The 55,920-nt window shown below is 65.8% G+C and carries 50 protein-coding genes and 1 tRNA gene (1 of these 51 only partly in view); 14 read left to right on the forward strand and 37 right to left on the reverse strand.

The window, feature by feature from the left end; translation table 11 throughout:
* From AC1DFC_RS25385 to AC1DFC_RS25415, 7 genes are all read right to left on the reverse strand, one after another.
* On the reverse strand, window positions 1-692 hold a 692-nt coding region (locus AC1DFC_RS25385), incomplete at its 3' end, for a helix-turn-helix domain-containing protein (protein ID WP_478180223.1).
* The gene (pilW, locus tag AC1DFC_RS25390) at window positions 685-1,539 is read right to left on the reverse strand and encodes a type IV pilus biogenesis/stability protein PilW (protein ID WP_413314691.1); all 855 of its coding nucleotides are present in this window, start codon (window positions 1,537-1,539) and stop codon (window positions 685-687) included. The genes pilW and AC1DFC_RS25385, both read right to left, overlap by 8 nt.
* A gap of 4 nt (window positions 1,540-1,543) precedes the next feature.
* Complete coding sequence (gene rlmN, locus AC1DFC_RS25395; RefSeq protein WP_007828279.1) at window positions 1,544-2,692, reverse strand: dual-specificity RNA methyltransferase RlmN; 1,149 nt, start codon at window positions 2,690-2,692, stop codon at window positions 1,544-1,546.
* Window positions 2,693-2,713: 21 nt separating this feature from the next.
* On the reverse strand, window positions 2,714-3,139 hold the full coding sequence (gene ndk / locus AC1DFC_RS25400; RefSeq protein ID WP_007828277.1) for a nucleoside-diphosphate kinase: 426 nt from the start codon (window positions 3,137-3,139) through the stop codon (window positions 2,714-2,716).
* A gap of 153 nt (window positions 3,140-3,292) precedes the next feature.
* Window positions 3,293-5,101: a pseudouridine synthase gene (locus tag AC1DFC_RS25405; RefSeq protein WP_478180224.1), complete on the reverse strand. Its 1,809-nt coding sequence runs from the start codon at window positions 5,099-5,101 to the stop codon at window positions 3,293-3,295.
* On the reverse strand, window positions 5,098-5,946 hold the full coding sequence (scpB, locus tag AC1DFC_RS25410) for an SMC-Scp complex subunit ScpB (protein ID WP_007828273.1): 849 nt from the start codon (window positions 5,944-5,946) through the stop codon (window positions 5,098-5,100). The genes AC1DFC_RS25405 and scpB overlap by 4 nt, the downstream gene beginning before the upstream one ends.
* A gap of 128 nt (window positions 5,947-6,074) precedes the next feature.
* Window positions 6,075-7,073 (reverse strand): RluA family pseudouridine synthase, encoded by a 999-nt coding sequence (locus AC1DFC_RS25415; protein ID WP_413333864.1) that lies wholly within the window; start codon window positions 7,071-7,073, stop codon window positions 6,075-6,077.
* A 50-nt stretch (window positions 7,074-7,123) separates the two neighbouring features.
* Here AC1DFC_RS25415 and AC1DFC_RS25420 point away from each other — a divergent pair, with 50 nt between their 5' ends.
* Window positions 7,124-7,930, forward strand: a complete 807-nt coding sequence (locus AC1DFC_RS25420) for an outer membrane protein assembly factor BamD (RefSeq protein WP_007828252.1) — start codon at window positions 7,124-7,126, stop codon at window positions 7,928-7,930.
* Window positions 7,931-7,937: 7 nt separating this feature from the next.
* Here the strand turns inward: AC1DFC_RS25420 and AC1DFC_RS25425 are convergent, their stop codons facing one another.
* Entirely contained in the window at window positions 7,938-10,016 is a 2,079-nt protein-coding gene (locus AC1DFC_RS25425) for an ATP-dependent DNA helicase (RefSeq protein ID WP_478180225.1), read from the reverse strand.
* Complete coding sequence (locus AC1DFC_RS25430; protein ID WP_007828249.1) at window positions 10,013-10,216, reverse strand: YdcH family protein; 204 nt, start codon at window positions 10,214-10,216, stop codon at window positions 10,013-10,015. The genes AC1DFC_RS25425 and AC1DFC_RS25430 overlap by 4 nt, the downstream gene beginning before the upstream one ends.
* Window positions 10,217-10,322: 106 nt before the next feature.
* Here AC1DFC_RS25430 and AC1DFC_RS25435 point away from each other — a divergent pair, with 106 nt between their 5' ends.
* A complete protein-coding gene (locus AC1DFC_RS25435; protein ID WP_007828247.1) occupies window positions 10,323-11,096 on the forward strand; it encodes a PP2C family protein-serine/threonine phosphatase in 774 nt (257 codons plus the stop codon).
* A gap of 26 nt (window positions 11,097-11,122) precedes the next feature.
* Here AC1DFC_RS25435 and AC1DFC_RS25440 read toward each other — a convergent pair whose 3' ends face one another.
* The 7 genes from AC1DFC_RS25440 to AC1DFC_RS25470 form a co-directional block, all read right to left on the reverse strand.
* Complete coding sequence (locus tag AC1DFC_RS25440; protein ID WP_413333860.1) at window positions 11,123-11,776, reverse strand: hypothetical protein; 654 nt, start codon at window positions 11,774-11,776, stop codon at window positions 11,123-11,125.
* Window positions 11,773-12,873: a cell division protein ZapE gene (gene zapE, locus AC1DFC_RS25445; RefSeq protein WP_007828243.1), complete on the reverse strand. Its 1,101-nt coding sequence runs from the start codon at window positions 12,871-12,873 to the stop codon at window positions 11,773-11,775. The genes AC1DFC_RS25440 and zapE overlap by 4 nt, the downstream gene beginning before the upstream one ends.
* Window positions 12,874-12,886: 13 nt before the next feature.
* Window positions 12,887-14,317, reverse strand: coding sequence for a dihydrolipoyl dehydrogenase (gene lpdA, locus AC1DFC_RS25450; RefSeq protein ID WP_413314683.1), 1,431 nt, complete (start codon window positions 14,315-14,317; stop codon window positions 12,887-12,889).
* 18 nt (window positions 14,318-14,335) lie between these two features.
* The gene (odhB, locus tag AC1DFC_RS25455; protein WP_413333856.1) at window positions 14,336-15,595 is read right to left on the reverse strand and encodes a 2-oxoglutarate dehydrogenase complex dihydrolipoyllysine-residue succinyltransferase; all 1,260 of its coding nucleotides are present in this window, start codon (window positions 15,593-15,595) and stop codon (window positions 14,336-14,338) included.
* Between the two features lie 55 nt (window positions 15,596-15,650).
* Window positions 15,651-18,527 carry a 2-oxoglutarate dehydrogenase E1 component gene (locus tag AC1DFC_RS25460; protein ID WP_007828239.1) on the reverse strand — a complete coding sequence of 959 codons (2,877 nt, stop codon included), beginning with the start codon at window positions 18,525-18,527 and terminating at the stop codon, window positions 15,651-15,653.
* 178 nt (window positions 18,528-18,705) lie between these two features.
* The gene (locus AC1DFC_RS25465; protein ID WP_478180226.1) at window positions 18,706-20,643 is read right to left on the reverse strand and encodes a propionate--CoA ligase; all 1,938 of its coding nucleotides are present in this window, start codon (window positions 20,641-20,643) and stop codon (window positions 18,706-18,708) included.
* Window positions 20,644-20,754: 111 nt separating this feature from the next.
* On the reverse strand, window positions 20,755-21,357 hold the full coding sequence (locus tag AC1DFC_RS25470) for an isochorismatase family protein (protein ID WP_007828237.1): 603 nt from the start codon (window positions 21,355-21,357) through the stop codon (window positions 20,755-20,757).
* A 132-nt stretch (window positions 21,358-21,489) separates the two neighbouring features.
* Between AC1DFC_RS25470 and AC1DFC_RS25475 the strand changes: the two genes are divergently transcribed.
* Window positions 21,490-22,287 carry an alpha/beta hydrolase gene (locus AC1DFC_RS25475; protein ID WP_478180227.1) on the forward strand — a complete coding sequence of 266 codons (798 nt, stop codon included), beginning with the start codon at window positions 21,490-21,492 and terminating at the stop codon, window positions 22,285-22,287.
* A 15-nt stretch (window positions 22,288-22,302) separates the two neighbouring features.
* Here the strand turns inward: AC1DFC_RS25475 and AC1DFC_RS25480 are convergent, their stop codons facing one another.
* Window positions 22,303-23,433, reverse strand: a complete 1,131-nt coding sequence (locus AC1DFC_RS25480) for a PQQ-dependent sugar dehydrogenase (RefSeq protein ID WP_413333851.1) — start codon at window positions 23,431-23,433, stop codon at window positions 22,303-22,305.
* Between the two features lie 241 nt (window positions 23,434-23,674).
* Between AC1DFC_RS25480 and AC1DFC_RS25485 the strand changes: the two genes are divergently transcribed.
* Window positions 23,675-24,250 (forward strand): C40 family peptidase, encoded by a 576-nt coding sequence (locus AC1DFC_RS25485; RefSeq protein WP_042672602.1) that lies wholly within the window; start codon window positions 23,675-23,677, stop codon window positions 24,248-24,250.
* A gap of 74 nt (window positions 24,251-24,324) precedes the next feature.
* Here AC1DFC_RS25485 and lpdA (AC1DFC_RS25490) read toward each other — a convergent pair whose 3' ends face one another.
* From lpdA (AC1DFC_RS25490) to aceE, 4 genes are all read right to left on the reverse strand, one after another.
* Entirely contained in the window at window positions 24,325-26,151 is a 1,827-nt protein-coding gene (gene lpdA, locus AC1DFC_RS25490; protein ID WP_413314672.1) for a dihydrolipoyl dehydrogenase, read from the reverse strand.
* Window positions 26,148-26,741 carry an Ntn hydrolase family protein gene (locus AC1DFC_RS25495; RefSeq protein WP_007828222.1) on the reverse strand — a complete coding sequence of 198 codons (594 nt, stop codon included), beginning with the start codon at window positions 26,739-26,741 and terminating at the stop codon, window positions 26,148-26,150. The genes lpdA (AC1DFC_RS25490) and AC1DFC_RS25495 overlap by 4 nt, the downstream gene beginning before the upstream one ends.
* A 70-nt stretch (window positions 26,742-26,811) precedes the next feature.
* Window positions 26,812-28,167, reverse strand: coding sequence for a dihydrolipoyllysine-residue acetyltransferase (aceF, locus tag AC1DFC_RS25500; protein WP_478180236.1), 1,356 nt, complete (start codon window positions 28,165-28,167; stop codon window positions 26,812-26,814).
* 9 nt (window positions 28,168-28,176) lie between these two features.
* The gene (aceE, locus tag AC1DFC_RS25505; RefSeq protein ID WP_007828218.1) at window positions 28,177-30,891 is read right to left on the reverse strand and encodes a pyruvate dehydrogenase (acetyl-transferring), homodimeric type; all 2,715 of its coding nucleotides are present in this window, start codon (window positions 30,889-30,891) and stop codon (window positions 28,177-28,179) included.
* Window positions 30,892-31,107: 216 nt separating this feature from the next.
* Here aceE and AC1DFC_RS25510 point away from each other — a divergent pair, with 216 nt between their 5' ends.
* From AC1DFC_RS25510 to AC1DFC_RS25530, 5 genes are all read left to right on the forward strand, one after another.
* The gene (locus tag AC1DFC_RS25510; protein ID WP_413314670.1) at window positions 31,108-33,648 is read left to right on the forward strand and encodes a PAS domain-containing sensor histidine kinase; all 2,541 of its coding nucleotides are present in this window, start codon (window positions 31,108-31,110) and stop codon (window positions 33,646-33,648) included.
* Window positions 33,645-34,280 (forward strand): response regulator transcription factor, encoded by a 636-nt coding sequence (locus AC1DFC_RS25515; RefSeq protein WP_007828214.1) that lies wholly within the window; start codon window positions 33,645-33,647, stop codon window positions 34,278-34,280. Before AC1DFC_RS25510 ends, AC1DFC_RS25515 begins: the two co-directional genes overlap by 4 nt.
* Window positions 34,281-34,360: 80 nt before the next feature.
* A complete protein-coding gene (gene folD, locus AC1DFC_RS25520) occupies window positions 34,361-35,212 on the forward strand; it encodes a bifunctional methylenetetrahydrofolate dehydrogenase/methenyltetrahydrofolate cyclohydrolase FolD (RefSeq protein ID WP_007828211.1) in 852 nt (283 codons plus the stop codon).
* A 5-nt stretch (window positions 35,213-35,217) separates the two neighbouring features.
* A complete protein-coding gene (locus tag AC1DFC_RS25525) occupies window positions 35,218-37,275 on the forward strand; it encodes a M3 family metallopeptidase (RefSeq protein WP_007828209.1) in 2,058 nt (685 codons plus the stop codon).
* A 30-nt stretch (window positions 37,276-37,305) separates the two neighbouring features.
* Window positions 37,306-37,947 carry a glutaredoxin family protein gene (locus tag AC1DFC_RS25530; protein WP_007828208.1) on the forward strand — a complete coding sequence of 214 codons (642 nt, stop codon included), beginning with the start codon at window positions 37,306-37,308 and terminating at the stop codon, window positions 37,945-37,947.
* A gap of 25 nt (window positions 37,948-37,972) precedes the next feature.
* On the opposite strand, the gene rpiA is transcribed toward AC1DFC_RS25530, so the two are convergent.
* Window positions 37,973-38,677: a ribose-5-phosphate isomerase RpiA gene (gene rpiA, locus AC1DFC_RS25535; protein WP_007828206.1), complete on the reverse strand. Its 705-nt coding sequence runs from the start codon at window positions 38,675-38,677 to the stop codon at window positions 37,973-37,975.
* 40 nt (window positions 38,678-38,717) lie between these two features.
* Between rpiA and AC1DFC_RS25540 the strand changes: the two genes are divergently transcribed.
* Window positions 38,718-39,797: a quinone-dependent dihydroorotate dehydrogenase gene (locus AC1DFC_RS25540; RefSeq protein ID WP_478180228.1), complete on the forward strand. Its 1,080-nt coding sequence runs from the start codon at window positions 38,718-38,720 to the stop codon at window positions 39,795-39,797.
* Window positions 39,798-39,816: 19 nt separating this feature from the next.
* Here AC1DFC_RS25540 and AC1DFC_RS25545 read toward each other — a convergent pair whose 3' ends face one another.
* The 14 genes from AC1DFC_RS25545 to uvrB all read right to left on the reverse strand — a co-directional run bounded on the left by AC1DFC_RS25545 (window position 39,817) and on the right by uvrB (window position 51,262).
* Window positions 39,817-40,539 carry a phage holin family protein gene (locus tag AC1DFC_RS25545; RefSeq protein WP_007828202.1) on the reverse strand — a complete coding sequence of 241 codons (723 nt, stop codon included), beginning with the start codon at window positions 40,537-40,539 and terminating at the stop codon, window positions 39,817-39,819.
* A gap of 54 nt (window positions 40,540-40,593) precedes the next feature.
* Window positions 40,594-40,890 (reverse strand): glycine zipper domain-containing protein, encoded by a 297-nt coding sequence (locus AC1DFC_RS25550; RefSeq protein WP_007828200.1) that lies wholly within the window; start codon window positions 40,888-40,890, stop codon window positions 40,594-40,596.
* A 154-nt stretch (window positions 40,891-41,044) separates the two neighbouring features.
* Window positions 41,045-42,148, reverse strand: coding sequence for an NAD(P)/FAD-dependent oxidoreductase (locus tag AC1DFC_RS25555; RefSeq protein ID WP_478180229.1), 1,104 nt, complete (start codon window positions 42,146-42,148; stop codon window positions 41,045-41,047).
* Between the two features lie 31 nt (window positions 42,149-42,179).
* Window positions 42,180-42,302, reverse strand: a complete 123-nt coding sequence (locus AC1DFC_RS25560; RefSeq protein WP_007828195.1) for a hypothetical protein — start codon at window positions 42,300-42,302, stop codon at window positions 42,180-42,182.
* Between the two features lie 204 nt (window positions 42,303-42,506).
* Window positions 42,507-42,581: transfer RNA gene (locus AC1DFC_RS25565), tRNA-Val, on the reverse strand.
* A 75-nt stretch (window positions 42,582-42,656) separates the two neighbouring features.
* Window positions 42,657-43,364, reverse strand: a complete 708-nt coding sequence (gene dnaQ, locus AC1DFC_RS25570; protein WP_007828194.1) for a DNA polymerase III subunit epsilon — start codon at window positions 43,362-43,364, stop codon at window positions 42,657-42,659.
* Window positions 43,365-43,376: 12 nt separating this feature from the next.
* Window positions 43,377-43,715 (reverse strand): ISC system 2Fe-2S type ferredoxin, encoded by a 339-nt coding sequence (gene fdx, locus AC1DFC_RS25575; protein WP_007828193.1) that lies wholly within the window; start codon window positions 43,713-43,715, stop codon window positions 43,377-43,379.
* Window positions 43,716-43,724: 9 nt separating this feature from the next.
* Window positions 43,725-45,587: a Fe-S protein assembly chaperone HscA gene (hscA, locus tag AC1DFC_RS25580; protein ID WP_478180230.1), complete on the reverse strand. Its 1,863-nt coding sequence runs from the start codon at window positions 45,585-45,587 to the stop codon at window positions 43,725-43,727.
* Window positions 45,588-45,591: 4 nt separating this feature from the next.
* A complete protein-coding gene (hscB, locus tag AC1DFC_RS25585) occupies window positions 45,592-46,110 on the reverse strand; it encodes a Fe-S protein assembly co-chaperone HscB (protein ID WP_007828191.1) in 519 nt (172 codons plus the stop codon).
* A 153-nt stretch (window positions 46,111-46,263) separates the two neighbouring features.
* Window positions 46,264-46,587, reverse strand: coding sequence for an iron-sulfur cluster assembly protein IscA (gene iscA / locus AC1DFC_RS25590; protein WP_007828190.1), 324 nt, complete (start codon window positions 46,585-46,587; stop codon window positions 46,264-46,266).
* A gap of 1 nt (window position 46,588) precedes the next feature.
* The gene (gene iscU / locus AC1DFC_RS25595) at window positions 46,589-47,008 is read right to left on the reverse strand and encodes a Fe-S cluster assembly scaffold IscU (RefSeq protein ID WP_007828189.1); all 420 of its coding nucleotides are present in this window, start codon (window positions 47,006-47,008) and stop codon (window positions 46,589-46,591) included.
* Between the two features lie 50 nt (window positions 47,009-47,058).
* Window positions 47,059-48,279: an IscS subfamily cysteine desulfurase gene (locus AC1DFC_RS25600; RefSeq protein WP_007828187.1), complete on the reverse strand. Its 1,221-nt coding sequence runs from the start codon at window positions 48,277-48,279 to the stop codon at window positions 47,059-47,061.
* 82 nt (window positions 48,280-48,361) lie between these two features.
* Complete coding sequence (gene iscR, locus AC1DFC_RS25605; protein WP_007828186.1) at window positions 48,362-48,898, reverse strand: Fe-S cluster assembly transcriptional regulator IscR; 537 nt, start codon at window positions 48,896-48,898, stop codon at window positions 48,362-48,364.
* 246 nt (window positions 48,899-49,144) lie between these two features.
* Entirely contained in the window at window positions 49,145-51,262 is a 2,118-nt protein-coding gene (uvrB, locus tag AC1DFC_RS25610; protein WP_478180231.1) for an excinuclease ABC subunit UvrB, read from the reverse strand.
* A 105-nt stretch (window positions 51,263-51,367) separates the two neighbouring features.
* Here uvrB and AC1DFC_RS25615 point away from each other — a divergent pair, with 105 nt between their 5' ends.
* From AC1DFC_RS25615 to AC1DFC_RS25630, 4 genes are all read left to right on the forward strand, one after another.
* Window positions 51,368-52,564 (forward strand): amino acid aminotransferase, encoded by a 1,197-nt coding sequence (locus AC1DFC_RS25615; protein WP_413335808.1) that lies wholly within the window; start codon window positions 51,368-51,370, stop codon window positions 52,562-52,564.
* A gap of 154 nt (window positions 52,565-52,718) precedes the next feature.
* Window positions 52,719-54,125: a polyhydroxyalkanoate depolymerase gene (locus AC1DFC_RS25620; protein WP_007828179.1), complete on the forward strand. Its 1,407-nt coding sequence runs from the start codon at window positions 52,719-52,721 to the stop codon at window positions 54,123-54,125.
* Between the two features lie 20 nt (window positions 54,126-54,145).
* Window positions 54,146-54,787, forward strand: a complete 642-nt coding sequence (locus AC1DFC_RS25625) for an RnfABCDGE type electron transport complex subunit B (RefSeq protein ID WP_413335806.1) — start codon at window positions 54,146-54,148, stop codon at window positions 54,785-54,787.
* Window positions 54,784-55,422: a LysE family translocator gene (locus tag AC1DFC_RS25630; RefSeq protein WP_413314657.1), complete on the forward strand. Its 639-nt coding sequence runs from the start codon at window positions 54,784-54,786 to the stop codon at window positions 55,420-55,422. The genes AC1DFC_RS25625 and AC1DFC_RS25630 overlap by 4 nt, the downstream gene beginning before the upstream one ends.
* A 112-nt stretch (window positions 55,423-55,534) precedes the next feature.
* Here AC1DFC_RS25630 and AC1DFC_RS25635 read toward each other — a convergent pair whose 3' ends face one another.
* Window positions 55,535-55,920, reverse strand: partial view of an EamA family transporter gene (locus tag AC1DFC_RS25635; protein WP_413335804.1) — the end only. It continues 529 nt past the right edge of the window; only the last 386 of its 915 coding nucleotides appear in the window; the start codon falls outside the window, past its right edge; it ends in the stop codon at window positions 55,535-55,537.

Raw genomic sequence — 55,920 nt, forward strand, 5'->3', positions numbered from 1 at the left:
GCGCCGCGCGCCGCAGCGGCCGGTGCCGCGGCGGCAGCAGGCGCGCCAGGGTTGGCGCCCGCGGGAGCCTCGCCCACCGGACCGCTCGGCGCCACGGCCTGCACGGGCACGTTTTCCGCGACAGCGCCGGTACCGCTGGACGACACCGGTCCGCCGGCAGGCGCCGAACCCTCACTGGATTCGCCTCGGGCCGTCAGCCGCGACACGGAAGCCCCGATCTGGTCGAACACCGACTGCGGCAACCAGAACAGCGCACCCGCGGCCACCAGCAGGAGCCCCACCGCGATCAGCAGCGCACGCGAAGGCAGCCCACTGGAACGGCCGTTGTTGTTCCAGCGAGGCGTGTTGGAGGCGATGTTCCCTCGCAGCGTGCGATCGGCCTCGGCCAGCGACACCTTTTGCGTGCTGGGCAGCTTCGCGAGCACGGGCGCGGGATCGATGCGCAACGCGCGGCAGACGCTGCTCGCCAGGGCGCGAGCGAAGACCGGATCGGGCAGCGAGGCGATATCGTCCGCTTCAAGCGCCATGAGCTTCTGCGGCGGCACCTTCAGCGCGGCAGCCACCATCTCGATGTGCAGGCCGTGGGCCTCGCGCGCCTCGCGCAGCAGGTCACCGGCTGTCTTGTGCGTGATGTCGCCTTCTTCCAGCGGCTGTGCTGCGAAAGTGCCGAACTCCGAAACCCGATCAGTCATTGAAATTCCCGCGCTCGTACGCTGTTGCCTCCCGCGACTGGGGGAAGCGTCGTTGCAGTTGACCTCCCAACTGCGCGACTGCCTCGCGGTTGTTCAGCTTTCGTTCGACCCTGATGCCGAGCCAGAGCGTCTCGGCGCTGGCCGAGGGGCTGTTATTGACGCGGCGAATGTAGAACTGCGCGCGCGACCATTCTTCGCGCTGCGCCAGCAATGAAGCCAGATTGAAGCCGACCACCGGATTGCCGGCGTCGATCTCGTAGGCCTGCATGAGGCTGCGCTCCGCCTGGACCCGCTGGCCGGCCTTGAGTTCGCACACGCCCTGCGTCATGAGCGTCTTGGCGCGGTCCGCATAGCTCGGCACGGCCAGGGCTTCGGTGAACTGCGCAGCCGCATCGCCGTAGCGGTTCTGCTGGCACAGCAGCCAGCCGTAGTTGTGCCGCGCGTTGGGGTCGCGCGGATTGATGGCGATGGCGCGGCGGAAGCTGTCTTCGGCCAGCGCGGCGTCGTCGAGCCGCATGTAGACCAGGCCGCGCAGGTTGTAGGCGTCGGCATTGTTGGGATCGGCGGCCAGCGCCTGCTTGATCTCGTCGAGCGCGACGGTGGTCTGGCCATGCTCGAAATAGCCGGAGGCCAGTTCCATGCGCAGGCGCGCACGGCGCTGCCGGCTGGTTTCGTCGGACTCGGTGACGATCTCGGCACCCTTGCCCGAACTGGTGTCGGCCAGGCTGGTGGTGGTGGTGCGCGTGTTCACGCAGCCCCCAAGCAGCAACGCCATGGCAACGCCCGCGAAACCCACAGTCAGCATCCGCTGCACGCTCGCGGTCGTCATCGGAATGGCCATGCTCATCGGTTCAGTGCTCCTGGGGGGTGGTCTTGCGGACCGGATGCAAAACAATGGGGCGCTCCGCCGCGCGGCGCTGCGCCATGCGCTCGGCCGCACGGGTGCGGTCCTTGACGTCGCCAGCGAGCTGGCCGCAGGCGGCGTCGATGTCGTCGCCGCGCGTCTTGCGCACGGTGGTCACGAGGCCGGCTTCGCTCAGCGTCCTGGCGAATGCCAGTACGCGTGGCTGCGGTGAGCGCAGCAGGCCCGACGCCGGAAAGGGGTTGAACGGGATCAGGTTGAACTTGCACGAGATGCCGTGCGTACGCACCAGCTCGATGAGCTGCCGCGCATGCTCAGGCTGATCGTTCACTCCGTCGAGCATGCAGTACTCGAAGGTGATGAAGTCGCGCGGTGCATGCGCCAGGTAGCGCTTGCAGGCCTCGATCAGTTCGGCGATCGGGTACTTGCGGTTGAGCGGCACGAGGTCGTCGCGCAACGCATCGTTGGGCGCATGCAGCGAGACGGCCATGGCCACCGGGCAATCGGCGCCGAGGCGGTCGATCATGGGCACCACGCCGGAGGTCGACACCGTCACGCGACGGCGCGACAGCCCGTAGGCGTTGTCGTCGAGCATGGTGCGCAGCGCGGGCACGAGCGCCGAGTAGTTCTGCAGCGGCTCGCCCATGCCCATCATCACCACGTTGGAGATGACGCGTTCGTCGCGCTTCAGGTGCTTGCGCAGGAAGTGTTCGGCAAACCAGAGCTGGGCGACGATTTCGCCCGTGCTCAGGTTGCGGCTGAAGCCCTGATGCCCTGTCGAGCAAAAGCGGCATCCGACCGCACAGCCGGCTTGGGACGACACGCACAGGGTGCCGCGGTCGTCCTCTGGAATGAATACGGCTTCGACGGCATTGCCGTCACCGACGTCGAACAGCCACTTGATCGTGCCGTCCTTGGATTCGTGCTGCGTGATGACCTGCAAGGCCTCCACGCGCGCCGTGGTCGCAAGCTTCTCGCGCAGCGACTTCGCCAGATCGGTCATCTGGGCGAAGTCGCTGGCGCCACGCTGGTGGATCCAGCGGAACAGCTGCGTGGCGCGGAATTTCTTCTCGCCGAGTTTTTCGCAGAACGCAGCCAACCCCTCGAGATCGAATTCGAGCAGATTGGCCGTGGTCATGGAATCGATCGGCAGACAGCTTCAGCGTGCGTAGACGTTGAGGCCGGCGAAGAAGAAAGCGACTTCGTTCGCTGCGGTTTCGGCAGCGTCCGAACCGTGCACGGCGTTGGCATCGATGCTGTCGGCGAAATCGGCGCGGATGGTACCGGCAGCGGCCTTCTTCGGGTCGGTGGCGCCCATCAGGTCGCGGTTCTTGGCGATGGCGTTGTCGCCTTCGAGCACTTGCACGAACACGGGGCCCGAGATCATGAACTCGACCAGGTCCTTGAAGAAGGGACGTTCCTTGTGCACGGCGTAGAACTGTTCGGCTTCGTTGCGCGACAGGTGCACCAGCTTGGCGGCGACGACCTTGAGGCCGGCAGCTTCAAAACGGGAAACGATCTTGCCGATGACGTTCTTGGCAACTGCGTCGGGCTTGATGATGGAAAGGGTACGTTCGATAGCCATTGAAATGCTTCCTGGAGCTTTGATTTTGAAGTGTTTTGTCACAACTGCGACGCGCTTGTTGCATCACATGTCGACAAAGCCTCTGATTTTAACCGGCGCAGCCTTTCGGATTGGTGAAAACCCCGCGAAAGGCCGCGTACCGACGGCTGGCTTTCAGCGCCCGCGGCGGCGGCCGCCACCTTGGCCGCCCTGGCCGCCGAAGCCGCCACCGCCGCCGCCACCACGACGCGGGCCTGCGCGCTGCTCCTTGCGCTGGCGCGAGAAGCTGTCGGCGCCGATGTAGCCCAGCGAGGTCTTCATTGGATCGGGCTGGTTGGCGCCGCTGGGTTGACGGTCGTCGCCCTGCTGGCGATTGCCGCCACCCTGGCGGTTGCCGCTGTTGCCGCGGCGTCCCTGCCCCTGGGGCGGACCGCCGTTGCCACCGCCACGATTGGGACGGCCACCCCGGTCACCGCGCGGCGGACGACCATCGCCCAGCGGATTCGGGATCGGCGCTTCCCGGCTGCCTTCGTCGCGAGCATCGCGCATGTCGCGCGGCTGCTGGCCGCCACCACCATTGCGATTGCCGCGGCGCTTCTTGTTGCGCCCGCTTCGGCCATTGCCGCCACCACCCTCTTGCCCCGGGCCACGCTGCTGCGGGCCGGGCCGGGCAACCGCGCCGCCGGAAGCCTGGAACAGCGCGCGAATATCACGCTCGTCGAGTTCCATCCAGGCGCCGCGCTTCAGGCCGCGCGGCAGCACCATGGCGCCGTAGCGGATGCGAATCAGCCGGCTGACCGCGTGGCCCACCGACTCGAACAGGCGGCGCACCTCGCGATTGCGGCCTTCGGAAATGGTCACGCGATACCAGCAGTTCGAGCCTTCGCCGCCGCCGTCCTCGATGGTGCCGAATTGCGCCATGCCATCGTCGAGGCGCACCCCGTCGAGCAGCTTCTGCTTTTCTTCGCTGGTGAGCGCGCCCAGCACACGGACCGCGTACTCGCGCTCCAGGCCGAAGCGCGGGTGCATCAATTGATTGGCCAGGTCGCCGGAGCTGCTGAACAGCAGCAGCCCTTCGGTGTTCAGGTCGAGGCGCCCGACCGACTGCCACTTGCCCTGCTGCAGGCGCGGCAGCTTGCGGAACACGGTCGGGCGGTTCTGCGGATCGTCGTGCGTGACCACCTCGCCCACGGGCTTGTGGTACGCGATCACGCGCGGCGGCGGAGGCGCGATGCGGTAGCGGATCGGCTTGCCGTTGATCTTGACCTGATCGCCGTACTGGATGCGCTGGCCGATGTGGGCCGGCTCGTTGTTGACGGAAATGCGGCCCTGGAGAATCAGCTGCTCCATTTCGAGCCGCGAGCCCAGGCCGGCCTGCGCCAACACCTTGTGCAGCTTGGGCGAATCCGCCTCGGGCAGAAGCACGCGCTTGAGCGGCGGGACTTCGGGGCTTTCTTCGTCGGCGTCGAACTGGCCGGAGATGACGTCCGAGAAACGGATCGGCTCGGGCGGCGGCGCGTTGCGCTGTTCGCGCTCTGCGGCGCGGCGGGCGCGGTCGAGGTCGTCTTCTTCTTCGTCGGGCTCTTCTTCGTCTTCGTCCCGCTCTTCTTCGCCGTCATCGCTGCTGTTGCGATCGGCTTCGACCGGTGCGGGATTGCGGGCCTCTTCAGCGGCGACGGCGACAACCGGAGCTTCCTCGGCGGCAACGACCGCCGGCGCGATCGCCTCGGGGGGCTGTGCAACAGGCCAAGCCACCGCTTCATCCGCCATGGACGGCTCGACCGGCTTCTTCTTGCGGGGCGCTCTCGGTTTCTTGGGCGCCTCGGCCTCCACCGGTGCAGCGATTTCCTGCGCAGCTGCCTCCGGCGCTACCGATTCAATAGCATCACCTGCGGCCTTCCTGGACGGGGCCGCCCTTTTCTTCTTTTTGACTTCGGGCTCGGCCGGCAGCATCGCCGCGTCTTCGGTGTCGGTTGTGCTCATGAGGTTTTTCCGGGAGAGGGAGCGTGGGGGTCGACCTCGTCCTGGGACGGGGCATCGGGTTCTGGCGACGGTGCCTGAGCGGACTCGGGCTCGGGTATGGATTCGGGTTCCGGCGCGAGCTCGGGTTCGGGCTCGATGGGAGATTCGGTGCCTGCGGCGTTCTCGGCAAACTGCGCCTCGGCGGCTTCGGCGGCGGAAGACTCCAGCTCTGCCATCCCCGATGCATCCGCATCGCCCTCTGCCAGCGCTTCGATCTCGGGCGCGGCATCGATGGGCAACCCCTGCTGCTCGCCGGACGCCTGCTCGAGGGCATCGACCAGCGCTGCCTGCTGCGCGGGCGTTTCGATCAGTGGCAACTGGTCTAACGAGGCCAGGCCCAGGTCGTCGAGGAACTGGCGCGTGGTTGCATACAGCGCCGGACGGCCGACCGTTTCGCGATGGCCGATGACCTCGACCCAGCCGCGGTCTTCCAGCTGCTTGAGGATCAGCGAGTTGATCGTCACGCCACGAATGTCTTCCATGTCGCCGCGCGTGGCCGGCTGCCGGTAGGCAATGATGGCCAGCGTCTCGAGTGCGGCGCGGGTGTAGCGCGGCGGCTTCTCGGGGTGCAGGCGATCGAGGTGGTCGCGCATCTCGGGCCGGCTCTGGAAACGCCAGCCGCTGCCGACGCTCACCAGCTCCAGGCCGCGCTGCGCCCAGTCTTCCTGCAATTCGAGCAACAGCACCTTGATGGTGTCCGCGCCCAGCTCGTCGTCGAACAGCACGCGCATATCGCGCACCGGCAACGGCTGGCTCGAACAGATCAAGGCGGTTTCGAGAATGCGCTTGGCATCCGCCGTATTCATGGTTCGCGTTATCCGGGAAAAGGCGCCTCGGGGCGCTAGTTCAGAAGGATGAAAGGAGTAGGCGCTGCAGGCACGCGGCAAATGCAACGCAAGGCCGGCCTCGGGTGACCGGCGCGGCTCTCGGGCCGTCAGGCGCGATTGTAATCCAGCCCCCAGGCCCGCAAAGCCAGGACGAGGTCGGCGGGCGGCGGCGAGCGGAACTCCAGCGCCGCTTGTGTGACGGGATGCACGAAGGCCAGCCTGAATGCATGCAGCGCCTGCCGCGACAGCCCGGCAGCCGGCGCCCCGCCATAGAGCGCATCGCCCACCAGCGGATGGCCGATCGACGCCATGTGCACGCGGATCTGGTGAGTGCGCCCGGTTTCGAGGGTGCAGCGCACGGCGCAGCCTTCGGCGTTGCTGTCGAGCCGCTCGATCAGCGTGCGCGCCGTCTTGCCCGCATGACGCTCGAGATCGACCACAGCCATGCGCAGCCGGTTGCGCGGATCGCGCCCGATGGGGGCGTCGACCTGCCGGCCCGCGGCCCCCTCCCACGGCTTGTGGCCGATGGCCAGGTACTGCCGCTTGACCTCGCGCGCAGCGATCAGCGCCACCATCGCATCCATGGCGGCCCGGGTGCGCGCCACCACCATCAGGCCGCTGGTGTCGCGGTCGAGCCGGTGCACGATGCCGGCGCGCGGCAGCAGCACGGCCCTCGGGTCCAGCGCCAGCAGGCCATTGAGCAGCGTGCCGCTCCAGTGTCCCGGCGCCGGGTGCACGACCAGGCCGGCGGGCTTGTCGACGATGCGCAGGTGTTCGTCCTCGTGCACGGTGACGATGTCCATCGGCTCGGGCCGGAAGGCCTGGCTCTGGGGTGTGGGACGAAGCTCGATGCGGCCGGCCTGTCCCGCCTTGACGGTGGCCGAGACCTTGGTCAGCGTGCGGCCCTGCAGCTCGACAGCGCCAGCCTCGATCAGCTGCTGCAGGTAACTGCGGGAAAACTCGGGCACCAGCGCGGCGAGCGCGCGATCGAGCCGCTGGCCGTGCTGGGCCGGGTCGATGACGAAGGGCCGCTGCTCGCTGGGTTCGATCGGATCGGCCCCCTCCTCGAACTCGGGCACCTCCAGTGCCTCGGGGGTATTGCCCAAAGGGTCGGTCGATATAATTGAGGGCAACTGTTTCACGAAAGCCGTATGTGATGTTTCGCGCCAAATTATCGGTCCCCGCCTGGATCGCGCTCAGCGCCGCGGCTGTGCTGGCTGCTGGCTGCTCGTCGACCTCCGTCGACAAGACCGCCAACTGGAGCCCCAACCGCATCTATTCGGAAGCCAAGGACGAGGCCGGATCGGGCGCCTACGACAAGGCCGTGCCGCTGTACGAGAAGCTCGAAGGCCGCGCCGCCGGCACGCCGCTCGCGCAGCAGGCGCAGCTCGAAAAGGCCTACGCCCAGTACAAGTCGGGCGAAAAGGCGAACGCCATCGCCACCGTCGACCGCTTCATGAAGCTGCATCCGGCGAGCCCCGCCATCGACTATGCGCTCTACCTCAAGGGCGTGATCAACTTCAACGACGACCTTGGCATGTTCGCGTTCATGACGCGCCAGGACCTGTCCGAGCGTGACCAGAAGGCCGCCAAGGAATCTTTCGAGTCGTTCAAGGACCTCGTCACGCGCTTCCCCGAGTCGCGCTACACCCCTGACGCGCGCCAGCGCATGAACTACATCGTGAACTCGCTCGCGCAGTACGAAGTTCACGTGGCGCGCTACTACTATTCGCGCGGTGCCTACCTGGCGGCCATCAACCGCGCCCAAGTCGCGCTGTCCGACTACCGCGAAGTGCCGGCGCTCGAAGAAGCCCTGTACATCATGGTGAAGTCGTACGACGCCCTCGGCATGAAGGACCTGCGCGACGACACCCAACGCGTGCTGACCACCAACTATCCGAAGAGCACCTACCTCGCGAACGGCTTCAAGGGCAAGGACGATCCCTGGTGGAAGCTCTGGTAGCCCCTAACTAAGTCTTGAGTGCGTCCAGCGCGGCCTCGAAATCCGATTCGTTTTCGAGCCGCCGCATCGGTGGCAGCGCCGCCAGCAACCGGCGGCCGTAGCCCATGGCCACCAGGCGCGTATCGCAGATCGCCAGTACGCCGCTGTCGGTTTCGCGCCGAATCAATCGGCCCGCCCCCTGTTTGAGCGCCACGGCCGCCTCGGGCAGCGAATAGTCGGCAAACGAACTGCGCCCCTGCGCTTCAAGGCGCTGTGAGCGCGCCTCGACCAGCGGATCGTTCGGCGGCGGGAACGGCAGCTTGTCGATCACCACCAGTTGCAACACATCGCCCGGTGCGTCGAAGCCTTCCCAGAACGAGGCCGACGCCACCAGCACGCAGCCTGCGCGCCCGGCGCTCGCGCCTTCGCGGAAGCGATCCATCAGCACGCGCTTGGGCAGCTCGCCCTGCACCAGCACTTCGGGGCGCGCTTGCGCGTCGAGCAGTTCGAATTGCTGCCTCATCTCGTCGCCGATGGTGCGCAGTGCGCGAAGCGTGGTCGTCAGCACCAGCGTGCGGCCGCCCAGCTCGGTCGCGCCGCGCGCGGCCAGTTGCGCGACGCGCTGGCTGTGCGACGGATCGTTGGGCTTGGGAAACGCACGCGGCACATAGAGCGCAGCCTGCGAGGCATAGTCGAAGGGGCTTTGCACGCGCAGCACTTCCGCGTCCTGCAGGCCGCAGGGCTCGGTGAACCAGCGCAGCGTGGGCTCGTCGCCCAGCGTTGCGGAGGTGAAGACCCAGGCGCGGCCGCCATCTTGCTGCGCCGCCGTCTCGCGCGCCGGCCGCTCGCCATAGCCGTCGAGATCCTCGTCGTCGCCATCGGCCGCATCGGGGTCTGCCTCGGCGATCTTGAGCACCCGCTTGCGCATGGCGTCGGCGATGTCCAGCGGCGATTCGATGAGCCGCAGCTGCGAGCCCACATCGACCCAGCGCACCGAATCGATCTCGCATGGCAGGGCGAAGCGCGCGATGCGCTTCGCGAGTTGGCGGGCCCGCTCGTGCAGCCGCACGAAGTCGGGCGAGATTTCGCTGACGGTGGCGAGCCCCTCGGCCGACAGCTCGAACGCTTGCAGCAGGTCGTCCAGCGCTTGCTGCCACGCATCGGGATCGACACCCTCGGGCGAGGCACCCAGCCAGCGCAGCTTGGCGCCGGGCCATTGCTTGCCGACCACGAGTCGCAGTTCGCGCGCGGCGCGCTCGACTGCCGCGACCAGTTGCTGCCAGTCGACCAGGCCGCGCGCATGCTGCAGGCCGGCACCCAGCATGTCACGCGCAAAGTCGAGCGCCTGCCCGCTGCCGAGCTGCGCACCGAGAAACTGCACGCCGGTTTCGTTGAGCTGGTGCGCTTCGTCGAACACCACCACGCTCACGGTCGGCAGAAGCTCCGCCATGCCGGTCTCGCGTACCGCGAGGTCGGCAAAGAACAGATGGTGGTTGATGACCACGATGTCGGCCGCCAGCGCCTCGCGCCGTGCCAGGTTGACATGGCAGGGCTTGAACTGCGGGCATTGCGCGCCCAGGCAGTTCTCTCGCGTGGAGGTGATCAGCGGGATCAGCGGCGAGCGCTCGTCCAGCCCCGGCAGCTCGGCCAGGTCGCCGGTGCGCGTGGCCTTCGACCACTGCTCGATCTTGGCAAGCGTGCGCAAGCTGCCGCGTTCAGGCAAGGAGGCATCGTGGCGCGCCAGATCGAGCCGGTGCAGGCAAAGATAGCTGCCGCGCCCCTTGAGCAGCGCGGTGCGCACTGGCAGCCCGAAGGCTTCGACAAGACGCGGCAGGTCGCGGCCGAACAACTGGTCCTGCAGCGTCTTGGTGGCGGTCGAGAGCAGTACGCGTTCGCCGCTCAGCAGGGCCGGCACGAGATACGAAAAAGTCTTGCCCACCCCGGTGCCCGCTTCGACCACCAGCACGCCGCCCTGGTCGATGGTGCGGGCCACGGCTATCGCCATCTCGGTCTGACCCGCGCGCTCGCGGAACTGCTCGGCGGCACGCGACAGCGCGCCGTCCTGCGCGAAGGCGTCGCGCACCTGGTCTTCGAGCGCCCCCGTCACGCCGGCTCTTTCGGGTCGAGGTCGTTTTCGAGGCGCGCGATCTGGTCGCGCAGTGCGAGGCGGCGCTTTTTCAGGCGCCGCAGCAACAGCTCGTCTTGCGGCGAGCCCTCAGCCAGCCGGTCGATGGTGGCGTCGAGATCGGCATGCTCGATGCGCAATTCGATCAGCTGGCGGGAAAGGGAGTGAAGATTGGAGTCCAACGGTGGGGAGCGGCTGCGAGGTTTTCGCGGCGCATGTTCATTCGATAATACGTCCTGACACGAATCTCCGAGAAGACAGAAACACGCGCTTCGGCGCATATGCCTCATGACCCAAGGCTTTCGACTCGCCGCGGCCACCGGACTCCACAAGGGAGACCGCCCGTACCAACAAGACCAGGTGCTGATGATGAGCCATCCACGCGTGCCTGGCTGCGTGCTGGGCATCGTGGCCGACGGCATGGGCGGGCGCAGCGGCGGGCGCAAGGCCTCCGATCAGGTGCTGATGACGGCACGCCAGCTCTTCGCCCGCTACCAGCCCAGCCGCGACGACCCCGAAGCCGTGCTGAAGCAGATCCTCGAAGACTCGCACACGGTCATCAAGCTCACCGCCGTTTCCAGCGAACAGGAGCCGCACAGCACGCTCGCGGCCTTCCTCATGACCCCCAAGGGCGACTGTGCCTGGATCCATGCCGGCGACTCGCGCATCTATCACTTCCATGACGGGCAGCTCGTCAAGCGCACGCGCGACCATTCGTACGTGCAGGTGCTGATCGACCGCGGCCAGATCACCGAGGCCCAGGCCAACGTCCACCCGCAAGGCAACATCCTGCTCGGCTGCCTGGGCATGACGACCACGCCGCCGCCCATCGACCCCTACTACATTCCGAAGATGGAACCGGGCGACCTGCTGATGGCCTGCAGCGACGGGCTGTGGCATTACTTCAGCCCCGAAGAGCTGGCGAGCGTGCTGTACGCGCAGCCGCCGCGCGATGCGGTCGAAATCCTGGTGGGTGAAGCGCGCCGCCGAGCCCGGGGCACGGGCGACAACATCTCGATTGTCGTCCTGAAGTTCGATCCGCTGCCGGCGACAACCGCCTGAGCGGCGCCCCTGCCTTCTTGCCCCGCTCAGGGTGTGGCCGGCGGCGGCGGCAGCGGCGCCGCGCGCGGCTTGCTGCGATTGGCGTTCTGCCGCTCGCGGCTGGCCCTGTGCTCTTCGGCCCGCTTCTGTTTGTCTTCGAAACGCTTGACGGCGGCAGGCGCCTCGGCCTGCCGCTGGGCGGCCTTGGCCTGCTCGTCGGAATGGGCCTGCTGCTTGGACCGAAACTGGCGTTCGCGCTCGGCAGCATCGGCGGCCGTGGCGGCGCGGCTGGCCGCATGGTCGGCCGCGCGCTGCTCGCGGTCCCTCTGGCCCTGGATCGACTCCTCCTGCTTCTCGCGGGTGTCCTGCGGGCGCTGGGTGCCGGCCTTCTGGTCAAGCTTTTGCAGCTCGGCCGCGCCGCTGCGCTGGCGCTGGATGTCGTTGATCGCTGTTTCCTGCCGCTTGATATTGTCGGTTTCCTTGCGACGCCGGCCCCGGCTCTCGCGCAGGCAGTCTTCCACCGCGAACTTCTTGTAGCAGGCGGCCCGCTCTTCGACAAAGCGCTTCTCGATGACCTCGCGCTCGCTGGAGAGCCGGCGCTTCTCGGCCTCGAGGTCGGCACTGCCCGTAGCGGCATTGGACTGTGCCCACAGCGGAAGGCTGGCCAACGTCATCAACAGGGCAAGAGCGATTTTTTTCATGTGAGTCGGGTGTCGACGATGCGGCGTTCGAGGGCGAGAAACTCGCTCGATTGCATTTCGGTGAGCCGGGAGACCGTGCGCGGAAACTCGTGCGACAGCGGCCCTTCCGTGTACAACGCCTCGGGCGGAACCTCAGCCGACATGATGAGCTTGCAGCGCCGGTCGTACAAGACGTCGACCAGCCAGGTGAAACGGCGCGCTTCCGAGGCCATGCGCACCGGCATGTGCGGCACGTCGGACAACAGCACAGTGTGAAACTGGCTGGCGATCTCGAGGTAGTCATTCTGCGAGCGCGGACCGCCGCACAGCGTCTTGAAATCGAACCAGACCACGCCGCCGGCCTTGCGCAGTGCGCGGATCTCGCGCTGCTCGATGTGCAGGATCGGGTTTTCGTCAGCCGTCTCGGCCAGCTTGTCGAAGGCCTTGCGCATCTCCTTCTCGGCGGCACCGTCGTTCGGCGTGAGGTACATGCGCAGCTGTTCGAGCGTGCGGCGCCGGTAGTCGGTGCCGTTGTCGACGCTCAGCACTTCTAGCTTCTCGTTCAGGAGCGCAATGGCCGGCAGGATGCGGTCACGGTGCAAGCCACCGGGATACAGATCGTCGGGCTTGAAGTTCGAGGTGGTGACAAAGCCCACGCCGTTCTCGAACAGCGACACCAGCAGCCGATGAAGAATCATCGCGTCGGTGATGTCCGCCACATGGAACTCGTCGAAGCAGATCAGCTTGTAGCGCTTCGATATGCGCAGCCCCAGCTCGTCGAGCGGGTTCACCGTGCCCTGCAACTCGCGCAGCTCTCGGTGCACTTCCCGCATGAACTCGTGAAAGTGCAGGCGCGTCTTGCGCCGCAGCGGCACCGCATTGAAGAACAGGTCCATCAGGAAGCTCTTGCCCCGACCGACGCCACCGTACATGTAGACGCCGCGCGGGAGCTCCGGCCGGTTGATGAACTTCTTCAGCGCATTCGAGCGCTGGGCCTTGTAGGCGGCCCATTCGTTGGCGCAGCGATCCAGCGCCTCCACGGCGCGCAGCTGCGCGGGATCGCTCCTGAACCCGCGCGTAGCGAGTTCCGCCTCGTAGGCCTGTTTGACGCTGGTCAAAAGATCGGTGAGATCAGAAGTTCAGCGTGCGCTTGTCCACGGCGAGTGCCGCTTCCTTCGTGGCTTCCGACAGCGACGGGTGCGCATGGCAGATACGCGCGATGTCTTCCGCGCTGGCCTTGAACTCCATCGCCACCACGGCTTCGGAGATCAGTTCGCTCGCTTGCGGACCCACGATGTGCACGCCCAGGATCTCGTCGGTCGCTGCGTCGGCCAGGAACTTGACCATGCCGGTCGTGTCGCCCAGCGCGCGTGCGCGGCCGTTCGCGAGGAACGGGAATGTGCCGGCCTTGTATGCACGGCCCGCGGCCTTGAGCTGCTGCTCGGTCTGGCCGACCCATGCGATCTCGGGGCTGGTGTAGATCACCCACGGGACCGTGTTGAAGTTCACGTGGCCATGCTGGCCCGCGATGCGCTCCGCCACGGCAACGCCCTCTTCCTCGGCCTTGTGCGCCAACATCGGGCCGCGCACCACGTCGCCGATGGCCCAGACGTTGGGCAGGTTGGTCTTGCAGTCGTCATCGACGTTGATGGCGCCGCGCTCGTCGAGCTTCAGGCCCACGGCTTCGGCATTCAGGCCGATGGTGTTGGGCACGCGGCCGATCGACACGATCAGCTTGTCGACTTCCAGCGTCTGGGCTTCGCCCTTGGCGTTGGTCCAGGCAACGCTCACGCCCTTCTTCGACGACTTGATCTCGCCGACCTTCACGCCGAGCTCGATCTTGAGCTTCTGCTTGTCGAAGGCCTTCTTGGCTTCCTTGGCGATCTGCTCGTCCACAGCGCCCAGGAACGTCGGCAGTGCTTCGAGCACCGTGACTTCCGCGCCGAGGCGGCGCCACACCGAACCCATCTCGAGGCCGATGACACCCGAACCGATCAGGCCCAGCTTCTTCGGCACAGCGCCGATGCGCAGCGCGCCGTCGTTCGAGAGGATGTTCTCCTCGTCGAACGGCGTGCCCGGCAGCGCGCGGGCATTGGAGCCCGTGGCCACGATGATGTGCTTGCCGCTGATCGACTCTTCGGCGGCGCCCGCCACCTTGATCTCGTAGCCGGCTGCATCGGTCTTCACGAACGAGCCGCGGCCATGGAAGAAGCTGATCTTGTTCTTCTTGAACAGATACAGGATGCCGTCGTTGTTCTGCTTCACGACCTGGTCCTTGCGGGCCAGCATCTTGTCGATGTCGAGGCCCAGGCCTTCGACCTTGATGCCGTGGTCCGCGAAGTGGTGGCCGGCCTGCTCGAAGTGCTCCGACGATTGCAGCAGCGCCTTCGAGGGGATGCAGCCGACGTTGGTGCAGGTGCCGCCCGGTGCGGGGCCACCCTTGCCGTTCTTCCACTCGTCGATGCAGGCCACGTTGAAGCCCAGTTGCGCGGCGCGGATCGCCGCAATGTAGCCGCCGGGGCCGCCGCCGATGACGACGACGTCGAATTGCTTGTTTGCCATCTGGTTCTTTCTCCCGGATCAGATGTCGAACAGCAGGCGCGACGGGTCTTCCAGCGCTTCCTTCATGGCGACCAGGCCCAGCACGGCTTCACGGCCGTCGATGATGCGGTGGTCGTAGCTCATGGCGAGGTAGTTCATCGGGCGAACGACGATCTGGCCGTTCTCGACGACGGCGCGGTCCTTGGTGGCGTGCACGCCGAGGATGGCCGACTGGGGCGGGTTGATGATCGGGGTCGAGAGCATCGAGCCGAAGGTGCCGCCATTCGAAATGGAGAACGTGCCGCCGGTCATGTCTTCGATGCCCAGCTTGCCGTCTTGTGCCTTCTTGCCGAACTCGGCGATCTTCTTCTCGATGTCGGCAAAGCTCATCTGGTCGGCATTGCGCAGGATCGGCACCACCAGGCCGCGCGGCGAACCGACGGCGATACCGATGTCGAAGTAGCCGTGGTACAGGATGTCGTTGCCGTCGACCGAGGCGTTGATCACCGGGTACTTCTTCAGTGCATGCACCGCGGCCTTCACGAAGAAGCTCATGAAGCCGAGCTTCACGCCGTGTTCCTTGGTGAAGCTGTCCTGGAAGCGCTTGCGCAGCTCCATGACGGGCGCCATGTTCACTTCATTGAAGGTCGTCAGGATGGCGTTGGTCGATTGCGACTGCAGCAGGCGCTCGGCGATACGGGCGCGCAGGCGGCTCATCGGCACGCGCTGCTCGGGGCGCTCGCCCAGGTCGGGCGCGCTGGTGGGCGCGGCGACTTGCGGCAGTGCGGGCTTGGCGGCCGGTGCGGGAATGATGGCCGCGGGCTTGGCGCCCGAAGCGACCGCGCCGAGCACGTCGCCCTTGGTGACACGGCCGTCCTTGCCGGTGCCGGCCACGTCGCTGGTCTTCAGGTTGTTGTCGGCCAGCAGCTTGGCGGCGGCGGGCATGGCCACGTCGGCCTTCGAACCGCCGGTGGCGGCGGCAGCAGCTGCCGGTGCAGGCGCGGCGGCAGCCGGAGCTGCGGCAGGCGCAGCCGCCGGTGCGGCGGCCGAAGCCTTGCCATCGGTGTCGATCTTGGCGATCAGCTGATCGGCCACCACGGTGGCGCCATCGGGCTGCACGATTTCGGCCAGCACGCCAGCCGAGGGCGCGGGCACTTCCAGCACGACCTTGTCGGTCTCGATCTCGATCAGGATTTCATCGACGGCGACGGCTTCGCCGGCCTTCTTCTTCCAGGTGAGCATGGTGGCTTCGGCCACGGATTCGGAAAGCTGGGGGACTTTGACTTCTACGATAGACATTTGGAGTGAGCTCCGATTTTTTCTTCAGGGTGTTCGTGTGAAAAAAGGCTTTTGATTACTTGGTCAGCACGAAGCCCTTGAGCTTGCCGAACGCGCCATCGACGAGCGCCTTCTGCTGTTCCTGGTGCAGGTGCGAGTAGCCCACCGCCGGCGATGCCGAGGCAGCACGGCCGGAGTAGCCGAGCTTCTGGCCGTCCTGCATGTTTTCGTGGATGTAGTGCTGCACGAAGAACCAGGCGCCCTGGTTCTGCGGCTCGTCCTGGCACCACACCACGTCGACGAGGTTCGGGTACTTCTTGATCTCGGCAGCGAAAGCCTTGTGCGGGAAGGGGTAGAGCTGCTCGACGCGGATGATCGCCACGTCCTCGGTGCCCTGCTCTTCGCGCTTCTTGGCCAGGTCGTAGTAGACCTTGCCGGAGCAGGCGATCAGGCGCTTGACCTTCTCGGCCTTCAAGCCCTTGCTGTCGGGAATGACGGTCTGGAAGCTGCCCTTGGTGAACTCGGACAGCGGCGAGGTCGCGTCCTTGTTGCGCAGCAGCGACTTGGGCGTCAGGATGATCAGCGGCTTGCGCAGGTTGCGCACCATCTGGCGGCGCAGCACGTGGAAGATCTGGCTGGCCGTGGTCGGCTGCACCACCTGCATGTTGGTGTCGGCGCTCAGCTGCATGAAGCGCTCCAGGCGAGCCGAGCTGTGCTCGGGGCCCTGGCCTTCGTAGCCGTGCGGCAGCATCATCGTGAGGCCATTGACGCGGCCCCACTTCACTTCGCCGGAAGCGATGAACTGGTCGATCACCACCTGCGCGCCGTTCACGAAGTCGCCGAACTGGGCTTCCCAGATCACGAGCGTGTTCGGGTCGTTCGAGGCGTAGCCGTATTCGAATGCGAGCACGGCCTCCTCCGACAGGATCGAGTCGATCACGACGAACGGCGCCTGGTTGTCGGCCACGTTCTGCAGCGGCGTATAGGTGCCGGTGTCGAACTTCTCGCGGTTCTGATCGTGCAGCACGGCGTGGCGGTGCGTGAACGTGCCGCGGCCCGAGTCTTCGCCCGACAGGCGGATCGGGTAGCCGCTGGCCACCAGCGATGCGAAGGCCATGTGCTCGCCCATGCCCCAGTCGACGTTCACGTCGCCGCGGCCCATGGCGGCGCGGTCATCCAGCACCTTCTTCACGAGCGGGTGCACAGTGAAGCCCTCGGGCACGAAGGTGATCTTCTCGGCCAGGCGCTTCCACTCGCTCGAGGGAATGGCGGTGTCGCCGGCGTCGGTCCACTTCTTGTTGAGGTACGGGCTCCAGTCGACGGCGTACTTGCTCTTGAAGTTGGTGAGCACGGGGTCGACGGTGTTCTTGCCTTCGTCGAAGGCGGCGCGCTGCGCCTTGACCATGTCGTCGCCGAGCGTGTCGCCCAGGCCTTGCGCGGCCAGCTTGTCGGCGTACAGCTTGCGCGTGCCGGGGTGGACTGCGATCTTCTTGTACATGAGCGGCTGGGTGAGCGAGGGGGTGTCCTGCTCGTTGTGGCCCAGCTTGCGGAAGCAGATGATGTCCACGACCACGTCCTTCTGGAATTCCATGCGGAAGTCCAGCGCGATCTGGGTGGCGAGCACCACGGCTTCGGGGTCGTCGCCGTTCACGTGCAGCACCGGCGCCTCGATCATCTTGACGATGTCCGAGCAGTACAGCGTCGAGCGGCTGTCGCGCGGGTCGCTGGTGGTGAAGCCGATCTGGTTGTTGATGACGATGTGCACCGTGCCGCCGGTGGAGTAGCCGCGGGTCTCGGCCAGCGCCAGCGTTTCCATCACGACGCCCTGGCCTGCGAAGGCGGCGTCGCCGTGCACGATCACGGGCAGCACCTGCTTGCCCAGCGGGTCGCCGCGGCGGTCCATGCGGGCGCGCACCGAGCCTTCGACCACGGGGTTCACGATCTCGAGGTGCGAGGGATTGAACGCGAGGCTCAGGTGCACCGGGCCGCCAGGGGTGGTCACATCCGAGCTGAAGCCCTGGTGGTACTTGACGTCGCCGCTGGGCAGGTCTTCGGGGGCGGTGTGGTCGAACTCGGCGAACAGGTCGGCCGGCATCTTGCCCAGCGAGTTGACCAGCACGTTCAGGCGGCCGCGGTGGGCCATGCCGATCACGATTTCCTGCACGCCCTTGGCGCCGGCCTGGTTGATCAGTTCGTCCATCGCGACGATGAAGCTCTCGCCGCCTTCGAGCGAGAAGCGCTTCTGGCCGACGTACTTGGTGTGCAGGAAGCGCTCGAGGCCTTCGGCGGCCGTGAGGCGGTTCAGCACATGCTTCTTCTGCTCGGCGCTGAGCTTGGGGTTGGTGCGGGCGCTTTCGAGCCGCTGCTGCCACCAGCGCTTGTGATTCTGGTCGGTGGTGTACATGTACTCGGCGCCCATCGTGCCGCAGTACGTTTCGCGCAAGGCGTTGAGCAGGTCGCGCAGCGACATGGTCTCCTTGCCGAAGAAGGTGTTGCTGGTATTGAACACCGTCTCGAGGTCGGCGTCGGTGAAGCCGTAGAACGAGGGTTCGAGTTCCGGGATCGAGGGACGCTCGGCGCGCTTGAGCGGATCGAGGTCGGCCCAGCGGGCGCCGACGTTGCGGTAGGCGGCGATCAGCTGCTGGACCGAGGTGCGCTTGCGGCCGAGCTCGGAGTCGGCGCCGCTGGCCTGCACGACCTTGGTCGTGCCCTGCTTCGCGCGTTCGGCGAAAGCATTGATGACCGGCAGGTGCGGAACGTCGCGGGTGTTGGTGCCATCGGCGGCGGGAACGTTCTGCAACGCGTCGAAATACGAACGCCAGTTGTCGGGCACGCTGCCGGGGTTGGCGAGGTAGTTCTCGTACATCTCTTCGACATAGGGCGCATTGCCACCGAAGAGGTAGGTGTTGCCTTGATAGGCTGTGTACGCCGTGGGCGTAGAAGAATCGCTCATGATCCGCTGACCTTCGCTTCCCTGAAGGAAGCACTAGCTGGTTAAGAAACCTTCCGCGACACGGCTGAACCGATTGGCGGATGCGACTGTGGCTGGGGAAGGGCCTGAGTACCTTGGCATTGTGCCACGTCAACCATATGACGGCCCAAAGGAGCTTCGCAACCCCTCCACTGCTCATTCAGGCGGAAGAGAGTAACTGTTTGATTTGCTGCAGCGTGGCGGGGTCGTCGATGGTGGTCAGGTCGCCCGGGTCGCGCTGCTCGCACACAGCCTGGATGGCACGGCGCAGCAGCTTGCCGCTGCGCGTCTTGGGCAGGCCGCTCACGAAACGCACGCGCGCTGGCCGCGCCAGCGCCCCGAGCTGGTCTGCCACCATCTTCATGATCTCGCCTTCGAGCTTGAGTGCCGCATCGGCGTCGCCCACGGCCTTGCCGTCCTTGGGAACGACGAAGGCCATCGCGACCTGGCCCTTGAGCGCGTCGGCCACGCCCACCACAGCGACCTCGGCCACGTTGGCGTGGCCCGAGATGCTCCCCTCGATCTCGCGCGTGCCGAGGCGGTGGCCTGCCACGTTGATCACGTCGTCGGTGCGACCGAGGATGTAGAAATAGCCGTCTTCGTCGCGAATGCCCCAGTCGAAGGTCGAGTAGACCATCTTGCCGGGCACGCTCTTCCAGTAGGTGTTGACGAAGCGCGCATCGTCCTTCCATACGGTCTGCATGAAGCCGGGCGGCGTCGGGCCTTCGACCACCACCACGCCCTTCTCGTTCGGGGCGGTCAGTTCTTCGCCGGTCGATTCATGCAGGATCTTGATGCGGTAGCCGTACATCGGCACGCCCGGGCTGCCGAACTTGCTGGGCTTGGCCTCCACGCCGTTGGCGATGGTGATCATCGGCCAGCCCGATTCGGTCTGCCAGTAGTTGTCGATGATCGGCACGCCCAGGCCTTCGCTGATCCAGCGTGCGGTGGGCTCGTCGAGCGGCTCGCCCGCCAAAAACAGCGCGCGCAGGCTCGACAGGTCGTACCTCTTCAACAGCGCCGGGTCCTGCTTCTTGAGCACGCGCACCGCGGTGGGAGCGCTGAACATCACCGTCACCTTGTACTTTTCGACGAGTCGCCACCAGATGCCGCCGTCGGGCTGCCGGTCGATGCCTTGCGTGGGCAGGCCCTCGTACATGATCGTCGCCATGCCCGCGATGAGCGGGCCGTAGACGATGTAGCTGTGGCCCACCACCCAGCCGATATCGCTGGTCGAGAAGTAGGTTTCGCCGGGTCGGCCGTCGAAGATGTGCTTCATGCTGGCGGCCAGCGCGACCGCGTAGCCGCCCACGTCGCGCTGCACGCCCTTGGGCTTGCCGGTCGTGCCGCTGGTGTAGATGGTGTAGCTGATGTCGGTGGAGGCGAGCCATGTGCAGGGCACCTTGGCGTCGAGGTGCTTGCGCCTGAGTTCGGCGGCCAGGTGGTCACGGCCCGCAGTCAGGTCCATGGATGCGAGGCCGCGGTCCGTGAGCAGCACCGCCGAGGGCTTGTGTTTCGACAGGCGGATCGCCTCGTCGAGCAAGGGCTTGTACGCAATGACCTTGCCGCCACGCGAGCCCGCATCGGCGCTCACGATCACCTTGGGCTCGGCGTCCTCGATGCGCGTGGCCAGCGAGCCGCTGGCGAATCCGCCGAACACCACGCAATGGATGGCGCCGATGCGCGCGCAGGCCAGCATCGCGAAGGCGGCCTCGGGAATCATAGGCATGTAGATGAGCACGCGATCGCCCTTGCCCACGCCGAGTTCGATCAGGCTGGCGGCGGTGCGCTGCACCTCGGCATGCAACTCGTTGAAGCTGCAGCTCTTCTCGACGCCGGTTTCGGTGGAGACGAAGACCAGCGCGGGCTGATCGCCCCGCGCGGCCAGATGCCGGTCGACCGCGTTGTGGCACAGGTTGGTCGTGCCGCCTACGAACCAGCGCGCAAAAGGCGGCCGGCTGGCATCCAGGATCTGTTGCGCGGGGTTTTGCCAGTCGATCAGCTTCGCCTGCTCGGCCCAGAAGGCCTCGGGCGCATCGACGGACTGGCGATAGAACTCTTCGTAGCGGCTCATCTGGGTATGTCTCCTGTTATTCATTCGGGTCTGGCAGCACCACCAAAACTGAATTCATAATTATGGAGGTCGATCTTGCAGCAAGCTGACGGCCGGAACAATCCGGCCGAGCCCTTCCTCCCGCCGCAGATGCGGTTACCGGACGAGCGAAAGCAATTCAGGAAACGCGGGGTGTTCCGCCGTGCGCAGCCACTCGAAACCGACCATCTCGGTCGTCACGAGTTCGGCACCGGCACCCGCCAGCCGGTCGAAGGCCGCGTCGCGGTTGCGCTCGGTGCGCGAACTGCAGGCATCGGTCACGACCCAGACTTCGAACTCGTCTTCCAGCAGGTCGAGCGCGGTCTGCAGCAGGCAGACATGGGCTTCGCAGCCGGCGATCACGATGCTGTTGCGCTCCTCGGCCGCGGCGGCGGGCTTTTGCAGATGCTTGGGCAGGCTGCGCGCATTGCCCTGCGGCGCCTTGGCCGGCACGCGCAGCCACTCGCCGAGGCCTTCCTCCACGCCGCTGAAATGCATCTTCGACAGGGTGCGCTGGCACAGCGCGCGGACGTCGGGCAGGTTTTCGCCAAGGCTGGAGGGGTTGTGCTCGGTGCCGAACACCGGCACCTGGAACAGGTGCGCCATCTTGCCGAGGCGCACTGCGTTCTGCGCGACGGCCTCGCCCTCGAAGATCGCCGGCATCAGCCGCGCCTGGTAGTCGACCAGAACGAGTTGGGAGAGCGAGGCGTCGAGCAGCATGAGCGGTGTCTTTCAGGTATCGGTTGAGTTGGGCTGAACCGTACCACCGAAAGGACCGCGTCGGGCTCTCTCGACCTGCGCCCGCCGGCACGGGCCGTCTGCCCGCATCGAGGCACGCCTAAACTGCGGCGCATGAAGCTGTTCTCCAAACGGGCGTGCCTCGCGGCGCTGGGCCTCGGCGCCGCGCTGCTCGCCGTGGCCTGCGGCGGCGTGCGCAAGGCCGTGGTGCCGATGGCGACTTCGCTCGAAAGGAGCAGCTGCGCACGCGGCGAGGTCGACACGCTGCTGGTCATGCTTCCCGGCGCCTACTCGGCGCCCGACGAGTTCGCGCGCGAGGGCTTCGTCCATGCCGTTCAGGAGAATCGCGTCGCGGCAGACGTGATGCTGGTCGACGCACATCTGGGCTACTACAACGACAAGACCATCCTCGATCGCCTGAGCGCCGACGTGGTCGCGCCGGCGCGCAGCCAGGGCTACCGCCACCTCTGGTTCGTCGGCATTTCCCTCGGCGGTTTCGGCGGAATGCTCTATGCGCAGACACACCCCGGCGAACTCGCCGGGCTGGTGACGCTCGCGCCCTATCTCGGCGAGCGCGCGCTCGGCACGGACATCGCCAACGCGGGCGGCCTCGCCAGGTGGAACGGGCCGCTGGTCGACCCGGCCGCGAGCCCTCCGCGAACGCCCAACGAGACACAGCTCTGGCAATGGCTGCGCGGTTACGCGGGCTTCACGAACACGGCAGGCGCGCGGCCGCCGCTCTATCTGGGCTACGGCGTGGACGACCGCTTTGCCTTCAGCAACCGGCTACTGGCGAACGTACTGCCGCCCGAGCGCGTTTTCACGACAGAAGGCGGCCACGACTGGCCTGAGTGGAACCGCCTCTGGCGCCGGATGCTGCCGACCTTGCCGCTGCCGGGCTGCCCTGGCTGAAAATTCGCGCCGAACTCAGTTCGGCCGCAGGCGCAGCAGCTTGCCGTCGGCTTCGTCGGTGAGCACGTAGAGCAATCCATCCGGCCCCTGCTTCACGTCGCGTATGCGGGCGCGACCCTCGGCCAGCAGCTTGTGCTCGGCGACCACCTTTGCGCCTTTCAGCTCGATGCGGTCGAGATAGCCGAACTTGAGCGAGCCCACGAACAGGTTGCCCTTCCAGCCCGCGCCGTAGCGGTCGCTGGTCAGGAACGCCATGCCGGACGGCGCGATCGACGGCACCCAGTAGTGCAGCGGCTGCTCCATGCCCTCCTTGGCCGTGATGCCGTCGCCGATCTTTCCGCCGCCGTAGTTCTCGCCGTAGGTGATGACAGGCCAGCCGTAGTTGCGGCCGGCCTGCGGAATGTTGATTTCGTCGCCGCCCTGCGGCCCGTGCTCGGTCATCCAGAGGCGGCCGTCGGGCGCAAGCGTGGCGCCCTGTCCGTTGCGATGGCCGTAGCTCCAGATCTCGGGCAGCACGCCCGCCTTGCCGACGAAGGGGTTGTCCTTGGGCACCGTGCCGTCCTTGCCGATGCGCACGATCTTGCCCAGGTGGTTGTCGAGCTTCTGCGCGTCTTCCTTGCGACTGAAGCGGTCGCCCAGCGTGAGGAACAGCGCGCCATCGCGCGCCTCTACGATGCGGCAGCCGAAGTGGTTGCGGCTCGCGACCTTGGGCTGCTGGCTGAAGATGATCTTCAGCCCCTCGAGCTTGGTGCCGTCGGCCGACAGATTGGCGCGGGCCAGCGCGGTGCTGTTGGCCGAACCGCCGGCATCGGGTTCGGAGAAGCAGAAGTACAGCGTGCGGTTTTTCTCGAAGTCGGAATCGGCCAGCACGTCGAGCAACCCGCCCTGCCCGCCCGCCGCGATGAGAGGCAAGCCCGCGATGGGCGCCGAGATCTTCCCGTCGGCACCGACCAGCCGGAGGCGGCCGGGCCGCTCCGTCACCACGAAACGGCCACCCGGGAGGAAGGCGACGCCCCACGGGTTTTCAAGACCGGTAACCAACGTTTCAGGCCTCATCTGCGCCGCGGCGGTGGCGCAGAAACCGATTACCGTGACAAATGTCCAGAGACGAAGAGAAGCCAAAAGTGATAAGCGCGGCAAATTCATGGCTTTTCCGTGAAGTTGGGGCGATCTTGACGGGAAATAACGACTGAATCCAGCAAGAGCATCGATCAACCCGAGGTCCGAGGGCCCTTTCGAGGTCAACCGCTTATGGGCCATAAACGTTCGCCGTTACATTTTTTCCTGAACCGGATTAAAATTTCCCATGTAAATCAATGACTTACAAATGGATTCGCTAATTCTGTTTAAATTGACATAACCGCGCGTCATCAATATCCTACGCGCCATGCGTTTTTTCGTCCTTCCCGCGTCCCTTCTATTTGCCGTCGCCGTTCATGCGGCCCCCCAACAAGACAAGACCGATGACGAGTTGGCACGAATGCTCGCCGACAAGGGCATCATCGGACAGCTCAAGCAGGTTCGCCAGACCGTCACCGAACGCACTTCGGATCTCGTGGTGACCGCCATCGGCTTCCTCGGCGTTCCATACCGCCGCGGCGGCAACACCGCCGAATCGGGCTTCGATTGCAGCGGCTTCGTTCGCGCCATGTACAACCAGACCGTGGGCCACATGCTCCCGCGCCGCGCCGAAGAGCAAGCCGCCGCCACCGAGAAGATCGATCGCAGCCAGCTCAAGCCCGGCGATCTCGTGTTCTTCAACACCATGCGCCGCGCCTTCAGCCATGTCGGCATCTACGTCGGCGAAGGCAAGTTCATCCACTCGCCCCGCTCCGGCGCCCAGGTTCGCGTGGAAGACATGAACGGAAGCTACTGGCAACACCGCTTCGACGGCGCCCGCCGCGTGCTCGGCGGACCGACGGAAGAAGTCAAGGCTGCGGCTCTCGCCAACACCGGCAACTGAGCCCTCCGCAAGCCAGGACGAAAAAAATCCCGCCTCGGCGGGATTTTTTCATGGGCGCTCGGTCGCGCCCTGGGTCATGCGGCCTTCTTCGCCGGCGGCAGGTCCGTGCAGGTGCCATGCGCCACTTCCGCCGCCATGCCGATGCTTTCGCCCAGCGTCGGGTGCGGGTGGATGGTCTTGCCGATGTCGATCTCGTCCGCGCCCATCTCGATCGCCAGAGCGATCTCGCCGATCATGTCACCGGCATGCGTGCCGACGATGCCCCCGCCGAGGATGCGGTGCGTTTCGGCATCGAACAGCAGCTTGGTGAAGCCCTCGTCGCGGCCGTTGGCAATGGCGCGGCCCGAGGCCGTCCACGGGAAGTGCCCCTTCTTGACCTTGATGCCCTCGGCCTTCGCCTGGTCCTCGGTGAGGCCGACCCACGCCACTTCGGGGTCGGTGTAGGCGACGCTGGGGATCACGCGGGCATTGAAGGCGGCGCTGGACAACTCCTTGTCCCCCTTCTGCTCGCCGGCGATGACTTCAGCTGCCACGTGCGCCTCGTGCACCGCCTTGTGCGCCAGCATGGGCTGGCCCACGATGTCGCCGATGGCGAAGATGTGGGGCACGTTGGTGCGCATCTGGATGTCGACCGGAATGAAGCCCCGGTCGCTCACCGTGACGCCTGCCTTCTCGGCGCCGATCTTCTTGCCGTTCGGGCTGCGGCCCACGGCCTGCAGCACGAGGTCGTAGACCTGCGGTTCCTTCGGCGCGTTCTCGCCCTCGAAGGTGATCTTGATGCCCTCCTTCGTGGCTTCGGCGCCGACCGTCTTGGTCTTGAGCATGATGTTGTCGAAGCGCGGGGTGTTCATCTTCTGCCAGACCTTCACGAGGTCGCGGTCGGCGCCCTGCATCAGGCCGTCGAGCATCTCGACCACGTCCAGGCGCGCGCCGAGCGTGGAATACACCGTGCCCATTTCGAGGCCGATGATGCCGCCGCCCAGGATCAGCATGCGCTTGGGGTCGGTGCCCATCTCGAGCGCGCCGGTCGAGTCGACCACGCGCGGGTCCTTCGGCATGAACGGCAGGCTCACCGACTGCGAACCGGCCGCGATGATCGCGTTGCGGAACTTGACCGTCTGCTTCTTGCCGGTGGTGTCCCAGCTCGTGCCGGAGGTTTCTTCCACCTCGAGGTGGTACGGATCGATGAAGTTGCCGACGCCGCGCAGCACCGTCACCTTGCGCATCTTGGCCATGGCCGTGAGGCCGCCGGTGAGCTTGCCCACCACCTTGTTCTTGTGGCCGAGCAGCTTGGCGCGGTCGACCGTGGGCGCGGCGAAGCTCACGCCGAGGTCGGCGAAATGCTTGACCTCGTCCATCACGGAAGCCACGTGCAGCAGCGCCTTCGACGGGATGCAGCCGACGTTCAGGCACACGCCGCCGAGGGTGGCGTAGCGCTCGATCAGCACGACCTTCAGGCCCAAGTCAGCGGCACGGAAGGCGGCCGAGTAACCGCCGGGGCCGGCGCCGAGCACGATCACGTCGCATTCGACATCGACCTTGCCGCCATAGCTCGACACCGCCACGGCCGCCGATGCAGGGGCCGGTGCGGGCGCTGCCTTGGATGCGGGGGGCGCAGTTGCGGGCGCCGGTGCGGCCGCTGCGGGCGCTGCCGCCGCGGCACCGTCCACCTCCAGCGTCAGCACCACCGAGCCTTCCTTGACCTTGTCGCCCACCTTCACGGCCAGCGACTTCACCACGCCGGCAGCGGACGACGGAATCTCCATCGAGGCCTTGTCCGATTCGACCGTGATCAGCGACTGCTCGGCCTTGACCGTGTCTCCTACATTGACCAGCACCTCGATCACTGCCACTTCGTCGAAGTCGCCGATGTCGGGCACCTTGATTTGTTGTTCGCTCATTTGGACACTTTCAGTTTGAGTGTGAGAACGTCGACCGGTGGGGCCGAATTGCGATCGAATTCGCAGGCGGCGGCGATGCCTGCCTCCGCCACGTCGCGCGAGTTGCGCGACTTGATGTCATAGGCCGCGTGCATGGCGCCGAGCGCAAAGCTGCGTCCCGAGCCGATGGCCCAGAACTCCTTGAACTCGAACACCTCGCGGTAGCTGTAGATGCCGTAGATGCCGCTCTGGTTGGCCAGCAGCATCGTGAACTGGCTCGACTCGTAGGGCTCGTGCTCGTCTTCCTTGGTCTGCATGAAGAACGAGTCCTTCAGCACCGGATGCAGCATCGTGAAGGTGCGGAAGATCTCGTGCTTGCTGCCGAACAGCAACTGCTCGCGCGGCTGCGCGGCCAGCGCGTGCTGCAGCACCAGGAAGTGCGCGGCGGCACCAGCCACCGCGAACAGGCTCTGCCCCGCCGCATCCTCGACGGTGAAGATCTTCTGGTTCGCCTCGGCGCGGTGCGAAAGCCGCGTGTCGCCGAAGGTCACCAGAGAATCGGCTGCCATCGTGACCTGGCCGCCTTTGCGGACGGCCACTACGGTGGTCATAGCGCCTCCCGCCGGGCCGCCCCAAGGGAGGCGCCCCCCTCTGGGGGGAGCACCGCAGGTGCTCGGGGGGTCATAGAAGAATACGGCGATAGTCCGCGAGCACCTGGCCCAGGTAGGCGTTGAAACGCGCAGCCAGGGCGCCGTCGATCACGCGGTGGTCGTACGACAGCGACATCGGCAGCGTCAGGCGCGGCACGAACTGCTTGCCGTCCCACACCGGCTTCATCTGGCCCTTCGAGAGGCCGAGGATGGCCACTTCGGGAGCGTTGATGATCGGCGTGAAGTGCGTGCCGCCGATGCCGCCCAGCGAGCTGATCGAGAAGCAGCCGCCCTGCATGTCGGCCGAGCCGAGCTTGCCGTCGCGCGCCTTCTTGGCGAGCTCGCCCATCTCGGCGCTGATCTGCAGGATGCCCTTCTTGTCGGCATCCTTGAGCACCGGCACCACGAGGCCGTTGGGCGTGTCCGCCGCGAAGCCGATGTTGTAGTACTGCTTGTAGACGAGCTGGTCGCCGTCCAGGCTGGTGTTGAACTCGGGGAACTTCTTCAGCGCCGCGACCACCGCCTTGATGACGAAGGCCAGCATCGTGACCTTCACGCCCGATTTCTCGTTCTCCTTGTTGGTGGAGACGCGGAAGGCCTCGAGCTCGGTAATGTCGGCTTCGTCGTTGTTGGTGACGTGCGGGATCATCACCCAGTTGCGGTGCAGGTTCGCGCCGCTGAGCTTCTTGATGCGCGACAGGTCCTTGCGCTCGACCGTGCCGAACTTCGTGAAGTCGACCTTGGGCCATGGGATCAGGCCCAGCGCGGCGCCGTCGCCACCACCGGCCGGCGCCTTGGCCGCCGAGGCCTTGGTGCTGGCCTGTCCGCTCATCACGGCCTTGGTGAAGTTCTGGATGTCTTCCTGCGTGATGCGGCCCTTGGGACCGGAGCCCTTGACCTCTTCGAGCGGCACGCCGAGTTCGCGCGCGAACTTGCGCACCGAGGGCGAGGCGTGCGGAAGGCTTGCGCTGGGGGCGACCGTCGGCTGATGAGCCGGAGCAGCGGCGGCAGCAGGCGCCGATGCAGCAGCCGGTGCAGGTGCACTGGCGGTTGCGGTTGCCGGTGCGGCAGCCGCTGCCTGGGTCGGCGCCGGAGCAGCGGCCCCTGCAGCGCCTTCGAGCACCGCGATCAGGTCACCGATGTTGACCGTGTCGCCCACCTTGACCTTGAGTTCCTTGAGCACGCCCGCAGCCGACGACGGAATTTCCATCGAKGCCTTGTCCGACTCCACCGTGATGAGCGACTGCTCGGCCTTGACCRYGTCGCCCACCTTCACGAGCACYTCGATCACSGCGACTTCMTCGAAATCGCCGATGTCSGGCACCTTGACTTCCACTGCTGCCATATCGTTTGTCTCCCGCCCTGAGGCGCCGTTTCGTTCGTTGATTGTTGAGGGTCAGGCGTAGAGCGGGTTGACCTTGTCGACATTGATGCCGTACTTCTTGATCGCTTCCACCACCTTGGCCACCGGCACGGTGCCATCTTCGCTCAGCGCCTTGAGCGCAGCCACCACGATGTAGTGGCGGTTGATCTCGAAGTGCTCGCGCAGCTTGTTTCGGAAGTCGCTGCGGCCGAAGCCGTCGGTGCCCAGCACCTTGTAGTTGCGGCCCTTCGGGATGAAGGGGCGAATCTGCTCGGCGTAGGCCTTCATGTAGTCGGTCGAGGCGACCACCGGGCCGGTGGTGGGCGCAAGCTGCTCGGCCACGAAGGGCACGCGCGGCGTCTGGTCCGGGTGCAGCAGGTTCCAGCGGTCGGCGTCCTGGCCGTCACGCGTGAGCTCATTGAAGCTCGGGCAGCTCCACACGGAAGCCGACACGCCCCAGTCCTTTTCGAGCAGCTCTTGCGCGGCAAAGCTTTCGCGCAGGATGGTGCCGCTGCCCAGCAGTTGCACGGTCGGTGCCTTGGCCTTGAGCGCAGGGCCCTGCTTCGACAGGTACATGCCCTTGATGATCTGCTCTTCGGTACCGGGCTGGAGGCCGGGCATCGCGTAGTTCTCGTTGAGCAGCGTCAGGTAGTAGTAGACGTTGTCCTGCTTCTCGACCATGCGCTTCAGGCCATGGTGCAGGATCACGCCGACTTCGTGCGCGAAGGTCGGGTCGTAGCTCACGCAGTTCGGGATGGTGTTGGCCAGGATGTGGCTGTGGCCGTCTTCGTGCTGCAGGCCTTCGCCGTTCAGCGTGGTGCGTCCCGAGGTACCGCCCAGCAGGAAGCCGCGGGCCTGCATGTCGCCGGCCGCCCAGGCGAGGTCGCCGATGCGCTGGAAGCCGAACATCGAGTAGTACACATAGAACGGCACCATGATGCGGTTGTTCGTGCTGTACGACGTGGCCGCCGCGATCCAGCTCGACATGCCGCCGGCTTCGTTGATGCCTTCCTGCAGGATCTGGCCGGCCTTGTCTTCCTTGTAGTACATGACCTGGTCTTTATCGACCGGGGTGTACTGCTGACCGTGCGGGTTGTAGATGCCGATCTGGCGGAACAAGCCTTCCATGCCGAAGGTGCGTGCCTCGTCCACCAGGATGGGCACGACGCGCGGGCCCAGCGCCTTGTCGCGCAGCAGCTGCGTGAGGAAGCGCACGTAGGCCTGCGTGGTCGAGATCTCGCGGCCTTCGGCCGTGGGCTCGATCACCGACTTGAAGGTGTCGAGCGAGGGCACCGTGAAGCTCTCGTCGGCCTTGGCGCGGCGATGCGGCAGGTAGCCGCCGAGCGCCTTGCGGCGCTCGTGCAGGTAGCGCATTTCCGGCGTGTCGTCGGCCGGCTTGTAGAACGGCAGCTCGGCGATCTGGCTGTCGGGAATCGGAATGTTGAAGCGGTCGCGGAAGGCCTTGATGTCTTCGTCGCCGAGCTTCTTGGTCTGGTGGACCGTGTTCTTGCCTTCGCCGATCTTGCCCATGCCGAAGCCCTTGACGGTCTTGACGAGCAGCACCGTGGGCTGGCCCTTGTGGTTCTGGGCGGCATGGAAGGCGGCGTACACCTTCTGCGAGTCGTGGCCGCCGCGCTGCAGGCTCCAGACCTCGTCGTCGGTCATGTGCTCGACCATCTTCAGCGTGCGCGGGTCGCGGCCGAAGAAGTTCTTGCGCACGTAGGCACCGTCGTTGGCCTTCATGGCCTGGTAGTCGCCGTCGTTGCACTCCATCATGATCTTGCGCAGCGCGCCGTCATGGTCCTTTTCGAGCAGGGCGTCCCAGCCCTTGCCCCAGATCAGCTTGACGACGTTCCAGTTGGCACCGCGGAATTCGCCTTCCAGTTCCTGGATGATCTTGCCGTTGCCGCGCACCGGACCGTCCAGGCGCTGCAGGTTGCAGTTGATGACGAAGATCAGGTTGTCGAGGTTCTCGCGCGCCGCCAGGCCGATCGCGCCAAGCGATTCCACCTCGTCCATTTCACCGTCGCCACAGAACACCCAGACCTTGCGGTTCTCGGTGTTGGCGATGCCGCGTGCATGCAGGTACTTGAGGAAGCGCGCCTGGTAGATCGCCATCAGCGGCCCCAGGCCCATCGAGACGGTCGGGAACTGCCAGAACTCCGGCATCAGCTTGGGGTGCGGGTAGCTCGACAGGCCCTTGCCGTCTACTTCCTGGCGGAAGTTGAGCAGCTGCTCTTCGGAGAGGCGGCCTTCGAGGTAGGCGCGGGCATAAATGCCGGGCGAAACGTGGCCCTGGATGTAGAGCAGGTCGCCGCCGTGGTTCTCGCTCTCGGCGTGCCAGAAGTGGTTGAAGCCGGCGCCGAACATGCTGGCCAGCGAGGCGAAGGAGCCGATGTGGCCGCCGAGGTCGCCGCCTTCGGGCGGGTGGATGCGGTTGGCCTTGACCACCATCGCCATGGCATTCCAGCGCATGTAGGCACGCAGGCGTTGTTCGATCTCGAGGTTGCCGGGGCTGCGGGCCTCCTGCGAGGGCTCGATGGTGTTGACGTAGCCCGTGTTGGCCGAGAACGGCATGTCGACCGTGTTCTGGCGGGCATGTTCGAGCAGTTGCTCGAGAAGGAAGTGGGCCCGCTCCGGACCCTCGCTCTGGATGACGGAGGACAGTGCATCCATCCATTCACGGGTCTCCTGGGCGTCCGCATCGTTTGCGGCCGAGCCGAACAGGTTCTCGGGATTTGCCGACATGCTTGTCTCTCCTTTTAGGGCTGTGGCTGTAATTTAAGTGCGCTGTGCAGCGAACGCGGCGGAGTTTCGCATAGAAACATCGAGATTTCAAATAGTGCGTAGCAATTTCTTAATGTGATATTCTCAGTTCGCGTTTGCCCTGCGCAAAACCGCGCGCAAGCCCGGGCCGACGTTGCTTTGCCGTCGTTTCCGAAGGGCTTCACCTAAACTCGGACCATGCCCTTTTCCTCTCCGCTGGCGGTTGCCCGCAGTGCCGTGAATGCCTCGCCCCTGTCCTGGTGGCGCAGGTGGTGGCGCCGGCAGACACCGGTGCTGCAGGACGCAGTCGCCATGCTCGCGCCGATGGCGGCCGTGCTGTTGTTTCTTGCCGCCATCGTGTCCGCCTTCTGGTACCTGCGCACCGAGGAAGTCGAGCGCGAGCAGGAGTCGGTGCGCCGCGACGTCGAATACGCACAGCAGCGCATGCGCCTGCGGCTTTTGGAACGGCAGGAGCAGTTGATGCGCATCGCACGCGACGCTTCCAACCGCGAGATCGACCCGGTCGAATTCACCAGCCGAGCCGAGTCGCTGGTGAGCCAGTTCCCCGAGCTGCAGACCATCACCTGGATCGACGACCGCCGCCGCTTCAAGGCCGGCTATGCGGCGCCCAGCGTGCACCCGGCCCAGCAGCACCTGATCGGCGACGTGCTGCGTCCCGGCGACATCGAGAGCAACTATGCGCTGGCCCGCGAGCTGCGCCAGCCGGTGTATTCGCAGCCCGTGGCCGGAGGCGACCCCCCTGCGATGCTGCAGCTGCACATCCCCCTTTTCGATCAAGGACTGTTCGCGGGCGTCGTGCTTGGCGAGTTCTCGGTCGACGGGCTGCTGCGCTACGGCATGCCGTCCGAAGTACAGGCGCGCTATGCGGTGTCGCTGCTCGACGCCAAGGGCCACGCGATCGCGGGCAAYACCACCACCCTGAAGGAAGGCGGCACGCGCCTGCTGCCCTGGACCGAGCGGACCAACGAATACGAAGTGCCGGTGTCCCCGGTGGGCAATGCTCTGGTGCTGCGGGCGCAGGCCTACCGCACCTCGCAGGGCGTGGTCGGCAACGGGCTGTTCTGGCTGGTCTGCGCGCTCAGCGTGCTCACGAGCTGGATGCTCATCGGCACCTGGCGGCACACGCGGCGGCGGCTGCAGGCACAGCAGCGGCTGGTCGCAGAAACCAATTTCCGCCGCGCCATGGAGAACTCCATGCTGACCGGCATGCGCGTGCTCGACCTGCAGGGCCGCATCACCTACGTGAACGCCGCCTTCTGCGCGATGACCGGATGGAGCGAGGCCGAGCTCGTCGGCCAGTCGCCGCCCTTCCCCTACTGGCTCGAATCCGACCGCGAAGTGATGAACGAGCGCCTGGAAGAAGAGCTGCATGGCCGTGCCCTGCCCGGCGGCTTCCAGGTGCGCGTGAAGCGCAAGAACGGCAGCGTGTTCAACGCCCGGCTCTACGTGTCGCCGCTGATCGACGCGCGCGGCCACCAGACCGGCTGGATGACGTCGATGACCGACATCACCGAGCCCACGCGCATCCGCGAGCAGTTGTCGGCTTCGTACGAACGCTTCACCACCGTGCTGGAAGCGCTCGATGCGGCCGTGTCGGTGGCCCCCATCGGCAGCGAGGAACTGCTGTTCGCCAACAAGCTGTACCGGCTCTGGTTCGGCTCCGACACCGTGGGCCATCTGGGCATGGTCGCGCAGGCAGGTGTGCCAGCCTCGAATGCGCACGACGAAGGCCTCGACGACGTCGATCCGTACGCGGGCCTGCCGATCGACACGCTCACCGCGGCGCAGGCGGCCAACAACGAAATCTTCGTGCCGCACCTCGGCAAATGGCTCGAAGTGCGTTCGCGCTACCTGACATGGGTCGACGGCCGCCTCGCGCAGCTGGTGATCGCCACCGACATCACGCCGCGCCGCGACGCCGAGGAGCAGGCCGCCGCTCAGGCCGACAAGGCCCAGGCTGCGAGCCGACTCATCACGATGGGCGAGATGGCCTCCAGCGTGGCCCACGAGCTCAACCAGCCGCTGACCGCCATCACCAACTACTGCAACGGGATGATGTCGCGCATCAAGGGCCAATCGATCGACAACGACGCGCTGCTCGCCGCGCTCGAGAAAACGTCGAAGCAGGCCCAGCGCGCCGGCCAGATCATCCAGCGCATCCGCTCTTTCGTGAAGCGCAGCGAACCCAACCGCACGCCGGCCGACGTGGCCACCATGGTGAGCGAGGCGGTCGAGCTGGCAGGCATCGAGCTGCGCCGGCGCAACGTGCGCCTGAACCACTACGTGGCCGCGCGGCTGCCGGTGGTGCGCGTCGACCCGATCCTCATCGAGCAGGTGATGGTCAACCTGCTGAAGAACGCGGCCGAATCCATCGACATCGCCGAGCGCCCGCTGGCGCGCCGCAGCGTCGAGCTGCGCGTGCTGCCCAAGGTCATCGAAGGCCACAACGCCATCGAGTTCTCGGTGCAGGACACGGGCAAGGGGCTCGCTCCGGAAGTGATGGACCGGCTCTACGAAGCCTTCTTCTCCACCAAGCCCGAGGGCATGGGCATCGGGCTCAATCTGTGCCGCACCATCGTCGAGTCGCACCGCGGCCGGATGCAGGCGGAGAACATCTACAATGGCCCGGATGTGATCGGATGCCGTTTTTCCTTCTGGATTCCGGTGTTGGACGCTATCAGTTCCGTAGCTAGCGACGAGGCAAAGGTACCTGCATGAGTTTGATTCCGAAGAAGGGCACGGTCTATGTCGTCGACGACGACGAAGCCGTACGCGATTCGCTGCAATGGCTGCTCGAGGGCAAGGACTACAGAGTCCGCTGTTTCGATTCCGCCGAATCCTTTCTCTCCCGATACGACCCGCGCGAAGTCGCCTGTTTGATCGTCGACATCCGCATGGCCGGCATGACCGGCCTCGAACTGCAGGATCGCCTGATCGAACGCCGCTCCCCGCTGCCGATCGTGGTCATCACCGGCCACGGCGACGTGCCGATGGCGGTCGACAGCATGAAGAAGGGCGCGATGGATTTCATCCAGAAGCCCTTCAACGACGAAGAGCTCGTCACGCTGGTCGAGCGCATGCTCGAACATGCGCGCGGCGCCTTCACGCAGCACCAGCAGTCGGCCAGCCGCGATGCGCTGCTGTCCAAGCTCACGGGCCGCGAGGCGCAGGTGCTCGAACGCATCGTCGCCGGCCGCCTGAACAAGCAGATCGCGGACGACCTCGGCATCAGCATCAAGACGGTCGAGGCGCATCGCGCCAACATCATGGAAAAGCTCAATGCCAATACTGTGGCCGATCTGCTCAAGATAGCGCTCGGGCAAGCGGCCCCCACGGCCAAGGCCTCCTGAGCCGCAGCTATCCCGCCGATAGCCACGCACCTTCCCCACGCCTGCGCAAGCGGGCGTTTTTACTTGGAAAATCAAAACCGATGACCGCCCAACTGATCGACGGCAACGCCCTCGCCAAAACCATTCGTGCCGAGGTGTCCGGCCGCACCGCCGCGCTGAAGGCGCGCGGCGTGAACCCGGCACTGTCCATCATTTTGGTGGGCAGCGATCCGGCCAGCCAGGTCTACACGAAGCACAAGGTCAACGACAGCACCGAGACCGGCCTGCAGGCCACGCTCGAGACCTACCCCGCCGACCTGAGCGAAGCTGACTTGCTGGCCCGCATCCGCGCCCTCAACGACGACCCGAAGGTGCACGGCATCCTGGTTCAGCTGCCACTGCCCAAGCACATGGACAGCCAGAAAGTCATCGAGACGATCTCGCCCGCCAAGGACGTCGACGGCTTCCACGTCGCCAGCGCCGGCGCGCTGATGACCGGCGCACCCGGCTTCTGGCCCTGCACGCCGCACGGCTGCATGAAGATGCTCGAATCCATCGGCTACGACCTGCGCGGCAAGCACGCGGTGGTCATCGGCCGCAGCAACATCGTCGGCAAGCCGATGGCCATGATGCTGCTGGCCAAGAGCGCCACCGTGACCATCTGCCACAGCGCCACGCAAGACCTCGGCGCCATCACGCGGCAGGCCGACGTGATCGTGGCTGCCGTGGGCAAGCTCGATCTCCTGACGGCCGACATGGTGAAGCCCGGAGCGGTGGTCATCGACGTCGGCATGAACCGCAAGGCCGACGGCAAGCTGGCCGGCGACGTCGATTTCGACAGCGTGAAGGAAGTGGCTGGCTGGATCACCCCCGTGCCGGGCGGCGTCGGCCCGATGACCCGCGCCATGCTCCTCGTCAATACCCTTGAAGCTGCGGAACGCGCCGCCAAGTGATTTCCATGGCCACCACGAACAACCCACTCCTCGACTTCACCGATCTCCCGCTGTTCGATCGCATCAGGCCCGAGCATGTGTCGCCCGCGGTCGACACCCTGCTGGCCGATGCCGAGACCGCGCTGCAGACGGTAACGGCGTCCGAATTCCCGGCCGACTGGAACGCGATCTCCAGGGTGCTCGACGTGGCCTCCGAACGCTTCAGCCGCGCCTGGGGTGCCGTCGGCCACCTCAATGCCGTGGCCGACACGCCGGAGCTGCGCGCTGCCTACAACGAGGCCATGCCGCGCGTCACCGCGTTCTGGACCCGCCTGGGTTCCGACGAGCGCCTGTACGCCAAATACAAGGCCATCGATCCGGCCACGCTCAACCCCGAGCAGCGCCAGGCGCACAAGAACGCCGTGCGCAACTTCGTGCTCGGCGGCGCCGAACTGCAGGGCGACGCCAAGAAGCGTTTCGCCGACATCCAGGAGCGCCAGGCCGAGCTGAGCCAGAAGTTCAGCGAGAACGCACTCGACGCGACCGATGCCTTTGCCTACTACGCCTCGCTGGGCGAGCTCGAGGGCGTGCCTGAGGACGTCGTGAGCGCCGCTCGCACAGCCGCCGAAGCCGAGGGCAAGGAAGGCTACAAGCTCACGCTCAAGATGCCGTGCTACCTGCCGGTGATGCAGTTCGCCAGGAGCAGCGCGCTGCGCGAGAAGCTCTACCGCGCCTACGTCACGCGCGCCAGCGAATTCGGCGATGCCGCCTTCGACAACACGGCGCTCATCACGGAGATCCTCGCGCTGCGCGAGGAAGAAGCGAAGCTGCTGGGCTACAGGAACTACGGCGAGCTGTCCGTCGTGCCGAAGATGGCCGAATCGCCCGAGCAAGTCGTCAAGTTCCTGCGCGATCTCGCCACCAAGGCCAAGCCCTATGGCGAGCGCGACCTGGCCGACCTGCGGGTCTTCGCCTCGGAGCAACTGGGCATCACCGACCCGCAACCCTGGGACTGGAACTACATCGGCGAAAAGCTCAAGGAAGCGCGCTATGCCTTCAGCGAGCAGGAGGTGAAGCAGTACTTCCCCGCGCCGAAGGTCATGGCCGGGCTGTTCAAGATCGTCGAGACGCTGTTCGAGGTGTCGATCCGCCGCGACTCGGCGCCCACGTGGCACCCGAGCGTGGAGTTCTATCGCATCGAGCGCGCCGGCCAGAAGGTCGGCCAGTTCTACCTGGACCCCTCCGCGCGCGCCGCCAAGCGCGGCGGCGCCTGGATGGACGATGTGCGCGCCCGCTGGCTACGCCCCGACAACGGCGTGCTGCAAACGCCGGTTGCGCAGCTGGTGTGCAACTTCGCCAGCGGCGTCGACGGCAAGCCGCCGCTGCTCACGCACGACGACGTGACCACCCTCTTCCACGAGTTCGGCCACGGCCTGCATCACATGCTCACGCAGGTGAACGAGCGCGACGTCTCGGGCATCAGCGGTGTCGAGTGGGACGCGGTCGAGCTGCCGAGCCAGTTCATGGAGAACTTCTGCTGGGAGTGGGACGTGCTCAAGCACATGACCGCCCACGTCGACACCGGCGAGCCGCTGCCGCGCGCGCTGTTCGACAAGATGACGGCCGCCAAGAACTTCCAGAGCGGCCTGCAGACGCTGCGCCAGATCGAATTCTCGCTGTTCGACATGCTGCTGCATACCGAGTACCACGCAGCGGCGGCCAAGCCCGGCGATGTGATGGCGCTGCTCGGCAAGGTGCGCGCCGAGGTGGCCGTGATGCCCTCGCCGCCGTTCAGCCGCACGCCGAATACCTTCAGCCACATCTTCTCGGGCGGCTACGCGGCCGGCTACTACAGCTACAAGTGGGCCGAGGTGCTGAGTGCCGACGCCTACGCGGCCTTCGAGGAAACCGTGGGCGCCGACGGCGAGCCGAACATCGAGACCGGCCGCAAGTACCGCCAGGCCATCCTGGAGGCCGGCGGCAGCCGCAGCGCCATGGATTCTTTCAAGGCCTTCCGCGGCCGCGAGCCCCAGCTTGATGCGCTGCTGCGACATCAGGGCATGGCGGAGCCCCAGCCCGTTTGATGCGGCGCTGAAGCTTGCGATACTCGGGCGATGCATCCGATTCACAAACTCTCACTGCATCGCCTGAGCGGCCTCGCCCTTGCGCTCGTTGCCGCGGGCGCGATGGCACAGCCCATCTACCGCCAGGTCGACAAAAACGGCAAGGTCACCTTTTCAGATCGCGCTCCGACCGCCAGCACCGAAGCGGCTTCGGGGCCGCAGGGCGGCGTCACCACGCCCGCCAATGCGGGCCTGCCGTATGAACTGCGGCAGGTGGCGCAGCGCTACCCCGTCACCCTGTACAGCAGCGACGAATGCGGCCCCTGCAGCACGGCACGCTCGCTGCTTGTCACGCGCGGCATCCCGTTCGAAGAGCGAACCGTCAAGAGCAACGAGGAAGTCCAGGCGCTACAGCGCCTGAGCAGCCAGAGTTCGCTGCCGCTGCTGACCATCGGATCGCAGCAGCTCAAGGGCTTTTCGGATGCCGAGTGGTCGCAGTACCTCGACGCGGCCGGCTATCCCAAGAGCAACAGCCTGCCCGCGGGCTATCGCAACGGCCTGGCGCGGCCACTGATCGCGCAACAGGCAGCACCCGCAACCCGGGCCCCTGCGGCACCGGCTGCGCAGCCCGCGTCGCCGCCTCCCGCCTCGAGCGAACCGACCCCAAGCAACCCGGCCGGCATCAAGTTCTGACCCAGGCCGCGTTCGCGGCCGCGGATCATCGGGCGAACTGCATCGTCTTCACGCCCGTCGGGGTACCCAGCAGGCACACGTCGGCTTTCTGGTGCGCAAAGACGCCCACCGTCACCACGCCAGGCCATTGGCTCACCTCGGACTCGAAGGCCAGCGGATCGGTGATCCGCAGGCCAGTCACGTCCACGATGTGCTGACCGTTGTCGGTAACCAGCGGCAGGCCGTCCTTCTCGCGCACCTGGGCGATGCCACCCATGCTCGCGAACTGGCGCATCACCCGGCGCGCGGCCATCGGAATCACCTCCACGGGCAGCGGAAACGCGCCCAGCGCATCGACCAGTTTGGACGCATCGGCGATGCAGATGAACTTGCGCGACTGCGCCGCCACGATCTTTTCGCGCGTGAGCGCGGCGCCACCGCCCTTCACCATGAAGCCGCGGTGGTCGATTTCGTCAGCGCCGTCGATGTAGACAGCCAGTTCTTCCACCTCGTTGCTGTCGAACACCGGGATGCCCAGTGCGCGCAGGCGCTCGGTCGAGGCTACCGAGCTGGAGACAGCGCCCTTGATCTCGTCCTTGATGGTGGCCAGCGCGTCGATGAACTTGTTCACCGTGGAGCCGGTTCCGACGCCGACGATCTCGCCCTTGACCACGTAGGCCAGCGCGGCAAGGCCGACCTGGGCCTTGAGTTCATCCTGAGAAAGAGGGGTTGGGGTGGCGGGTGCGGTCATCGCGGAGAATCCTTGGCTCATAGAAGTTCAGAATTATCCGATGCCCCTGCTGATGCCCTCTTCGCTCTACGGCCTGGCCCGCCCTTTCCTGTTCGGCTTCGACCCCGAGCACGCCCATGAACTCACGCTGGACGGCCTGGCACGCACCCAGAACACGCCGCTGGCCTGCGCCTATTCGGCACCGCGCGTGAACGACCCGATTCAGCTCGCCGGCCTGCACTTTCCGAACCGCGTGGGCCTGGCGGCCGGGCTTGACAAGAACGCCCGCTGCATCGACGCCTTCGCCGCCATGGGCTTCGGATTCGTCGAAGTCGGCACGGTGACGCCGAAGGCGCAGCCGGGCAACCCCAAGCCTCGCATGTTCCGGCTGCCGCAGCGCGATGCGCTGATCAACCGGCTCGGCTTCAACAACGAAGGACTCGACGCCTTCCTGGCCAATGTGCAGAAGGCGCGTTTCCGCAAGACCGGCAGGGGCACCACGTCGCCGATGCTGCTGGGCCTGAACATCGGCAAGAACGCCGCCACGCCGATCGAGCGCGCGGTGGACGACTACCTGCTCTGCCTCGACGGCGTATACCCGCACGCCGACTACGTGACGATCAACATCTCGAGCCCCAACACCGCCAACCTGCGCACGCTGCAGAGCGATGAGGCGCTCGATGCGCTGCTCGGCGCGGTGGCCGAACGGCGCGAGGCGCTGGCCGCGCGCCACAACAAGCGCTCCCCGCTGTTCGTGAAGATCGCCCCCGATCTCGACGAGGCCCAGGTGGCGGTGATCGCCGCCACGCTGAAGCGCCATGGCATGGACGGCGTGATCGCCACCAACACCACGCTCGCGCGCGATGCGGTCAAGGGCCTGCCGCATGCGGATGAAGCGGGCGGACTGTCGGGTGCGCCGGTGCGCGAGGCCAGCAACCGCGTTGTCGCCCAGTTGCGTGCGGCGCTCGGGTCGGGTTTTCCGATCATCGGGGTCGGCGGCATCCTGAGCGCAGCCGATGCCAAGGCCAAGATCGCCGCGGGTGCGGACGTGGTGCAGATCTACACCGGCCTGATCTACCGCGGCCCTGCGCTGGTGCGCGAAGCCGCCCAGGCGCTGCTGCGGGATCGCAGCCAGGCCTGAGCTTCTTTCTTCGTCTCTTTCAGCGCATGCGCCAGAGTATTGGCGCGATGACCGCGGCCCAACGCAGCAGGCGCTTCGGCCGGATCACCACCACGGCGGCCGCAGCAACGACGCCGGTAGCCACCGGATGCGCACGTGCAATGCGCAGTGCCGCGGCGGCCGCCGATTCGTTGGGCGGAGGCGCTTCGCCCTCGCCTGAACCGCCGACCGGCTGCGCCTGCTCGCGTCCACCCTGCAACGTCGCGATGCGCTCGCGCTGACGCTCCATGCGCGCCAGCAGTTCCTCGCGCGTGGCAGGCCGCGGGGGGCGCGGCGCCTCTTCGTCCTGCTCAGGGTCCTTGCCGAGGCCGAAACGGTCCTGGACCCAGGCCCAGTCGCGTTCGAACTCGCGGCGTGCCGGCACGAAGCTGTTGGATGCGTTGCGCAGCGACAGCAGCAAGCCGATGGCGGCTGCCAGCCAAAGCACGATCCACACCCCCGCCACCGACCATGCGGCCACGATGCGGTGGGGCGTTTCCCAGAAATGAACCACCACCGCCACGGACAGCAGAGCCACCGTGACCGTGGTCAGCCCCAACACGGCCAGACTGAAGACAAGCAACAGCTTGAGGCGCTGCTTCTCGTCCTCCCAGGCCATGCGCAGCAGCTGCACCCGGTCTTCGGCCGCCAGCGCGCCTTCGGCGGCGGCGATGCGCAGCCGGCGAATCCGGGCGTTCAGCCCGAACAGGGACGACAGCCTCATGGGCTGGCTCCGGCCATGTCCGGGCGAACGATGCTGCGGCGGCGAATGCTCAGGTCAGCGGCGGCCAAGCAGCAGGCCCACCAGCACGCCGACAGCCAGTGCAGCACCGGCGATCTGCCATGGTTCGTCATGGGCGTAGGCGTTGGCGGAGTTGGCCGCTTCGCGGGCCTTCTTGGCAGCGAGCTTGCTCTTCTCGGCCGCTAGTTCGCGTGCGATGGCCAGCTTGGTGTCGATGCGCTGGCGCAGCGCCTTGATGTGGGGAACCGAATCCAGGTCCTTGCTTGCCAGCACGCCGCGCACGTCGCTTGCGATGTCTTCGGCCGCTGCTTCAAGATTTTGGGATGCACTCATTGGAATCTTTCCTCCATTGATGACACCGGCACCGCGCCGGCGGCTTTCACGCCAGCGATGGCGTCCTGTCATGTTACAGGCACAAAAGGCCCTCGGGCGCGACAGATGGTCAGACTTTGGTGCGAGATGCGACTTCATTGCGTACTAGCACGCTTCATTCACCCGCCAGCAGGCGCGCGACGTGCCGCCCGATGGCCAGGCTGCTCGTGAGGCCCGGCGACTCGATACCGAAGAGATTGACCAGCCCTTGTATGCCATGCGAATCGGGTCCGTCGATCATGAAGTCCGCCGCCGGCTCGCCCGGGCCCGAGATCTTCGGCCGCATCCCCGCATAGCCCGGAATCAAGGCACCGTCGGGCAGCGCGGGCCAGTACTTGCGCACCTCGGCATAGAAACCGTCGCCGCGCGTCGGGTCCACCACCAGGTCGCCAGGCGAGGACACCCACTGCACGTCGGGCCCGAACTTGGCTTGGCCGCCCAGGTCGATCGTGAGGTGTACGCCCAATCCGCCGGGCTCGGGCACGGGATAGACGAGGCGCCCGAACGGCGCACGCCCCGACAGAGTGAAGTAATTGCCCTTGGCAAAGTGCTCCACGGGCACCGCCGAAGGCGGCAGGCCCCCGAAGCACCGCGCCAACGCAGGGGCACCGAGACCTGCCGCATTGACCACGCTACGGCAACGCAACGCCGTGCCGTCCTCCGCGATCAGGACAACAGCCCCAGCGCCACATTCGGCGCGCGTGATGGACGATTTCAGCGCCAGCATGCCGCCTGCGTTCTCCAGATCGCCGAGCAGGCTCAGCATGAGGGCATGGCTGTCGACAATACCGGTGCTTGGCGAATGCAGCGCCGCGACGCAATGCAACTGCGGCTCCAGCGCACCGGCCTGCTGCGCGGTCAGCATCGCCAGGTCGCCGACACCGTTCGCCGCAGCCTTGACCCGAATGGCATCGAGCTGGTCCGCCTGCCCCGGCGATGTCGCCACGATGAGCTTGCCGCAGCGTCGATGCGGCACACCGCGCTCCGCCGCATAGGCGTACAGCAACTCCTTCCCTTCAACGCAAAGCTTCGCCTTCAGCGAGCCCTGCGGGTAGTAGATGCCTGCATGAATGACTTCGCTGTTGCGCGAACTCGTGCCCGTCCCTATCGCACCTTCGGATTCGAGCACCAGCACCTCCCGCCCGGCGAGCGCCAAGGCGCGCGCCACTGCCAGTCCCACCACACCGGCGCCGATGACGGCGCAATCAATTTCTTCCATCGCGCGAGCTTAGCGCGGCCCGCGCGTGGAATCACTTTACGGAGGGCGGCGGCTCGGGATCGGTGGGTTCGTCGGGTGGTGTGCTCGGCCCTTCGTCGGGCTCGACGGGCAGATCCGGTGTGACAGGTGTCGGAAGGTCGGGATGGGTGGCCATGGTGGCGCTCCTTTCCCATTGGTTCTAGAACTCCGACATGGAAAGTTCAAACGGCCCTTGGCTGCACTTGCCGTCGGTGCGGACCGACAGCTCATGTGCCGCACGCCGGGCATGCCGCAGAACCCGACCTGTTCGGCGCGCAGTGGATCCAGAAGAAAACGCGCAACAAAAAAGCGACCTGGAAATCCAGGTCGCTTTTTGATTTGGTGGGCGGTGGAGGTTTCGAACCTCCGACCCCAGCAGTGTGAATGCTGTGCTCTACCCCTGAGCTAACCGCCCGAAACGCTGCTGTTTGCCTTCAGCGTCTTGAAAACGTATCGCGTTGTGCGAAGCCTCAGATTATGCCATAGCTTTTCAGCCGTTTTCCCGAAACAGCGTGCGACCGCCACTCGATTTGTCGAGTTGCACCAACACCGCCTCGTGCGCGGTCAGTTCGTGCTCGGCCGCCATGATCACCGGCAGCTCGAACTGGCTCAGGTCGATGGCCACCACGGTTGTACCTTGCGCGGGCTCGTTCGAGGCCACGTCGATCAGCAGCGCATCCTGACCGCGCGTGAGGTTGATGTACACGTCCGCCAGCAGCTGCGCGTCGAGCTTGGCGCCGTGGAAGGTGCGGTTGGAGCGGTCGACGCCGAAACGGTCGCACAGCGCATCCAGCGAATTGCGCTTGCCGGGGTAGACCTGCTTGGCCATTGCCAGCGTGTCGGTCACTTCGCTGACGAAGGTGCGCAGCGCCGGCAATCCGGCGCGCTCGAACTCCTTGTTGAGAAAGCCGACGTCGAAGGCCGCGTTGTGGATGATCAGCTCGGCATCGCGCAGGTATTCAACGATGTCGTTGGCCAGCGTCGCGAACTTCGGCTTGTCGCGCAGGAAGTCGGTCGTCAGGCCGTGAACCTTCAACGCGTCTTCATGGCTCTCGCGCTCGGGGTTGAAGTAGATGTGCAGGTCGTTGCCGGTGAGCTTGCGGGCGAAGAGCTCCACGCAGCCGAGCTCGATGATGCGGTCGCCGTTCTCGGCGGAAAGGCCGGTGGTTTCGGTGTCGAGGACGATCTGGCGCGACATGCGGTGGCTCTTTCAGTGATTCTCTTTGGCGTGGTTGATCGAGTACTTGGGAATCTCGATCGTCACATTTTCCTGCGCCAGGATCGACTGGCAACTCAGGCGCGACTGCGGCTCCAGGCCCCAGGCACGGTCGAGCAGGTCTTCCTCGCCCTCTTCTGCCTCATTGAGCGAATTGAAGCCCTCCCGCACGATCACGTGGCAGGTGGTGCACGCGCAGCTCATCTCGCACGCGTGCTCGATGTTGATGTCGTTGTCGAGCAGGGCCTCGCAGATCGAGGTGCCGGCCGGCGCGGTGATCTCGGCGCCTTGCGGGCAGTATTCGGGATGCGGATAGATCTTGATCGTGGGCATGTTGTTGTTCTAGAGAGATTCGACCTTGCGCCCGGCAAGCGCGCGCGCAATGCCCGCGTTCATGCGCTGGGCGGCGAAGGCCTCGGTGTCATCGGCCAGCTTCTTGGTGGCCGCGTCGATGGCGGCGGCCTCGTTACTGCCCTTGGCGGCCTCGCGCAACTGCGCCATCGATGCGTCGATGACCGCGCGCTCCTCGACGCTGAGCAGGTCGCCGTCGGCATCGAGCGCGCTCTGCGTGGCCAGCAGCATGCGGTCGGCATCGACGCGTGCTTCCACGAGTGCGCGGGTCTGCATGTCCTGCTGCGCGGTGGAAAAGCTTTCCTGCAGCATGGTCGCGATCTGGTCGTCCGACAGGCCGTACGACGGCTTGACCGCCACGCTGGCTTCAACGCCGCTGCCCTGCTCCTTCGCGCTCACGCTGAGCAGGCCGTCGGCATCGACCGTGAAGGTCACACGGATGCGCGCCGCGCCGGCCACCATCGGCGGAATGCCGCGCAGCGTGAAGCGCGCGAGGCTGCGGCAGTCGGACACGAGGTCGCGCTCGCCCTGCACCACGTGCAGCGCCAACGCGGTCTGGCCATCCTGATACGTCGTGAAGTCCTGCGCCATCGCGGTCGGGATGGTCTGGTTGCGCGGCACGATGCGCTCGACCAGCCCTCCCATGGTCTCGATGCCGAGCGACAGCGGGATCACGTCGAGCAACAGCAGCTCGCCCGCACCGTTGTTGCCGGCCAACTGGTTGGCCTGGATGGCAGCACCGAGAGCCACGACCTCGTCGGGATTCAGGTTGACCAGCGGTTCGCGGCCGAAGAAATCGGCAACGGCGCGCCGGACCTGCGGCATGCGGGTGGACCCGCCGACCAGCACGATGCCTTTCAGGTCGTCGGGCTTGAGCTTCGCGTCGCGCAGCGCCTTGCGCACGGCGGCGATGGTGCGGTCGGTGAGCGACTGGGTGGCGGTGTAGAACTGCTCGCGCGTCAGCTCGAGGCTGGCGGCTGCGCCTGCCACTTCCGCGCGGAATACGGTGGATTCCGAATCGGTCAGCGCCTCTTTCGCGGCCCGCGCGGCAACCAGCAACGCCGCCTTGTCGGCATCGCTGTCGGCGTGCAGGCCCGTCTGGGCAAGCACCAAGCCGGCCAGAGCATGGTCATAGTCGTCACCGCCGAGGGCGGAGTCGCCACCCGTGGCAATCACCTCGAACACGCCCTGAGTGAGCCGCAGGATCGAAATATCGAATGTGCCGCCGCCCAGGTCGTAAACCGCGTAGACGCCTTCGCTCGCGTTGTCCAGTCCATATGCGATCGCCGCGGCGGTAGGCTCGCTGATCAGTCGCAGCACGTTGAGGCCGGCCAGCTGCGCGGCGTCCTTGGTCGCCTGGCGCTGGCCTTCGTCGAAATACGCCGGCACGGTGATGACGGCGCCGTAGAGCTCGTCGTCGAAGGTGTCTTCGGCGCGAAAGCGCAGCGTGGCCAGGATTTCGGCGCTGATTTCGACGGGCGACTTCTCGCCGGCCGAGGTGTGCACCTTCACCATGCCGCCATCGTCGCCGCCGATGCGGTACGACATGGCGTCACGGTTCGCGATGTCGGCGAGGCCGCGGCCCATGAGCCGCTTGACCGAGGTGATGGTGTTGGCGGGGTCCTGCGCGCGCGCGGCCGCTGCATCGAAGCCGATCTGGCGGCGATCGCCTTCAAGGTAGCGCACCGCTGAAGGCAGCAGCACGCGGCCTTTGTCGTCGGGCAGGCATTCGGCCACGCCGTTGCGCACCGCGGCGACCAGCGAATGGGTGGTGCCAAGGTCGATGCCCACGGCGATGCGGCGCTGATGCGGGTCGGGCGCCTGGCCGGGTTCGGAAATCTGAAGAAGAGCCATGCCCTTATTGTCCCAATTGATCGAATTTGGCTTCGACGTCCTGTCCGAAGCGCTCAATGAACATGAGGGCTCTCACCTGCTGCGCGGCGGCGGGGTAGTCGCCTTTTTCGTCGATCAGCCAGTCGAGGGACGAGAGTGCGCGTGCGCGAGCAGCTTCGACCTCGGCCAGCAACTTGTCGAGCGCGGCGGTGCTGTCGATGTCGTCCAGCGCCTCGCGCCACTCCATCTGCTGCATCAGGAATTCCGCCGGCATCGCCGTGTTGTTCTCGGTGTTCAGCGGCGCATCGTGCAATTCGCAGATGTAGCTGGCACGGCGGATCGGGTCCTTGAGCCGCTGGTAGGCCTCGTTGATGCGCACCGACCATTGCATGGCCACGCGCTGCGCCGCGGCGCCCTGCGCGGCAAAGCGGTCCGGGTGAACCTCGCGCTGCAGTTCTTTCCAGCGCGCGTCGAGCGCGGCGCGGTCCTGCGCGAAAGTCGCCGGGACGGCAAACAGTTGAAAGTCGGTGTCGTTCAGGTTCATCAGACTGCCTGCCGGGCCGCCCCAAAGGCGGTCTGCGCCCCCTCGGGGGGCAGTGAGGACACAAAGTACCGAACGTGGGGGCTCATATGGATCAAGAAAAAACCGCCAGCACATGACATGGTGGCGGCTGTGGTCGCGCTCAGCGACGACGCATCAAATGCGAAAGCTTTCCCCGCAACCGCAGCGATCACGCTCGTTCGGGTTGATGAACTTGAAGCCTTCGTTCAGGCCTTCGCGCACGAAGTCGAGCTGCGTACCGTCGATGTAGGCCAGGCTCTTCGGGTCGACCAGCACCTTCACGCCGTGGTCTTCGAACACCACGTCTTCAGGCGTGAACTCGTCCACGTACTCGAGCTTGTAGGCCAGGCCCGAGCAGCCCGTGGTCTTCACGCCCAGCCGCACGCCCACGCCCTTGCCTCGCTTGCCGAGGTAGCGGGTGACGTGTCGCGCAGCGGCTTCGGTCAGCGTAACGGCCATGTCAGTGGACGGCTTCGGCAGCGGACTCGGCGGTCTTGACGCCGTGCTTGGCCTTGTAGTCGCTCACGGCGGCCTTGATCGCGTCTTCGGCCAGGATGGAGCAGTGGATCTTCACGGGCGGCAGCGCCAGCTCTTCGGCGATCTGCGCGTTCTTCAGCGCAGCCGCTTCGTCGAGTGTCTTGCCCTTGACCCATTCGGTCACGAGCGACGACGAGGCAATGGCCGAGCCGCAGCCGTAGGTCTTGAAGCGTGCGTCTTCGATCACACCGGTTTCGGGGTTGACCTTGATCTGCAGCTTCATCACGTCGCCGCAGGCCGGTGCGCCGACCATGCCGGTGCCGACCGAATCGTCGCCCTTTTCGAAGGAGCCGACGTTGCGGGGATTTTCGTAGTGGTCGATGACCTTGGAAGAATATGCCATGGTGTACCTCTCAAACTTTGTTCAATCGTGGAGCCTTGGGCTGCCCTGTATCAGTGGGCCGACCACTGGATCGTGCTGATGTCGACGCCGTCCTGGAACATCTCCCACAGGGGGCTCAGCTCGCGCAGCTTGGCAACGTTGTGCTTGATGGTCGAAATGGCGTAGTCGATTTCTTCCTCGGTCGTGAAACGGCCGATGGTCATGCGCAGGCTGCTGTGGGCCAGCTCGTCGCTGCGGCCCAGGGCGCGCAGCACGTAGCTGGGCTCGAGGCTGGCCGAGGTGCAGGCCGAACCCGACGACACCGCCAGGCCCTTGATGCCCATGATCAGCGACTCGCCTTCGACGTAGTTGAAGCTCATGTTCAGGTTGTGCGGCACGCGGTGCTCGAGGTCGCCGTTGATGAACACCTGTTCGACGTCCTTCAGGCCGTCGAGCAGGCGCTTTTGCAGGCTGCGTGCATGGGCGATGTCGTCCTTCATCTCGAGCTTGGCGATGCGATAGGCCTCGCCCATGCCGACGATCTGGTGCGTGGGCAGGGTGCCCGAGCGCATGCCGCGCTCGTGGCCGCCGCCGTGCATTTGCGCCTCGAGGCGGATGCGCGGCTTGCGGCGCACGTACAACGCGCCGATGCCCTTGGGGCCGTAGGTCTTGTGCGAAGCGAGGCTCATCAGGTCGATGGGCAGCTTCGTGATGTCGATCTCGACCTTGCCGGTGGCCTGGGCCGAATCGACGTGAAAGATCACGCCCTTTTCGCGGCAGGCATTGCCGAGCGCGACCACGTCCTGGATCACGCCGATCTCGTTGTTCACGAACAGCACGCTGGCCAGGATGGTGTCGGGACGAATGGCCGCCTTGAACTTCTCGAGGTCGACGAGGCCGTTTTCCTCGACGTCGAGGTAGGTGACCTCGAAGCCCTGGCGCTCCAGTTCACGCATGGTATCGAGCACGGCCTTGTGCTCGGTCTTCAGCGTGATCAGGTGCTTGCCCTTGCCCTTGTAGAAATGGGCCGCACCCTTGAGCGCGAGATTGATCGACTCGGTCGCACCCGAGGTCCACACGATTTCGCGGGGATCTGCGTTGATCAGCTCAGCCACTTGGCCGCGCGCTTTCTCGACCGCCTCTTCAGCCTCCCAACCCCAGGCATGGCTGCGCGATGCCGGATTGCCGAAGTGTTCGCGCAACCAGGGAATCATGGCGTCGACCACACGCGGGTCGACCGGCGTGGTGGCGCCGTAATCGAGATAGATCGGGAAATGAGGAGTTACGTCCATGGCTGGCTCGTGCTGGCGGGGGGTTGTTTCTTGATCTGGGCTGCTCGTGCCGGCGCCCGGAGGCGCCGCCGGAAATCAGGTCTCAGGACTTGGCGAAGGCGTTGCCGAGGGCGAACACCGAATTCGGCGCATTCACGCGAATCGGCTTGACCACCGGCTGCGCCGAGATGGCACGCTTGACGACCGGCTTGTTCTCGATCTGCACGCCCTTGGCGATCTGGTCGTCGACCAGCTTCTGCAAGGTGACGGAATCAAGGAACTCGACCATGCGCTGGTTCAGCGAGGCCCAGAGTTCGTGCGTCATGCAGCGGCCGGCTTCGCCCAGGCAGTTTTCCTTGCCGCCGCACTGGGTGGCATCGATAGGCTCATCGACGGAAACAATGATGTCGGCCACGGTGATATCCGCAGCCTTGCGACCGAGGCTGTAGCCGCCGCCGGGGCCGCGGGTCGACTCGACCAGCTCGTGGCGGCGCAGCTTGCCGAACAGCTGCTCGAGGTACGACAGCGAAATCTGCTGCCGCTGGCTGATCGCAGCCAGCGTGACCGGACCGGTGTTCTGACGCAACGCCAGATCGATCATTGCTGTGACCGCAAAACGGCCTTTGGTAGTGAGACGCATCGCAAGCTCCTTCAAGTGCTTACCGTTGAAATGACACCGTGGTCTGGACCGCGGTGACTTCGTCTCCGCCCTGTCCGATCCCTGACGCTGGTGAACCAGCCGGTGGGAGTCGGTCCTTCATCGCGAAGTTCTTTTTTTGTTGTTGAGTATTTCGGTCAAGTATAGCAGAAGGCCCTGAACCGCGCTGGGGTAAACCCCAGCGCGGTTCGCTTGAAGAATGCGAACCTCCGAACTAGCGCCGTTCGCCTACTGCGGCAGGATCGCGATGTTGTCGCCGCCCGACGCCCCGAATGCCTGCTCCCGCAGCAGCGCCAGTTGGTCGCGCACCCGGGCCGCCTTCTCGAATTCGAGGTTGCGGGCGTGTTCCAGCATCTGCTTTTCAAGCCGCTTGATTTCCCGGGCGACGTCCTTCTCGCTCATGTCCTCGACCTTGGCGCGTTCCAGGTCGAGCTTGGCCATTTCCTTGCCGGTCTTCTCGCTGTAGACGCCGTCGATCAGGTCGCGCACCTGCTTGACGATGCTGCGCGGCGTAATGCCATTGGCTTCGTTGTGGGCGATCTGCCTGGCGCGGCGGCGCTCGGTTTCGTCGATGGCCTTCTTCATCGAATCGGTCATCCGGTCGGCGTACAGGATGGCCTTGCCATTCAGGTTCCGCGCAGCCCGTCCAATGGTCTGGATCAGCGACCGTTCGGCGCGCAGGAAGCCCTCCTTGTCGGCATCGAGGATCGCCACCAGCGAAACCTCGGGAATGTCGAGCCCCTCGCGCAGCAGGTTGATGCCCACCAGCACGTCGAAAGTGCCCAGGCGCAGATCGCGCAGGATTTCCACCCGCTCGACGGTGTCCACGTCGCTGTGCAGGTAGCGCACCTTCACGCCGTTGTCGCCCAGGTAATCGGTCAGCTGCTCGGCCATGCGCTTGGTCAGCGTGGTGATGAGCACGCGCTCGTTCTTCTCGACGCGGATGCGGATCTCGCCCAGCACGTCGTCCACCTGGTGCGTGGCGGGCCGCACCTCGACTTCGGGGTCGATCAGCCCGGTGGGCCTGACCAGCTGTTCGACCACGTTGCCGGCATGGTCCTTCTCGTACTGCGCCGGCGTGGCCGAGACGAAGATGCACTGGCGCATGCGGGTCTCGAACTCCTCGAGCTTGAGCGGGCGGTTGTCCAGCGCGCTCGGCAGGCGAAAACCATATTCGACCAGCGTGGTCTTGCGCGCCCGGTCGCCGTTGTACATGCCGCCGAGCTGGCCGATCATCTGGTGGCTCTCGTCGAGGAACATCAGCGCGTCCTTCGGCAGATAGTCGGTCAGCGTGGCCGGCGGCTCACCCGGCGCAGCGCCCGAGAGGTGGCGGGTGTAGTTCTCGATGCCCTTGCAGTGGCCGATTTCGGCGAGCATCTCGAGGTCGAAGCGGGTGCGCTGCTCCAGCCGCTGCGCCTCGACCAGCTTGCCCGCGCCCACCAGTTCCTTGAGCCGTTCGCCCAGCTCGATCTTGATGGTTTCCACCGCCGCCATGACCTTGTCGCGCGGCGTCACGTAGTGGCTCGACGGATACACGGTGAAGCGCGGCACCTTCTGCCGGATGCGCCCCGTCAGCGGGTCGAAGAGCTGCAGCGACTCGATCTCGTCGTCGAACAGTTCGAAGCGGATCGCCAGTTCGCTGTGCTCGGCCGGAAACACGTCGATGGTGTCGCCTCGCACGCGGAAGGTGCCCCGGGCGAAGTCCTGCTCGTTGCGCAGGTACTGCATGCGGATCAGCCGCGAGATCAGGTCGCGCTGGCCGACCTTGTCGCCGACGCGGGCAATCAGCCGCATCTCCATGTAGTCCTCGGGCGTGCCGATGCCGTAGATGGCGCTTACCGTGGCCACGATCACCGTGTCGCGCCGCTCCAGCACGCTCTTGGTGGCCGACAGCCGCATCTGCTCGATGTGCTCGTTGATGGACGAGTCTTTCTCGATGAACAGGTCGCGCTGCGGCACGTAGGCCTCGGGCTGGTAGTAGTCGTAGTAGCTGACGAAGTACTCGACGGCGTTCTTCGGGAAGAACTCGCGGAATTCGCTGTAGAGCTGCGCCGCCAGCGTCTTGTTGGGCGCGAACACGATGGCCGGGCGGCCCAGCCGGGCGATCACGTTGGCCATGGTGTAGGTCTTGCCCGAACCGGTCACGCCCAGCAGGGTCTGGAACACCTCGCCGTCGATCACGCCCTCGACCAGCCCCTCGATGGCCGTCGGCTGGTCGCCGGCCGGCGGATAGGGCTGGAAAAGCTCGAAGGGCGAGCCCGGATAGCGGACGAATTCCCCCTGTTTCGCCGGGCCGATCGGGTCCAGTTTCTTCAGGTCTGCTATGGCTTCGTTGTTCTCTGGCATGGCTGTTCCCGACAGGTGGCGCTCGCGCCGGTAAAATTCAAGGCAACCGGAAAGGATAAAGCCTCCTCCGGTTGCAGCGCAGCTTTCATCCCAAAGGACCTTTCCATGTCTATGTTCACCGCGGTCGAAATGGCACCGCGCGACCCGATCCTCGGCCTCAACGAGCAATTTGCAGCCGATACCAACCCCAGCAAGGTCAATCTCGGCGTCGGCGTCTATTACGACGACAACGGCAAACTGCCCCTGCTCCAGTGCGTGCAGGCGGCCGAGCAGAACATGATGAAAGCGCCCACGGCGCGCGGTTATCTCCCGATCGACGGCATTGCCGCGTACGACAACGCCGTGAAGGCGCTGGTCTTCGGCGCCGACAGCGAACCCGTCACCTCGGGCCGCGTCGCCACCATCCAGGCCATCGGCGGCACCGGCGGCCTGAAGGTCGGCGCCGACTTCCTGAAGAGGCTCAACCCCAACGCCAAGGTGCTGATCAGCGACCCGAGCTGGGAAAACCACCGCGCGCTGTTCACCAACGCGGGCTTCGAAGTCGAAAGCTACCCCTACTACGACGCAGCCACGCGCGGCATCAACTTCGACGGCATGCTGGCCGCCCTGAACGCGGCGCCGGCCGGCACCATCGTCGTGCTGCATGCCTGCTGCCACAACCCGACCGGCTACGACATCACCTCGGCCCAGTGGGACCAGGTGGTCGCCGCCGTCAAGGCCAAGGGCCTCGTGCCCTTCCTCGACATGGCCTACCAGGGCTTCGGCTACGGCCTGAAGGAAGACGGCGCGGCCGTCGCCAAGTTCGTCGATGCCGGCCTGACCTTCTTCGTGTCGACCTCGTTTTCGAAGAGCTTCAGCCTGTACGGCGAACGCGTGGGTGCCCTGTCGGTGCTGTGCGAAAGCAAGGAAGAAGCGGGCCGCGTGCTGTCGCAGCTCAAGATCGCCATCCGCACCAACTACAGCAACCCGCCCACGCACGGCGGCGCCGTGGTGGCTGCAGTGCTCAACAACGCCGAGCTGCGCGCCCTCTGGGAAAAGGAACTCGGCGAGATGCGCGTGCGCATCAAGGCCATGCGCCAGAAGCTGGTCGACGGCCTCAAGGCTGCAGGCGTGAAACAGGACATGAGCTTCATCACCACGCAGATCGGCATGTTCAGCTACTCGGGCCTGACCAAGGACCAGATGGTGCGCCTGCGCAACGAGTTCGGCGTGTACGGCACCGACACCGGTCGCATGTGCGTGGCCGCGCTCAACAGCAAGAACATCGACTACGTCTGCGCGTCGATTGCCAAGGTCATCTGACGGTCAGCTAGATGTGAGGGAATTCGTTTCACGACAATTCCTTCACATTTGGTGAAAAATGGTCCCGGTGGGGGATCTACGTAGGGGTAAGGCCCCTGCACCTTGCCGACGGCGCTGATATATTGCACCGCAACATTCCACTCCAACACCAGCGATGCTCTACCAACTCTACGAAGCCCAGCGTTCCTTGATGGAGCCCTTCTCGGACTTCGCCCAGGCGGCCTCCAAGCTCTACGGCCAGGGCGCCGTGTGGGGCCAGGTGCCCATGGCCCAGCGCATGGCCGCCGGCTACGACCTGCTCTACCGGCTCGGCAAGGACTACGAGAAGCCCGAGTTCAACATCAAGTCGGTGAAGGTCGACGGTGAAGATGTGGTGATCCAGGAGGCCGTCGAGCTCGACAAGCCGTTCTGCGAGCTGCGCCGCTTCAAGCGCTTCACCGACGAGCCGCACATTCTCAAGACGCTCAAGAGCCAGCCCGTGGTGCTGATCGTGGCGCCGCTGTCGGGCCATTACTCCACGCTGTTGCGCGACACCGTACGCACCATGCTGCAGGACCACAAGGTCTACATCACCGACTGGAAGAACGCGCGCCTCGTGCCGCTGTCGGAAGGCGAGTTCCACCTCGACGACTACATCAACTATGTGCAGGAGTTCATCCGCCGCCTGCAGGCCGAATATGGCAACTGCCACGTGGTGAGCGTGTGCCAGCCGACCGTGCCGGTGCTGGCCGCCGTGTCGCTGATGGCCAGCCGCGGCGAGCAGCTGCCGCTGACCATGACCATGATGGGCGGGCCCATCGATGCGCGCAAGTCGCCCACCGCGGTCAACAACCTCGCGATGAACAAGAGCTTCGAGTGGTTCGAGAACAACGTGATCTATCGCGTACCGCAGGGCTTCCCCGGCGCAGGCCGCAAGGTCTATCCCGGCTTCCTGCAGCACACCGGCTTCGTGGCAATGAACCCCGACCGCCACGCCAGCAGCCACTACGACTACTTCAAGGACCTGATCAAGGGCGACGACGCCAGTGCCGAGGCGCACCGCAAGTTCTACGACGAGTACAACGCCGTGCTCGACATGGACGCCGATTACTACCTCGAGACCATTCGCACCGTGTTCCAGGAGTTCAACCTGGTCAATGGCACCTGGGACGTCAAGAACCCCAAGGGCCAGGTGGAGCGCGTGCATCCGCAGGACATCCATTCCACCGCCCTGCTCACGATCGAAGGCGAACTCGACGACATCTCGGGCTCGGGCCAGACCGAAGCCGCGCACAGCCTGTGCACCGGCATCGCCGACGACAAGCGCGAGCACTACGAAGTCAAGGGCGCAGGCCACTACGGCATCTTCAGCGGCCGCCGCTGGCGCGAACTGGTCTATCCGAAGGTGCTGAAGTTCATCGCGGCCAACGACCAGCCGCAAAGCCGTGCCGGCAACCGTGGCGGCCTCGCAGCAGAGGACACGATCAAGCCGGAGCGCAAGGCAGCCGCCGTCGCGGCCAAGAAAGTTCCAGTGAAGAAGGCCGCGAGCGTGGCCGTGAAGAAAAGGCCGACTGCGCGCTGAAGCGCGCGCAGCTTCACCCCATGGACGGGCTCGCCGCACGCATCAACGACGCGCTGCCTCAAACGCAGTGCACGCGGTGCGGCTACCCGGATTGCGCAAGCTACGCCCAGGCCGTGGCCGGCGGCGAGGCCGGCATCAACCAGTGCCCGCCGGGCGGTGCCGAAGGCATCGAGCGGCTCGCGCAACTCACCGGCCGCGCCGCCCTTCCCCTCGATGCCCAATTCGGCACCGAAGGCCCGCGCGCCATGGCGGTCATCGACGAAGCCTGGTGCATCGGCTGCACGCTGTGCCTCGATGCCTGCCCCACCGACGCCATCGTCGGCATCAACAAGCGGATGCACACCGTGATCGAAGCCCACTGCACGGGCTGCGAGTTGTGCATTCCGGTCTGCCCCGTCGACTGCATCTCGCTCGAAGTCGAGACGCCCGGCCTCAGTGGCTGGCAGGCCTGGTCGACTGAACAAGCTGTCAGCGCGCGGCGCCGCTACGAGGTGCATGGCCGGCACCGCAACACCGACGCGCGGCTGGCCGACAAGGCGCCCGAGCCCGAAGCCCTGCAAGACGCCGGCGCCCGCAAGCGCGCCATCGTCGAAGCCGCACTGGCGCGTGCCCGCGCCGCCTCGCAACAACGACAACGCCCGCCGACCACCACCAAGCCATGACACTCGACACCCTGCTCATCTACGTCGTCGCCTCGCTCGCGTTGGCCCTGATTCCGGGGCCGACGATGCTGCTGGCGCTGTCCAACGGCATCGAAGGCGGCATGCGCCGTGCAAGTTGGGGGATTGCCGGCGCGTCGCTCGGCAGCGTCACGCTGATCGCCGTCGTCGCGCTCGGGCTGGGCTCGCTGCTCGCGGCTTCGGAGTGGCTCTTCAACGCGATCCGCATCGCCGGCGTGGCGTACCTCGTGTGGCTGGGCATCAAGCTCTGGCGCAGCGAGGCCGCCGACCTCGGCACGGCGCTGGCCAAGTCGCCGCTCGAGGTCCGGCCACAGGGCCGCGTGGCGCTGATGCGCAGCCTCGCGGTGGCATTGTCGAATCCGAAGACGGTGCTGTTCTTCGCTGCCTTCCTGCCGCAGTTCATCGACATCGCGAAGCCGCAAGGCCCGCAGTACCTGCTGCTGGGCACGGTGTTCGTCGCACTCGACACCTGCGTGATGCTGGCCTATGCGTCGGCCGGCACGCAGGCCGTGCGCTTTCTCTCGCAGCGCGGCCTCAAGGCCATGAACCGCAGTTGCGCAGCCGGCATGTGGCTGCTCGCGGCTACGCTTGCGGTGTGGCGCCGCCCCGGCGCATAGCAAAGCTCTCCCCCAGGCTTCGCGCACTTCGTGTCGCTCCGCCACCCCCCTTCCGGGGGCAACACCTGCGGCCCGGCAAAGCCGGTTCCGCGGTGTTACCGGAAATCGAGTTTCATGCTCTTCGCTTGAAGAGCATCAGCAGCACACCAGCCAAGACGACGGCCACGGCGTACCACTCGAAGCGAGTGACCGTCTCGTTGGCGATCCACACGCCCAGCAGCATCGCGATCACCGGATTGACGAAGGTGTAGCTCGCGGCCAGCGCAGCAGGCGCCTTCGCGAGCAGGACCATGTAGGCGTTGAAGGCAATCAGCGAACCGAACACCACGAGGTAGATCCACGCGGCGACCGCTTCGGGCTGCAGCGGCCAGCTCATCGTTTCGCCGGACATCGCGGCAAGCCCCATCAGCACCAGGCCGCCGCAAAGCATCTCGCTCGCAAAGCCCATCGCGCCGGGCGCCAGCAGCAGGCTGCGCTGGCTCAGCACACTGCCCAGCG

The sequence above is a fragment of the Variovorax sp. 10L421 genome, assembly GCF_056395365.1.

What these genes read in the sequence shown, in the direction of transcription:
- AC1DFC_RS25540 (WP_478180228.1), top strand. Translation starts at nt 38,718, where the DNA reads ATGCCCCTGCTGATGCCCTCTTCGCTCTACGGCCTGGCCCGCCCTTTC.
- aceE (WP_007828218.1), bottom strand. Translation starts at nt 30,891, where the DNA reads ATGTCGGCAAATCCCGAGAACCTGTTCGGCTCGGCCGCAAACGATGCG.
- rlmN (WP_007828279.1), bottom strand. Translation starts at nt 2,692, where the DNA reads ATGACCACGGCCAATCTGCTCGAATTCGATCTCGAGGGGTTGGCTGCG.
- AC1DFC_RS25475 (WP_478180227.1), top strand. Translation starts at nt 21,490, where the DNA reads ATGAAGCTGTTCTCCAAACGGGCGTGCCTCGCGGCGCTGGGCCTCGGC.
- iscU (WP_007828189.1), bottom strand. Translation starts at nt 47,008, where the DNA reads ATGGCATATTCTTCCAAGGTCATCGACCACTACGAAAATCCCCGCAAC.
- AC1DFC_RS25555 (WP_478180229.1), bottom strand. Translation starts at nt 42,148, where the DNA reads ATGGAAGAAATTGATTGCGCCGTCATCGGCGCCGGTGTGGTGGGACTG.
- AC1DFC_RS25470 (WP_007828237.1), bottom strand. Translation starts at nt 21,357, where the DNA reads ATGCTGCTCGACGCCTCGCTCTCCCAACTCGTTCTGGTCGACTACCAG.
- pilW (WP_413314691.1), bottom strand. Translation starts at nt 1,539, where the DNA reads ATGAGCATGGCCATTCCGATGACGACCGCGAGCGTGCAGCGGATGCTG.
- uvrB (WP_478180231.1), bottom strand. Translation starts at nt 51,262, where the DNA reads ATGCCAGAGAACAACGAAGCCATAGCAGACCTGAAGAAACTGGACCCG.
- dnaQ (WP_007828194.1), bottom strand. Translation starts at nt 43,364, where the DNA reads ATGTCGCGCCAGATCGTCCTCGACACCGAAACCACCGGCCTTTCCGCC.
- AC1DFC_RS25480 (WP_413333851.1), bottom strand. Translation starts at nt 23,433, where the DNA reads ATGAATTTGCCGCGCTTATCACTTTTGGCTTCTCTTCGTCTCTGGACA.
- AC1DFC_RS25630 (WP_413314657.1), top strand. Translation starts at nt 54,784, where the DNA reads ATGACACTCGACACCCTGCTCATCTACGTCGTCGCCTCGCTCGCGTTG.
- AC1DFC_RS25625 (WP_413335806.1), top strand. Translation starts at nt 54,146, where the DNA reads ATGGACGGGCTCGCCGCACGCATCAACGACGCGCTGCCTCAAACGCAG.
- AC1DFC_RS25485 (WP_042672602.1), top strand. Translation starts at nt 23,675, where the DNA reads ATGCGTTTTTTCGTCCTTCCCGCGTCCCTTCTATTTGCCGTCGCCGTT.
- odhB (WP_413333856.1), bottom strand. Translation starts at nt 15,595, where the DNA reads ATGTCTATCGTAGAAGTCAAAGTCCCCCAGCTTTCCGAATCCGTGGCC.
- AC1DFC_RS25515 (WP_007828214.1), top strand. Translation starts at nt 33,645, where the DNA reads ATGAGTTTGATTCCGAAGAAGGGCACGGTCTATGTCGTCGACGACGAC.
- ndk (WP_007828277.1), bottom strand. Translation starts at nt 3,139, where the DNA reads ATGGCTATCGAACGTACCCTTTCCATCATCAAGCCCGACGCAGTTGCC.
- lpdA (WP_413314672.1), bottom strand. Translation starts at nt 26,151, where the DNA reads ATGAGCGAACAACAAATCAAGGTGCCCGACATCGGCGACTTCGACGAA.
- scpB (WP_007828273.1), bottom strand. Translation starts at nt 5,946, where the DNA reads ATGAATACGGCGGATGCCAAGCGCATTCTCGAAACCGCCTTGATCTGT.
- AC1DFC_RS25405 (WP_478180224.1), bottom strand. Translation starts at nt 5,101, where the DNA reads ATGAGCACAACCGACACCGAAGACGCGGCGATGCTGCCGGCCGAGCCC.
- AC1DFC_RS25525 (WP_007828209.1), top strand. Translation starts at nt 35,218, where the DNA reads ATGGCCACCACGAACAACCCACTCCTCGACTTCACCGATCTCCCGCTG.
- AC1DFC_RS25560 (WP_007828195.1), bottom strand. Translation starts at nt 42,302, where the DNA reads ATGGCCACCCATCCCGACCTTCCGACACCTGTCACACCGGATCTGCCC.
- iscR (WP_007828186.1), bottom strand. Translation starts at nt 48,898, where the DNA reads ATGCGTCTCACTACCAAAGGCCGTTTTGCGGTCACAGCAATGATCGAT.
- AC1DFC_RS25530 (WP_007828208.1), top strand. Translation starts at nt 37,306, where the DNA reads ATGCATCCGATTCACAAACTCTCACTGCATCGCCTGAGCGGCCTCGCC.
- AC1DFC_RS25435 (WP_007828247.1), top strand. Translation starts at nt 10,323, where the DNA reads ATGACCCAAGGCTTTCGACTCGCCGCGGCCACCGGACTCCACAAGGGA.
- AC1DFC_RS25495 (WP_007828222.1), bottom strand. Translation starts at nt 26,741, where the DNA reads ATGACCACCGTAGTGGCCGTCCGCAAAGGCGGCCAGGTCACGATGGCA.
- AC1DFC_RS25545 (WP_007828202.1), bottom strand. Translation starts at nt 40,539, where the DNA reads ATGAGGCTGTCGTCCCTGTTCGGGCTGAACGCCCGGATTCGCCGGCTG.
- AC1DFC_RS25550 (WP_007828200.1), bottom strand. Translation starts at nt 40,890, where the DNA reads ATGAGTGCATCCCAAAATCTTGAAGCAGCGGCCGAAGACATCGCAAGC.
- AC1DFC_RS25465 (WP_478180226.1), bottom strand. Translation starts at nt 20,643, where the DNA reads ATGAATAACAGGAGACATACCCAGATGAGCCGCTACGAAGAGTTCTAT.
- fdx (WP_007828193.1), bottom strand. Translation starts at nt 43,715, where the DNA reads ATGCCCACGATCAAGATCTATCCGCATCCCGAATACTGCCCGCAAGGC.
- AC1DFC_RS25420 (WP_007828252.1), top strand. Translation starts at nt 7,124, where the DNA reads ATGTTTCGCGCCAAATTATCGGTCCCCGCCTGGATCGCGCTCAGCGCC.
- AC1DFC_RS25460 (WP_007828239.1), bottom strand. Translation starts at nt 18,527, where the DNA reads ATGAGCGATTCTTCTACGCCCACGGCGTACACAGCCTATCAAGGCAAC.
- AC1DFC_RS25620 (WP_007828179.1), top strand. Translation starts at nt 52,719, where the DNA reads ATGCTCTACCAACTCTACGAAGCCCAGCGTTCCTTGATGGAGCCCTTC.
- AC1DFC_RS25600 (WP_007828187.1), bottom strand. Translation starts at nt 48,279, where the DNA reads ATGGACGTAACTCCTCATTTCCCGATCTATCTCGATTACGGCGCCACC.
- AC1DFC_RS25615 (WP_413335808.1), top strand. Translation starts at nt 51,368, where the DNA reads ATGTCTATGTTCACCGCGGTCGAAATGGCACCGCGCGACCCGATCCTC.
- iscA (WP_007828190.1), bottom strand. Translation starts at nt 46,587, where the DNA reads ATGGCCGTTACGCTGACCGAAGCCGCTGCGCGACACGTCACCCGCTAC.
- lpdA (WP_413314683.1), bottom strand. Translation starts at nt 14,317, where the DNA reads ATGGCAAACAAGCAATTCGACGTCGTCGTCATCGGCGGCGGCCCCGGC.
- hscA (WP_478180230.1), bottom strand. Translation starts at nt 45,587, where the DNA reads ATGGCTCTTCTTCAGATTTCCGAACCCGGCCAGGCGCCCGACCCGCAT.
- rpiA (WP_007828206.1), bottom strand. Translation starts at nt 38,677, where the DNA reads ATGACCGCACCCGCCACCCCAACCCCTCTTTCTCAGGATGAACTCAAG.
- AC1DFC_RS25440 (WP_413333860.1), bottom strand. Translation starts at nt 11,776, where the DNA reads ATGAAAAAAATCGCTCTTGCCCTGTTGATGACGTTGGCCAGCCTTCCG.
- hscB (WP_007828191.1), bottom strand. Translation starts at nt 46,110, where the DNA reads ATGAACCTGAACGACACCGACTTTCAACTGTTTGCCGTCCCGGCGACT.
- folD (WP_007828211.1), top strand. Translation starts at nt 34,361, where the DNA reads ATGACCGCCCAACTGATCGACGGCAACGCCCTCGCCAAAACCATTCGT.